At 47.1% G+C, this 57671-nt stretch carries 53 protein-coding genes, 2 pseudogenes and 1 other annotated feature (1 of these 56 running past the window's edge); of the genes and pseudogenes, 39 read left to right on the forward strand and 16 right to left on the reverse strand.

The window, feature by feature from the left end; all coding sequences use genetic code 11:
- Positions 1-6: 6 nt before the first annotated feature.
- On the reverse strand, positions 7-444 hold the full coding sequence (locus BTR1S_RS14255; RefSeq protein ID WP_006640081.1) for a MarR family winged helix-turn-helix transcriptional regulator: 438 nt from the start codon (positions 442-444) through the stop codon (positions 7-9).
- Positions 445-715: 271 nt separating this feature from the next.
- On the opposite strand from BTR1S_RS14255, the gene BTR1S_RS14260 reads away from it, so the two are divergent.
- From BTR1S_RS14260 to BTR1S_RS14300, 9 genes and pseudogenes are all read left to right on the forward strand, one after another.
- On the forward strand, positions 716-2227 hold the full coding sequence (locus tag BTR1S_RS14260; protein ID WP_006640082.1) for a class I adenylate-forming enzyme family protein: 1512 nt from the start codon (positions 716-718) through the stop codon (positions 2225-2227).
- A 105-nt stretch (positions 2228-2332) separates the two neighbouring features.
- On the forward strand, positions 2333-3574 hold the full coding sequence (locus BTR1S_RS14265) for a serpin family protein (protein ID WP_029419446.1): 1242 nt from the start codon (positions 2333-2335) through the stop codon (positions 3572-3574).
- A 219-nt stretch (positions 3575-3793) separates the two neighbouring features.
- Complete coding sequence (locus BTR1S_RS23350) at positions 3794-3994, forward strand: hypothetical protein (protein WP_006640084.1); 201 nt, start codon at positions 3794-3796, stop codon at positions 3992-3994.
- A gap of 55 nt (positions 3995-4049) precedes the next feature.
- Positions 4050-4871 (forward strand): DUF4885 family protein, encoded by an 822-nt coding sequence (locus BTR1S_RS14275; protein ID WP_029419445.1) that lies wholly within the window; start codon positions 4050-4052, stop codon positions 4869-4871.
- The gene (locus BTR1S_RS14280) at positions 4864-5187 is read left to right on the forward strand and encodes a hypothetical protein (protein WP_006640086.1); all 324 of its coding nucleotides are present in this window, start codon (positions 4864-4866) and stop codon (positions 5185-5187) included. The genes BTR1S_RS14275 and BTR1S_RS14280 overlap by 8 nt, the downstream gene beginning before the upstream one ends.
- A gap of 110 nt (positions 5188-5297) precedes the next feature.
- Positions 5298-6053 (forward strand): MerR family transcriptional regulator, encoded by a 756-nt coding sequence (locus tag BTR1S_RS14285; protein ID WP_006640087.1) that lies wholly within the window; start codon positions 5298-5300, stop codon positions 6051-6053.
- 236 nt (positions 6054-6289) lie between these two features.
- Entirely contained in the window at positions 6290-6367 is a 78-nt protein-coding gene (locus BTR1S_RS23355; RefSeq protein ID WP_100244908.1) for a putative holin-like toxin, read from the forward strand.
- Positions 6368-6805: 438 nt separating this feature from the next.
- Positions 6806-7064 (forward strand) — a binding site (T-box leader).
- Positions 7065-7164: 100 nt separating this feature from the next.
- The gene (gene rtpA / locus BTR1S_RS14295) at positions 7165-7326 is read left to right on the forward strand and encodes an anti-TRAP protein (protein WP_006640089.1); all 162 of its coding nucleotides are present in this window, start codon (positions 7165-7167) and stop codon (positions 7324-7326) included.
- A gap of 16 nt (positions 7327-7342) precedes the next feature.
- A pseudogene (locus BTR1S_RS14300) lies at positions 7343-8289 on the forward strand (DMT family transporter).
- Positions 8290-8291: 2 nt separating this feature from the next.
- Here BTR1S_RS14300 and BTR1S_RS14305 read toward each other — a convergent pair.
- Entirely contained in the window at positions 8292-8675 is a 384-nt protein-coding gene (locus tag BTR1S_RS14305) for an RDD family protein (RefSeq protein ID WP_006640091.1), read from the reverse strand.
- Positions 8676-8916: 241 nt separating this feature from the next.
- Between BTR1S_RS14305 and BTR1S_RS14310 the strand changes: the two genes are divergently transcribed.
- Positions 8917-9981 carry a YecA family protein gene (locus BTR1S_RS14310; protein ID WP_006640092.1) on the forward strand — a complete coding sequence of 355 codons (1065 nt, stop codon included), beginning with the start codon at positions 8917-8919 and terminating at the stop codon, positions 9979-9981.
- A 165-nt stretch (positions 9982-10146) separates the two neighbouring features.
- A complete protein-coding gene (locus tag BTR1S_RS22580) occupies positions 10147-10302 on the forward strand; it encodes an ATP-binding protein (RefSeq protein ID WP_236836392.1) in 156 nt (51 codons plus the stop codon).
- A gap of 21 nt (positions 10303-10323) precedes the next feature.
- Here the strand turns inward: BTR1S_RS22580 and BTR1S_RS14320 are convergent, their stop codons facing one another.
- Positions 10324-11226, reverse strand: a complete 903-nt coding sequence (locus tag BTR1S_RS14320; protein ID WP_029419442.1) for a LysR family transcriptional regulator — start codon at positions 11224-11226, stop codon at positions 10324-10326.
- A 118-nt stretch (positions 11227-11344) separates the two neighbouring features.
- On the opposite strand from BTR1S_RS14320, the gene BTR1S_RS14325 reads away from it, so the two are divergent.
- The 3 genes from BTR1S_RS14325 to BTR1S_RS14335 all read left to right on the forward strand — a co-directional run bounded on the left by BTR1S_RS14325 (position 11345) and on the right by BTR1S_RS14335 (position 14659).
- Positions 11345-11746, forward strand: a complete 402-nt coding sequence (locus BTR1S_RS14325) for a tautomerase family protein (protein WP_029419441.1) — start codon at positions 11345-11347, stop codon at positions 11744-11746.
- A gap of 1 nt (position 11747) precedes the next feature.
- Positions 11748-12488, forward strand: coding sequence for an SDR family NAD(P)-dependent oxidoreductase (locus BTR1S_RS14330; protein ID WP_006640095.1), 741 nt, complete (start codon positions 11748-11750; stop codon positions 12486-12488).
- A 92-nt stretch (positions 12489-12580) separates the two neighbouring features.
- On the forward strand, positions 12581-14659 hold the full coding sequence (locus tag BTR1S_RS14335) for a class I SAM-dependent methyltransferase (RefSeq protein WP_034326567.1): 2079 nt from the start codon (positions 12581-12583) through the stop codon (positions 14657-14659).
- A gap of 37 nt (positions 14660-14696) precedes the next feature.
- Here the strand turns inward: BTR1S_RS14335 and BTR1S_RS14340 are convergent, their stop codons facing one another.
- Both BTR1S_RS14340 and BTR1S_RS14345 read right to left on the reverse strand, forming a co-directional pair.
- Positions 14697-15770 (reverse strand): DUF5105 domain-containing protein, encoded by a 1074-nt coding sequence (locus BTR1S_RS14340; RefSeq protein ID WP_029419439.1) that lies wholly within the window; start codon positions 15768-15770, stop codon positions 14697-14699.
- 645 nt (positions 15771-16415) lie between these two features.
- Positions 16416-17817, reverse strand: a pseudogene (locus BTR1S_RS14345) (YfcC family protein).
- A 128-nt stretch (positions 17818-17945) separates the two neighbouring features.
- Between BTR1S_RS14345 and BTR1S_RS14350 the strand changes: the two are divergent.
- Together BTR1S_RS14350 and BTR1S_RS14355 are read left to right on the forward strand one after the other, a co-directional pair.
- Positions 17946-19112 carry a M20 family metallopeptidase gene (locus BTR1S_RS14350; RefSeq protein ID WP_006640101.1) on the forward strand — a complete coding sequence of 389 codons (1167 nt, stop codon included), beginning with the start codon at positions 17946-17948 and terminating at the stop codon, positions 19110-19112.
- Positions 19113-19297: 185 nt separating this feature from the next.
- The gene (locus BTR1S_RS14355; RefSeq protein WP_029419438.1) at positions 19298-20425 is read left to right on the forward strand and encodes a type II asparaginase; all 1128 of its coding nucleotides are present in this window, start codon (positions 19298-19300) and stop codon (positions 20423-20425) included.
- Between the two features lie 40 nt (positions 20426-20465).
- Here the strand turns inward: BTR1S_RS14355 and BTR1S_RS14360 are convergent, their stop codons facing one another.
- Positions 20466-20918 (reverse strand): GNAT family N-acetyltransferase, encoded by a 453-nt coding sequence (locus tag BTR1S_RS14360; protein ID WP_006640103.1) that lies wholly within the window; start codon positions 20916-20918, stop codon positions 20466-20468.
- 112 nt (positions 20919-21030) lie between these two features.
- On the opposite strand from BTR1S_RS14360, the gene BTR1S_RS14365 reads away from it, so the two are divergent.
- A complete protein-coding gene (locus BTR1S_RS14365; RefSeq protein ID WP_029419437.1) occupies positions 21031-22539 on the forward strand; it encodes an amidase in 1509 nt (502 codons plus the stop codon).
- 35 nt (positions 22540-22574) lie between these two features.
- Here the strand turns inward: BTR1S_RS14365 and pepF are convergent, their stop codons facing one another.
- Positions 22575-24395 (reverse strand): oligoendopeptidase F, encoded by a 1821-nt coding sequence (gene pepF / locus BTR1S_RS14370; RefSeq protein ID WP_029419436.1) that lies wholly within the window; start codon positions 24393-24395, stop codon positions 22575-22577.
- A 125-nt stretch (positions 24396-24520) separates the two neighbouring features.
- On the reverse strand, positions 24521-24790 hold the full coding sequence (locus BTR1S_RS14375; protein ID WP_006640106.1) for a GlsB/YeaQ/YmgE family stress response membrane protein: 270 nt from the start codon (positions 24788-24790) through the stop codon (positions 24521-24523).
- A 184-nt stretch (positions 24791-24974) separates the two neighbouring features.
- On the opposite strand from BTR1S_RS14375, the gene BTR1S_RS14380 reads away from it, so the two are divergent.
- Positions 24975-26690 carry a serine hydrolase gene (locus BTR1S_RS14380; protein ID WP_029419435.1) on the forward strand — a complete coding sequence of 572 codons (1716 nt, stop codon included), beginning with the start codon at positions 24975-24977 and terminating at the stop codon, positions 26688-26690.
- A gap of 56 nt (positions 26691-26746) precedes the next feature.
- Here BTR1S_RS14380 and BTR1S_RS14385 read toward each other — a convergent pair whose 3' ends face one another.
- The 3 genes from BTR1S_RS14385 to BTR1S_RS14395 form a co-directional block, all read right to left on the reverse strand.
- On the reverse strand, positions 26747-28075 hold the full coding sequence (locus BTR1S_RS14385) for a (Fe-S)-binding protein (protein WP_006640108.1): 1329 nt from the start codon (positions 28073-28075) through the stop codon (positions 26747-26749).
- Complete coding sequence (gene glcD, locus BTR1S_RS14390) at positions 28072-29484, reverse strand: glycolate oxidase subunit GlcD (RefSeq protein ID WP_029419434.1); 1413 nt, start codon at positions 29482-29484, stop codon at positions 28072-28074. The genes BTR1S_RS14385 and glcD overlap by 4 nt, the downstream gene beginning before the upstream one ends.
- A gap of 123 nt (positions 29485-29607) precedes the next feature.
- A complete protein-coding gene (locus BTR1S_RS14395) occupies positions 29608-30564 on the reverse strand; it encodes a trypsin-like serine peptidase (protein ID WP_029419433.1) in 957 nt (318 codons plus the stop codon).
- A 176-nt stretch (positions 30565-30740) separates the two neighbouring features.
- Between BTR1S_RS14395 and BTR1S_RS14400 the strand changes: the two genes are divergently transcribed.
- The 3 genes from BTR1S_RS14400 (at position 30741) to BTR1S_RS14410 (ending at position 34103) form a co-directional block, all read left to right on the forward strand.
- Positions 30741-31514, forward strand: a complete 774-nt coding sequence (locus tag BTR1S_RS14400; protein ID WP_006640111.1) for a glucose 1-dehydrogenase — start codon at positions 30741-30743, stop codon at positions 31512-31514.
- A 90-nt stretch (positions 31515-31604) separates the two neighbouring features.
- Positions 31605-32603: a DUF1835 domain-containing protein gene (locus BTR1S_RS14405; protein WP_029419432.1), complete on the forward strand. Its 999-nt coding sequence runs from the start codon at positions 31605-31607 to the stop codon at positions 32601-32603.
- 96 nt (positions 32604-32699) lie between these two features.
- Positions 32700-34103, forward strand: coding sequence for a YcdB/YcdC domain-containing protein (locus tag BTR1S_RS14410; protein WP_006640113.1), 1404 nt, complete (start codon positions 32700-32702; stop codon positions 34101-34103).
- A gap of 295 nt (positions 34104-34398) precedes the next feature.
- Here the strand turns inward: BTR1S_RS14410 and BTR1S_RS14415 are convergent, their stop codons facing one another.
- Positions 34399-35241, reverse strand: coding sequence for a sulfurtransferase (locus BTR1S_RS14415; protein ID WP_029419431.1), 843 nt, complete (start codon positions 35239-35241; stop codon positions 34399-34401).
- 160 nt (positions 35242-35401) lie between these two features.
- Between BTR1S_RS14415 and BTR1S_RS14420 the strand changes: the two genes are divergently transcribed.
- On the forward strand, positions 35402-35830 hold the full coding sequence (locus BTR1S_RS14420; RefSeq protein ID WP_006640115.1) for a cell wall hydrolase: 429 nt from the start codon (positions 35402-35404) through the stop codon (positions 35828-35830).
- A 53-nt stretch (positions 35831-35883) separates the two neighbouring features.
- Here BTR1S_RS14420 and BTR1S_RS14425 read toward each other — a convergent pair whose 3' ends face one another.
- Positions 35884-36882 carry an LLM class flavin-dependent oxidoreductase gene (locus tag BTR1S_RS14425; protein ID WP_029419430.1) on the reverse strand — a complete coding sequence of 333 codons (999 nt, stop codon included), beginning with the start codon at positions 36880-36882 and terminating at the stop codon, positions 35884-35886.
- Positions 36883-37219: 337 nt separating this feature from the next.
- Here BTR1S_RS14425 and BTR1S_RS14430 point away from each other — a divergent pair, with 337 nt between their 5' ends.
- Positions 37220-38572, forward strand: a complete 1353-nt coding sequence (locus tag BTR1S_RS14430) for a C40 family peptidase (protein ID WP_029419429.1) — start codon at positions 37220-37222, stop codon at positions 38570-38572.
- Between the two features lie 48 nt (positions 38573-38620).
- On the opposite strand, the gene BTR1S_RS14435 is transcribed toward BTR1S_RS14430, so the two are convergent.
- Together BTR1S_RS14435 and BTR1S_RS14440 are read right to left on the reverse strand one after the other, a co-directional pair.
- Positions 38621-39433, reverse strand: a complete 813-nt coding sequence (locus BTR1S_RS14435; protein WP_029419428.1) for an efflux permease Rv1217c-related protein — start codon at positions 39431-39433, stop codon at positions 38621-38623.
- The gene (locus tag BTR1S_RS14440) at positions 39430-40317 is read right to left on the reverse strand and encodes an ABC transporter ATP-binding protein (protein ID WP_029419427.1); all 888 of its coding nucleotides are present in this window, start codon (positions 40315-40317) and stop codon (positions 39430-39432) included. The genes BTR1S_RS14435 and BTR1S_RS14440 overlap by 4 nt, the downstream gene beginning before the upstream one ends.
- A 153-nt stretch (positions 40318-40470) precedes the next feature.
- On the opposite strand from BTR1S_RS14440, the gene BTR1S_RS14445 reads away from it, so the two are divergent.
- From BTR1S_RS14445 to BTR1S_RS14520, 16 genes are all read left to right on the forward strand, one after another.
- Complete coding sequence (locus tag BTR1S_RS14445; RefSeq protein ID WP_006640120.1) at positions 40471-41058, forward strand: TetR/AcrR family transcriptional regulator; 588 nt, start codon at positions 40471-40473, stop codon at positions 41056-41058.
- A gap of 115 nt (positions 41059-41173) precedes the next feature.
- On the forward strand, positions 41174-43060 hold the full coding sequence (locus tag BTR1S_RS14450; protein ID WP_029419426.1) for a DUF2207 domain-containing protein: 1887 nt from the start codon (positions 41174-41176) through the stop codon (positions 43058-43060).
- A 405-nt stretch (positions 43061-43465) separates the two neighbouring features.
- Positions 43466-44068 (forward strand): TerD family protein, encoded by a 603-nt coding sequence (locus BTR1S_RS14455; RefSeq protein ID WP_006640122.1) that lies wholly within the window; start codon positions 43466-43468, stop codon positions 44066-44068.
- 30 nt (positions 44069-44098) lie between these two features.
- Positions 44099-44680 carry a TerD family protein gene (locus BTR1S_RS14460; protein WP_006640123.1) on the forward strand — a complete coding sequence of 194 codons (582 nt, stop codon included), beginning with the start codon at positions 44099-44101 and terminating at the stop codon, positions 44678-44680.
- Between the two features lie 78 nt (positions 44681-44758).
- A complete protein-coding gene (locus tag BTR1S_RS14465) occupies positions 44759-45337 on the forward strand; it encodes a TerD family protein (protein WP_006640124.1) in 579 nt (192 codons plus the stop codon).
- Between the two features lie 64 nt (positions 45338-45401).
- The gene (locus BTR1S_RS14470) at positions 45402-46175 is read left to right on the forward strand and encodes a TerC family protein (protein ID WP_006640125.1); all 774 of its coding nucleotides are present in this window, start codon (positions 45402-45404) and stop codon (positions 46173-46175) included.
- Positions 46176-46275: 100 nt separating this feature from the next.
- Complete coding sequence (locus BTR1S_RS14475) at positions 46276-47466, forward strand: HpcH/HpaI aldolase/citrate lyase family protein (protein WP_006640126.1); 1191 nt, start codon at positions 46276-46278, stop codon at positions 47464-47466.
- On the forward strand, positions 47456-48778 hold the full coding sequence (locus tag BTR1S_RS14480) for a phosphoribosyltransferase family protein (RefSeq protein WP_029419425.1): 1323 nt from the start codon (positions 47456-47458) through the stop codon (positions 48776-48778). The genes BTR1S_RS14475 and BTR1S_RS14480 overlap by 11 nt, the downstream gene beginning before the upstream one ends.
- The gene (locus BTR1S_RS14485) at positions 48771-49880 is read left to right on the forward strand and encodes a cysteine protease StiP family protein (protein ID WP_029419424.1); all 1110 of its coding nucleotides are present in this window, start codon (positions 48771-48773) and stop codon (positions 49878-49880) included. Before BTR1S_RS14480 ends, BTR1S_RS14485 begins: the two co-directional genes overlap by 8 nt.
- Positions 49877-50698: an HAD family hydrolase gene (locus tag BTR1S_RS14490; protein ID WP_006640129.1), complete on the forward strand. Its 822-nt coding sequence runs from the start codon at positions 49877-49879 to the stop codon at positions 50696-50698. The genes BTR1S_RS14485 and BTR1S_RS14490 overlap by 4 nt, the downstream gene beginning before the upstream one ends.
- A 6-nt stretch (positions 50699-50704) precedes the next feature.
- Positions 50705-50974 carry a helix-turn-helix domain-containing protein gene (locus BTR1S_RS14495; protein ID WP_006640130.1) on the forward strand — a complete coding sequence of 90 codons (270 nt, stop codon included), beginning with the start codon at positions 50705-50707 and terminating at the stop codon, positions 50972-50974.
- Positions 50931-52535, forward strand: coding sequence for a YceG family protein (locus BTR1S_RS14500; RefSeq protein ID WP_006640131.1), 1605 nt, complete (start codon positions 50931-50933; stop codon positions 52533-52535). The genes BTR1S_RS14495 and BTR1S_RS14500 overlap by 44 nt, the downstream gene beginning before the upstream one ends.
- Before the next feature lie 14 nt (positions 52536-52549).
- Positions 52550-53644 (forward strand): toxic anion resistance protein, encoded by a 1095-nt coding sequence (locus BTR1S_RS14505; protein WP_006640132.1) that lies wholly within the window; start codon positions 52550-52552, stop codon positions 53642-53644.
- A gap of 358 nt (positions 53645-54002) precedes the next feature.
- Positions 54003-55262 carry a glycine/proline betaine ABC transporter ATP-binding protein OpuAA gene (gene opuAA / locus BTR1S_RS14510; protein WP_006640133.1) on the forward strand — a complete coding sequence of 420 codons (1260 nt, stop codon included), beginning with the start codon at positions 54003-54005 and terminating at the stop codon, positions 55260-55262.
- Entirely contained in the window at positions 55263-56108 is an 846-nt protein-coding gene (gene opuAB, locus BTR1S_RS14515) for a glycine/proline betaine ABC transporter permease subunit OpuAB (RefSeq protein ID WP_006640134.1), read from the forward strand.
- Positions 56108-56989, forward strand: coding sequence for a glycine betaine ABC transporter substrate-binding protein (locus tag BTR1S_RS14520; protein WP_006640135.1), 882 nt, complete (start codon positions 56108-56110; stop codon positions 56987-56989). Before opuAB ends, BTR1S_RS14520 begins: the two co-directional genes overlap by 1 nt.
- A gap of 43 nt (positions 56990-57032) precedes the next feature.
- Here the strand turns inward: BTR1S_RS14520 and BTR1S_RS14525 are convergent, their stop codons facing one another.
- A protein-coding gene (locus BTR1S_RS14525; RefSeq protein ID WP_006640136.1) for a M20 peptidase aminoacylase family protein crosses the window boundary here: on the reverse strand, positions 57033-57671 show its 3' portion. The gene runs 513 nt beyond the window's last position; only the last 639 of its 1152 coding nucleotides appear in the window; its start codon lies off the right edge, out of view; it ends in the stop codon at positions 57033-57035.

Consider the following 57671-nt stretch of genomic DNA (forward strand, 5'->3'; position numbering starts at 1 on the left):
GAGTTTTCAATCACGCTGAAAGGATGACAGAAAAACCTTTTCAATTAAAGAGAAAAAAGCCGCTTTTTCCTCTTTTGGCAGTTTGTCGAACATCTTGTCAATCAATGACTGGCGGTTTTCTACCATTTGCGCAGCGATCCGCTTCCCATCCTGTGAAAGCTCAAGCCAGACGGTGCGGCGGTCGTCATTGTTTCTTGACCTGATGACAAGTCCTTCTTCTTCCAAATGATTCAGTGCATTTGTTGTTGCTGATGGAGATAGAGATACTTCCTGCAGAATGTCCTTGACCGTACATGTTTCATGTCTGTAAATGATACGCAAAATAAACCCTTTAACGCTTGTGACGTTCATGGGAAGTGTTTCTTCGTCCAATTTCTTTGAATAACGCAAATATTTTGTCAGGGCATGATCCAATAGATTCGCTTCGAGCCTATGGTGCTTCATGAAGGTTTCCTCATTTCCGACATCATGTGAAAGGGGATCAGAATCAAATTTCACTGATCGATAAAAACATAGGTCAATTTTATCATAAGTCAGAGCGCTTCAAAAAACGTTTTGATCATCCAAAATACTTACTTTTGTTATCAATTCATAAACAGAATAATTCCATATTGAAATGGTTTTACAATGGATATTTTTTGTTTTAGAATTGTTTGTACGTCACATAATCTAACCGGGTTTTGTGAGAAACAATGAAAATGTGGAGATGAATATTTTGGGTACACTTCAGCAATTAATCCATGATTATATGGAAAGCTCTGATGAATTGGAAGCATTATCAGGAGGAAACCGAACGTTTACGTTTAAGGAATATCGTGACCGGGTGAACCAATTGGCGCATTATCTGCTGGAAGAGGGTGTTCAAAAGGGAGATCATATTGCGATCTTATGTAAAAACACCCACCACTTCCCCGTTATTTTGCTGGCATCATTAACGATCGGCGCGACTGCCGTTCCGCTAAGCTGGCAGCTGACGTCCTATGAGTTGAAAGGGATTTTAAACAAATCCCAGCCTAAGGTGATGTTTTATGACCGGGAGTTTGCCGATATATTGTCGCCCCTTCGTCAACACCTCGCACTTTGCCGCCTGATTGAAGCAGGCGCCGGAATGGACACGACCGAACAGTTTGAAAGCCTCCTGAAAGACAGGCCTTCAGAGGTTGAGGCAAAGCAGGTGACAGAACACGACTTGGCTTTGATGCTGTTCACCTCCGGTACGACCGGAAATCCGAAAGGCTGCATGGTCAACCACGGCAGTCTGGCTGCTTATTTGACAGATATGAAGGTAAAAGGGAAACGGCTGAAAGGAACCCGTTTTCTCGCAAGTCATCCGCTGTATCATATGAGCTCGCTGAATCATGTATTTCAAGGCGCATTTGAAGGGGTCGCACTCTACTTCTTATGGGATCCGGAGCCGGTTGAGATTTTGCGGGAAATCGAAGCAAAACAGATTCACATGATGATGGCGTTTCCGTCTGTATACACCTATATGCTGGAGGAAATGAAGAGGCGGCCGTTTGACCTGTCATCGATCATCAGCCTTGTTTCAGGCGGGACGAAGGTTCCGGCGCGGCTGATAAAAGAGTATAAAGAACACGGCATCCAAATGGTGCAGGGCTACGGAAGCACAGAAGCCTGGACCGTCAGCGTCTGGCGGCCGGACATGGGCTGGGATAAAGTCAATTCCGCCGGTAAACCGATTCCGCACGTCAGCGTCAAAATCGTAGATCCGGACACGCGTCAAGAGCTGCCGGCGGGTGAAATCGGAGAAGTCGTCATCAAGAGCCCGTATGTGTTTGAAGGGTATTATCAAAATCCGTCGGCCACGGAAAAGGTGCTGAAGGATGGCTGGTTTAACATGGGCGACTCGGGCAAGCTTGATGAAGACGGCTTTTTATATATTACAGGCCGTTATAAAGATGTGATTGTATACGGCGGGGATAATATATACCCTGACCAGGTGGAAGAGATTATCGATCAGGTCCCTGGCGTAGTGGAGTCGGCCGTTATCGGCGTTCCCGATGAGACGTACGGGGAGGCGCCGCGGGCATATGTCGTGAAAAACGAGAGCTCCTCTCTGTCTGAACAGGATATCATCGATTTCTGCAAAGAGCGTCTAGCAGATTATAAAATCCCGGAAATCGTGTTTGCCGGCAGCCTTCCAAAAAACAGACTCGGCAAAATCGTCAAAAAGGAATTGCGGGAGCTGGCTCTGAAAGAGCAGTGATCTCATGTCACGAAAAAATAAAGCGATCGGCGTGAGAGCCGGTCGCTTTTTTGTGTAACGTTTTCAATCGGCGAACCCACTAACACAATAGGAGGTGCGGAAAACATGATAGGTAAACCGAAAACTCTGGCAATCGTTATGAGCGTGCTTTTCATCATGGCGGGCTGCGGAGGGGAAACAGAGCCGGAGCCGTCTCTTCAACAATCAAAAGAATCACCCGAACAGCGGTCATCGCCGGATGTTGAACCGTCTTTTGCCGCGGCTGAACAGCAATTCGCTCTTGATTTGTTTCATGAAATGATGAAAAAAGCCGGGGGTTCTCAAAATATGTTCATCTCTCCATACAGCGTGCAGCAGGCTTTGCTCATGACGGCCAATGGAGCTGCCGGGGACAGCCGGAAAGAGATTCTCCATGCTTTATCTATCGAGCAGATGGACATCACGTCGATAAACCAATCGTCAAGATCCTTGATCCAATCGTACAAAACGCTGCCGCACGGCGAATTTTCCGCCGCCAACTCCATATGGTCGAAGCCGGAGCTCAAGAAAGGTTTTACAGACAAGATCGCAGGCCTTGGAGACGCTTATCAGCTGAACAAAGATCCCCAACTGGCGGCAGATGAGGTAAACGCCTGGACGGCGAAAAAGACTGGAGGGCATATCGATCAAATCATCGACAGAGTACCACCTGATACTATCGCTTACATCATCAATGCCGTCTTTTTTAAAGAATACTGGAAGCAACCGTTTGACGAAAAATTGACCGCTCCTCACCCGTTTTATGCGGCGGACGGCTCCAAAAAAGACCATCCCATGATGACGCAGACAAACCGCTTTTCTTATCAGGAAACAAAGCGATTCCAAGCTGTGAAGCTGCCGTACAAAGACGACGGCCTGGCCCTGGCTGTGTTTCTTCCGAAAAAAACAGAAAACCTTCAATCATTGCTGAAGGAATGGACATATGAAAATTGGCGCGAATCGCAAGCGCGCTGGGAAATGAAACAGGTGGAATTGAAGCTTCCCCGTTTCTCTATTGATGCGGAATATGTGCTTAACGATCCCCTGAAGCAGCTCGGGCTGAAAACGGTATTTCACCAGGCGGATTTTTCAAATATGTTTGCCGGTGATCTGGCCGGATACATAAAGGAGGTCAAGCATCATACGTTTATCAAAGTGGATGAGGCAGGCACTGAAGCTGCCGCGGCTACGAAGGTCGAGATTGTTGAATCAGGCGCCGTTCCCGATGTGACAATGACCGTCGATCATCCGTTTTATTTCGCGGTGTTTGATGAAAAAACCGGAATGATTTTGTTTTTAGGCAGTGTGGCGAAGCCTGTGGAAGGATAAGCAGTGCGGAAACAGGAAAGTACATTGCGGCTGTGCTTTCTAACAACGGTTCATTTGATGGCCGGGGATTACAGCCTTTGAGTTCATCGACAGAATGAAAAGCGGCACGTATACGGCTAATCTGTCTCCATCATCGATATCCAGCCCTGGAAAAGAAACCGTTTCTCCAACGGCTGCGGTGAAACTGGCAAACGTCTCGGCCATACCTTTAGAGAGGTGTTGAACAAAGAAGAGGGAGTCTGGCATAAAACGGTTTCGGGCGGGACATTGTTTCCGGATCTCAAACCGGAACTGGCGCTCCCGGTCAAAACGACATGGAATGTCAGATGCTACTCCCTCGCTTGGGGCAGTTCAACTTGGAAATCACCGCGGTTGAAGACAGCTGCCGGTATGATCAAACATATGGGTGGTAAAATTTAGATTCGTGTTGACCGATATAAAAAATAAAAGCGCATAATCGACGAAAGGAGCTCCCATGAATATTAGAGACAAGGTAAAACTTGCGCTTTATACTGAAAAGCTGATGGATGCAGTTTCACACAAACAGCCGGCAAAAACTAATAGGTCTGAGACCCAAGCCGCCGCAAAAAAAGACACGCTGACCATCAGCAAGCAGGCTGAACAAGCGCAAAAAAACGGACCATCTTTAAAATCGCAGATGAATGGCGTACAGTTTGAAATTTATCATCTATATGTAAACAGACAGCGTTTAAACAGCCGGATCGAAAAAGCCCTCAGAGAAAACGGCATTACCCTTGCGGAAAATGAAAGCATGCAGATTCATGTCGATGGCAAAAATCACATTACAGTTGAAGGGACTTTTGACGATCAAAAAAGAGCACAAATAGAAAAGGCGCTGAATGGGGTAGAACAGCTGGGAGCGCGGCTGTTAAGCCATTCGGATTATGTCGGTGAACAGAATGGAAAGCCAATAGACAAAGTCGCTTACGAAAAATGGCATGTCAATGAGTTTTTAAAAACGATGGCCGGGCTGACGCTGGCGGATGTCAGTTTGAATGAAGCGGGTGACATCATCGGCGGAAATGAGAAACTTGAACAAGTCATTCAAGCGGCCGCCGACCCGAAAAGCGATTTGGAGAAAAGCTTTGGCAATATGCTGGTCAAATTAAAGAACGTCTTGAAAAAAGGACCTGATACAATCGCGGATAGATCCGCTTCGTTCGGCTATTCAGGCGGGACGCTGATTGACCTGAATGTCTCGAAAGGATTTTCAACAGGCCAGATAGACGAATGGCTGGATGATCTGTTTTTAAGGAATGCCATCCAAAATGTCTAACGTCATCTATAACGAGCCATTTGAATGTGAGGAATGGGTATGGCAGATTCATGATGACACGTATTTGCTGAAAAAATACCGGCAAATTGACTGTGGTGAATACGATGGGGCTACAGGTTTGTTCGAGTATTATTACGATTTTATCATTCTCACTTGCTTTGATGAAAAAGGGACCGAGCTATTTACCGCCAGAACATACCGGGATGAAGATGAGATGCACTTTCTTTCCCGTCCGAACGGCAGCTTGAAGGAAAATTATTTTGAAATGATGGAAAAAATAAAACAGAAGCTTCAAGTAGCAAGTATAAGGGATTAAACGTAAAGCAGGCCGAGGCTTGCTTTTTTTGTGCAAAAAAATTTAAAAATCCGCATTGACTCTCACGTTGCGTGATACTTTATAGTCAATATCAAAGGGAGGCGACATTCATGAAAATGAAGGTGAAAGAAGTTGCCGATTTGGTCGGCATCAGTGTGCGCACACTGCATCATTATGATGATATCGGACTTTTGACTCCATCGGAGACGACCGAATCAGGCTATCGGCTATATTCAGATGACGATCTGGAAAAGCTGCAGCAGATCTTATTTTTTAGAGAGCTCGACTTCCCTTTGAAAAAAATTAGGAACATTCTCGAGAGCCCTTCATTTGACCGCAATGAAGCGTTGCAGATGCACAGAAAAATGCTGCTGGAAAAACGCAGAAGGCTGGATCAAATGATCGAGACAATCGATAAGACGATACAATTTACGAAAGGAGAAATCGACATGACGAATGAAGAAAAATTTGCAGGCTTCGATTTCAGCCAAAACCCTTACGAGGAGGAAGCGCGTGAACGCTGGGGAGATGAGGCCATCGACAAAACGAAGGCTCATTACGCCGCCATGTCTGAAGATGAAAGAAAAGCGGTGGAACAGCAATTTAACAACATTTACAGAAAAATCGCCGCCCTGCGAAAAGGCGAGCCTGACTCAGATGAGGCACAGGCGGCCATTCAAGAATGGTATGATTTTTTAAACCAAAATTCAGGCCACCACTTTTCGCTTGAGGCTTTCAAATGCATCGGGCAAATGTATGTCGATGACGAACGCTTTACGAAAAACATCGATCAATACGGCACCGGCTTGGCGAAGTTCATGTGCGACGCCATGACGGTGTTTGCAGACCGGAATAAGAAATCATAACGGCTGGTGCTTTTTCAAAAAGCATGACCAAAAAAGTCGCTCTCCTTTGGGGCGACTTTTTTGCGCAGCGATAAGGTTTTTTTAGTTCCTGCATTCAGCCTCAATATTTTGTTTTTGGAGATGGAAAGGTCTCTCGGCATTTGAAGTGTTATGGTAAAATATTCTTTGTACACAAAGCTATATGCTCGCTTGAGGGAGTTTCTTGCTCATCCCCATTTGAAAGGGGGTGATGCATCATGACAACATATGAAACAATCTCTATAATGATGGCTTTCGGCATGCTGATTGCCGTGTTGTCTAAGAAAGAAAAATAGACACTCCCTTAAGCCTTGGCAAGTGAAAGGGATAGTGTCTGCGTTAGAGCTATCTGAGCAAGCCCCTTGACAGGCCGCTTTGTGTATGATGACTCGACTGTTGGCGCAGTCGGGTCTTTTTTATTGTATGCATTTCTTAAAGAAGAAATACTTTTACATGTGGCAGCGATACTGTATTTCTTTCTATGTCGACTGATGAAAATATGTTATTCCATACATTTATATTACTAATTTGAGCCAGCAAAAGCAACTCATCATGCATGATGAGCTCATTCAATAAAGGTACGCCACTTCCAACGTTCAAGTCCCGCAATTTTGGCGGAGCCGGCATTCAAGTTAAATTACGAGCCGATTTGCAGTCCGTCAAAAAACGAACAGAAAACGCTGATTGACACAAATCCATTTTCAGAGTAATATATTTTACAAATTATGAACGGTCAAACGATATGGAGGAAGAGCAAGTACGTGTCAGCGAGGGGTTTTAAGAGAGTCGGTGGCTGGTGTGAACCGATGACCCCCTGATGCCGAATGGGCTTCTGAATCGCTCCGCTGAACGGATTCCGTCAGTAGGCGGCGCCGGGATGTTCTCTCCGTTATCAAGAGAAACATATCGAAAGGGTGATCCCTTTCCGTATGTTTGTGAGCGAATCGTATTTGCGATTAAAAAAGGTGGTACCGCGAGACCCTCGTCCTTTTGTGGCGAGGGTTTTTTTGCATTCTTTAAGGAGGTGACGGCCATGGAGGAAGGCTGGCCGGTGCGGCCGATAGAGATGACAGTATGAATGGAGGTGGACCAGATGGTGATTGCAACAGACGACTTGGAAATTCCTTGTCCGCATTGCAAAGGCAGCGGCAAAGAAGACGGGCTTCATTGTCCAAAATGTTCGGGGAAAGGCGTCATTTTGACGGCGCAGGGAAATACATTGCTTCATTTTATCAAAAAGCATATTGATGAATAAAGGATGATTGTGGGATATGAAACGAGCTGAGAAGAGTACAGTTGAGCAGAGCGGGGATTTGCGTGGCAGCCTTCAGGCGGCTGCCGGCATATGTTTTATCGTATGTGGAACGATGTCTTTTGCGTCAAAATCCATTCTTGTGAAATGGGCTTATGAACAAGGGGCGGCTCCGGAGGCGGTTTTATTGTATCGGCAATTGATTGCGGCGCCAATGTTTTGGGGGATTTTATGATCTATCGTTCAAAGCCCAAACCGAAACATAAGGATGTCATCAAAGCCTGCACTGCGGGGCTGCTCTGCTTTTTCCTGTCACCCTTGTTTGATTTCATCGGCCTTCATTATGTCTCGGCGATTGTCGAGCGGATGCTGGTGATGAGCTATCCGATTTTCGTGCTGATCCTGTCTGCTTTGTTGAACAGAAAGAGGATGCCGATCCGACATCTTGGCGCGGTTTTCCTTGTGGGCGGCGGGCTGTTTTTGGCCGTTGGCGGCTGGGATTTACATGCGGTAAAAGCGAATATGACGGGAGCTGTGTTGATTATCCTGTCTGCCATTTTTTATGCCGTTTATTTGGTCGTATCAGGACGGCTTGTCCACGAAATCGGCAGCATCCGAATGAATGCATATGGACTGTCGGCGGCAAGCTTGGCAATCGCCGTGTATACGGCGATTCAAGCAGCCGGAGAGCAGCCGGTTAACCTTTTTTCCTACGATGCCCAGATGTACGGTTTATTTATCATCATTGCGGTGGCAACGACGGTTGTTCCTTTTATATTTATGCTTGAAGGCATCAAGCGCATTGGAGCGGAACGAGGGGCTTTGATTTCAATAGCCGGGCCGGTGATCACCATTTTCTTGGGGGTATTGTTTTTAAACGAACGTTTAAGCCTTGTTCAGTGGCTGGGATGTTTTCTTGTGCTGTTTGTCATCAGTCTATTAGAATATCGAAAGCGTAAGCGGTAAATCTACGTTTTTTTGATGACATACGTCTTGGCTGCGAAGTCATGTACGGCTTGTTTCTTTTCTGAAAAAGCGACTGTCAGGTAAAACAGCCTTGAAATGATATGCACCCATGCGGCGAAGTAGCGGATGACAGCCTGTCGAAAAGTTATCGGCTGGCCATTCTCACTAGAAACAATGCGAATTCTGAAAACGGCTTTTCCAATCGTGCCTTGAAGATTTGTCAACGGCATGAACAGCGGATAGAAAAGGTAAACGAGCACCGCTGTACATAGAACACCTGGGGAGCCCCCTCCAAATATCAGGGCAGATGAGAGATGTAAACCAACCGTAATCACACAGTCGGTCAGCAGCGCCCCTGCCCGGACCCAAAAACCTGCATATTGCAATGTGTTTAACGTCCTTTCCATGTATAGTATAAAGGGATGGGAAACAAACAACATAAACCATTTTATAGTTGTTTTTTCTGCTTTTAAATGGGGTGTTTATCCTATTTTTCAACGGATGTTCATGTTCGTTGAAAAATTTTACTATTACGCTAATTCATACCCATTTTCATTATCGATTTCCCCCCTCTTCAAAGTTTTGATAAAATAATAAAGTTGTAGTATATGATACGGAGGTTTAATCGTGGGAAAAGTAAAGAGAAACATGCCTTGCCCTTGCGGCAGCGGGCTTAAATATAAAAAGTGCTGCGGCAATCCGAAGGCGGATGTTCCGTCCGTTGTGGTGCAAGAGCTGAAACAGATTCAAAAAGATGTCATGGAATTTGCGTTTACAGAACATAAACAAACGATCGATCAATTTCTCAATCAATATTCTTTTCTATCAGATTTAGAGGAGTCTGCGCAAAAAATATGCGTCTTTAATTTAGGCGTGTGGGGCGTATTTACCCAACCGCTGGCAGACGGCGGATTGACGATTTTTGAGGATTATCTGCGCAAAAAGGGCGGCTCCATCCTCAGATCCCAAACGAAAGAAGCCGTTCAATCATGGAACAATATGGCGCCGGCCTTGCTGCAGGTCAAAGATATTGCAAATGGATCGGTTCGTTTTGAAGATGCGGTTGCAAACGAAGACATCACCATCAACATGAATGTGAAGAGAGAAGGACCGTTTATCGGTGAATATGTGCTCGGCTTTCCGATTCAAGTCGGCGGACATACGGAATTCTTTCTGCAATTTACGATCTATCCGAAGAAGATGGCGGACACCATCAAAAGCAAGGTAGCGGAAGCGCTCGAACGCTTTACAAGCGAGGGCGGAACGGCAGAAAGGCTGATGAGGGAAGATTTCCATCATCTTTTAATGAAGCTCTGCCAAAAAGATGAAGCCTCTTCTGCAAACACTTCCGTAGAGATCGAATGGGCCAATGATATGGAAAGAGAAACCGCACGCGTCCTTGAGAAAGGAATGCTTGATGCGGGACATCCGGAAACATTTGTTTCTTGGGCGCTCGGCGTTTGGAAATCGTATTGCGCCAAAAAGGCCCCGAGCATCAAAAAAACCGAAGCATTCGCCGCCGCATTGGAGTATTTCATCAACACGATATCCAAATCTGAAAAAGCGGTCTCCCAGGCGAAGCTTGCGAAAAAATACGGCGTCAGCGCTTCAACGGTATCGAACCGGTTTAAAGATATCGAAGCCGCATTAAAAGATGACCTTGACCATCATCTTGAACTGATGCCTTCATGACACCAAAAAACCTTCCGAGATGTTTCGGAAGGTTTTTTGCGTTTTCCCGTCTTGATGAAATCTCGATAAAAGCATCTTACAATATCAAACGACACCGCCGCTCCGAATCGGTGGAACATCAAAAACGGGGAGAGGAAAAGGCATGGGAAGCATCCTGTTGGAAACATGGAGGATAAAAGCAGGACATCCAACGGACATTACGGAATCGGTCTTATGTTTGCTCTGAATGTCGCAAAACTGCATCAAGGCGATCTGGCCATCAGGAATGCGGAAACGGGGGGCGGACAAGTGCACATGACGATTCCGCTAAATAAAGCGTAAGTTTGGGAAGGGCCTTCCGGATCAATTCGGAAGGTCCTTTCTTTGTCCTTGAAGTTTTTCCTTTAAACAATGATAGAGCTTGGCCGTCGCGTGTTTCAGAGGAAATGCCGACGTTTTGCAGATGATGCCGAAACTGATGGAGATCGGACTGTCGCTCAGGTCGCGGACTATTGTTCCGGAAGGGAGCGAGGAGGCAATGCTTTTTGGAACGAGGGCGATTCCGAGTCCTGCGGCTACATAGCTCTTCAATGCGGTCATGCTGCCGATTTCCATTGTGTTCATTTGGTTCCCGGGCAATTCCTGAAAGGCGATTTCGATTTTTTTCCGATAGGTACAGTTGTGAGCCGTGATGAGCAGGCGATGCTCTCTGAGATCCTTCAAGCTGACGCGCTCATATTCTGCCGCAGGGTGTCCTTCGGGCATGAGCACTGTCAGCTCTTCCGCAAAAAGCGGTTCAAAATAAAGATCTGTTCCGATTGCCGGCGTCGAGCAGATGGCGAGGTCGAGCTCCCCTTGCAAAAGCCGTTCGGCGAGCGGCGCCGAGTTTCCGATTTCGACGGATATCCGGATCTTTGGATGTTCTGCTAAAAATTCTCCCAAAATTTCGGGCAATCGGCGGCTTGCGATTGGTTCTAAGGCCCCTAAGCGAATATTTCCGGCTTCGCCGAGCAGGAGGTCCGACATATTGTTTTGCAGGTGTTCGATATCTTTGACAATATGTTTGCTTTGTTCATAAAACAGTCTTCCGGCTTCGGTCAGCCTGAATGTTTTTCCCCTTTCCAGCAGGCGGATTCCAAGGTCTGCTTCAAGTTTTTGAATTTGCATCGTGACGGTGGACTGCGCATAATTCAGCTCTTCCGCCGCACGATTGAAGCTTTTGCAAGTTACGATTTTATGAAACGTCTTTACTGCTTTCAGATCCATGTTCAAATCCCTCCGATATGAGGTTCAATAAAATTGAACAAATCGTTCAAATGATTCAATTATACTAAACCACAAAAGCAATATATACTATAAATCAAACAAAAGGAGGGATGATCACATGCCGTATGTCCGAATTGATCTTCTGAAGGGCAGAACAAAGGAAGAGTTTCGAACGATCAGCCGCTCTGTTCATCAGGCGATGACAGAGACGATCGATGTGCCGGAAGACGACTACTTCCAAGTCATTACACAGCACGATGAAGAAGAATTTTTCTTCGATCCGGGCTATATGAACATCAATCGAACGAAAGATCTGATTTATATTCAAATCACAATGAAACAAAGGCGGACCCAAGAAAAAACAGCATTGTATCGACGCATCGCAGAACGCCTGCACCGCGGGTCAGGCGTTCGAATGGAGGACGTCATGATCATTGTGACCGAGAATACGGAAGAAAACTGGTCGTTTGGAAATGGCATAGCACAGCTTGCATCAACAACTGGAGAAGGGGCGGAGTAAAATGGACATTCAACATAAAGCGGCTCTCGTAACAGGGGGAGGCACCGGAATCGGACGGGCAGTATCGCTTGAATTGGCAAAGCGCGGGGCGGCGGTTGCGGTGAACTATTCACGTTCGGAAGCGGAAGCTGAGGAAACGGTGCGCATGATTCAGCAAACCGGAGGACGGGCAATCGCCATTAAAGCCGACGTTTCCCGGGCGAACGAAGTTGAGAACATGTTTGAAACAGCGGTGCGGGAGTTCGGAACCGTCGATTTGCTTGTAAATAATGCGAGCATCACCCGGCACATTCCGCTTGACGACTTGGAGGCCGCGGACGATGAGGCCTGGGATGAGCTTTATGCCGTGAATGTCAAAGGGATGTTCTACTGTGCCAGGGCGGCTGCTCCTTTGATGAAGAAGAGCGGACGGGGTGCGATCGTGAACGTCGGCAGTATCGCCGGACTGACGGGTTCCGGGTCTTCACTTCCATATGCTGTATCTAAAGCGGCGGTGCACGGTCTGACGAAATCGTTGGCGCATGCGCTTGCTCCCGATATTACGGTTTCAAGTATCGCGCCCGGCGCGGTTGCGACGAGATGGTGGGAAGGCAAGGAAGACAAAATGAAGCAGCTCAGCCGTCATCTGCCTTTGGAGAGGATCGCAACCCCTGAAGATATCGCCAGCCTGATCTGCGCGGTTTTGGAGCAGGAGGCGGTTACAGGGCAGATCATAACGGCAGACTGCGGACAAACGTTATAAATATCCTTTTATCGTGTATTTTGTCCTATTTCTATATGATTCGATTTGCCTTATGATGGTTCATATACATATAGAAAAAGAGGGAAGGGTACATGAGACGTCTGCAATCTTTAGAGACAATCGAGAAGCTGAAAAATGGGGATCGGCATGTTTTGCGGCATGCGGAATGGCTAAGATACCTGTTTTTGACTGAGGAGCGAAATGTAAATTTGGAGCGTATTCCTTCACTGGAAAAAATGCCTTCAAATCCCGTTCTTCTTTATGTTGAAAACACTTTGCGCATATTGGAGCAAGCCGATATCCCTGAGAAGGAACAAGATATCATTGAGGAAGTCCTTATTTGGAGTGAGACAGCAAAATGCGGACAGCCTCATAAAAGGCGGGAATGGCGTGAGAAAGGGTTTCAGCTGGCGATCCATAATATCGGCTCCGCCCAAATTTACGCCAATCGCAGCCGGACGTTTATGGCCGAACGGCAGGATACCGAGGAACTCATCTATCTGCTGATTGCAACGCATGGCCTCGTCGGTCAGTATATTCGCGGGGAGTCGAGATACCGGCAATTCGCGCCCCTGATGGATTGGATAGAGGCAGCCAATGCGGTTGACATCGATATCAAGCGGGTGCTGTACCAGCTGAATAAATGTATTATAGCAGGCGTATCGGCCGGGCTTTGGGAATCGGTCGAACAGGATGTCAAGCAGGTCGTGAAACAGATTTCCGAAGGTGAGCGCCAACAAGAATGGCCGTTTGCAGAAAGACTGAAAAAGCTGCGGCGGCAAGCCATTGAAATGGGGGAAGACAGCAGACTTTATGACCGGTATCTCAAGGAACATTCAGCAGAAGAAGAGCTCGGGCGTTTCTTTGGCAAGGCAGACTTTTGGTATGTGGAGTCTGCGCTTTCCTCCTTCAGCTTTGAAGAGTTTGTCAAAATCTTTTTGCTGATCCGGCGCTCTGTCAATCCTTTATCCGTCAGACACATCAGCTTCGAACCGCTGATGAGGGATATGTACCGAGATTATCAAGGTGTGCGGCATACGAATATCTATAAGAAACGGATTATTGAAGCCTATTTAAAAGAAGTATCGATCACAGATTTGCTTCATGACGGAGCAGCTGTTAATGAACATGTATCCCTGTCCGTTCAGCCGTTTGATGCGGCTTCGGAAATCATAGGAGTCACCTTTTCGTTTTCAAAGGCCGGGCTGAAGCTGATCGAGTTTTGTCAGGAAGCGGAGAAATCGCCGTTATATGAAAGGGCGATCGTTCTGCTTTACGACTTTTTTGAGTTTCCGAAAGATTCATTTGACCGCCTTCAAAATGAACAGGCCTATTTGACAGATATGAATGGCGCGGAAGACTATAAAAAGAAGATTGCCGAATATGCCGTCGGGAAGAACATGCTTGATATCGGCGCGGGCGGGGGCGTGATGCTGGATTTGCTGACGGAGCATCATCCTGAAGCGGAAGTCATCGGGATTGATCTGTCTGTCAATGTCATTGAAGAGCTTCAAAAAAGGAAGGTGCGGGAGCATAAACCATGGAAGGTCAAGCAGGCCGATGCTTTGGACCTGCCGGAGTACATTGAGAAAGAAAGCGTCGATACGATCGTGTTTTCATCGATTCTTCATGAATTGTTTTCCTGCATTCCTTATGAAGGCAGAAAATTTAATCACAGGGTCATCGCCAAAGCCTTAACAAGTTCGTTTGACGTGCTGAGGCCTAAAGGCAGGATCATCATCAGGGACGGCATTATGACCGAGGATAAGGAGGAGGTGCGCCGGATCCGCTTTAAAGATCCAGATGGAATGGCTTTCTTGGGAAGATATGTCCGTGACTTTAAAGGACGGCAGATAGAGATTCTTGAGATCGAGAAGGATGCGGCTGTACTTTATGCCAATGATGCGATGGAATTTCTCTATACATACACATGGGGGGAAGAGGCGTATCCGCATGAAGTCCAGGAGCAGTTTGGCTATTTTACCCCTTCTGAGTTTCGGGCCTGTATTGAGAATGAACTGGGCGGCCGTGCGAATATCCTCGTTTTTGAGCATTATTTGCAAGAAGGGTATGAGGAGCATCTCTCTCCCAAAATTGAATTAACAGACGTGAATGGAGAAGAAGCTACTTTGCCTGACAGCACTTGTTTTATTGTCATTGAAAAACGATAGCAAAAAAAGCACCTAAAGAAAGGTGCTTTTTTTGCTGTTAGTTTTTAAAGAAGCTTGAGAAATAATCCTCGGTATCATAATCAGTAAGATCAAGCTGCCATTTGCCGTCTTTCGTCTTCTTCATCGTGACTTCAACGGTTTTATCATTTGAGGCGGTTTCCACTTTTTTGAGTTCTTCCGCCATGACATCGATGGTAGGGCTGATCAGTTCTTCCCGGGACATATAATTTTTCCCGCTGTCTTTCACGTATTCTTCCATTCTCTTTTGGACTCTCTTTTGCGTGTCTGAGCTGTCGATTGGTGTGATGGTTGCTTCGACTTTTGCTTCTTCGCTAGTCATCGTTTTTGTAACCGCTTTGACTTTCGCTTTATCTTGGTAGGCGTTTTGGATGGCGCTGATCAGTTTGTTCAGTTTCTTTTTATCGACATCTTCTTCATTATAGATGCCCATGGACTTGATAAGCGATTTTTGGCCGCCTTCAATATAATCGGTGACGATTTCCCGTTTGTTTTCGCCGGTCAATTTTTCGAAGTCCTCATTATCCTTGCCGAAGAGCGTAATGTCTGTATAAGCCAGCAAAGCTTTTGCCGGATCGTCAAGTTTTTTAGCAGACTCCAGCATGGCGCTGCTGCCGCCGTCTATTTCAAATTCAATCGGTTCGATTTTTTCGTCGCCATACGTTTCAGGCGCATATTCGAGCTGATACTTTTCCCCTTTTTCAACCTGGTAATACAGGTATCCGTCGACTGATTTATCAGAGTTTAGCGTTGCAGTCGTCAATCTTTCATTCTGAGCATCATAAATGTTCACATCAGTCACTTTAGAATCGCCATGATAAAGGTTGAACGATCTGCGGGTGACGGATAATGGCTCTTTTCCCGTGTTTTTTATGGACACTTTCACTTTTAAAATCAATTCACCATCAGCTAATTTTGTGGTTGAATCATCAGGGAGTGTATATTCTGTGCTGAGTATTTTGATCTCTGCGTTATCCGCTTTTTTTGCTTCGTCTTTGTCAGCGCTTGCACTTTTACTGCCTCCGCTACATGCGGCTGACAATACGGCTACAATCATCAAAAGCATCATCAAATATAACTTTTTGCTGCGCATGTCTGTCTCCTTTTTGTCTATTATTTTTTTCATTGTTGTCTAAATGAAAGGCCGGCTGCGTGTCATGAGAATGACTGAAGTCCCGGTCGTTCCATTTTGCGAAACAGTGAAAATTTGATTATAAATCTTCATTTTTCCTGAGTTTCTTTAAAAAAACAGAAACAACAGTACTCATTTTAAGGTTTAAAGGATCATTGTTGAATAGGTTATAAATACTAATTTTGGGCAATGTTTTGCAAGTTTAGGCATCACTGCAAAGATTTGTTGGTATAAATAGACTACACCAAAAGGATTACTCGAAGATGAAATTAATGGGAATTGAGGGGCGGTTTTCATGTGCTGAAATGAACAGAAATAGACTGAAAACTATGAGATCGCAGAGAGCAGAATCAAAAAAGAAGCATCATTCCTATGAATTGGAAATTGATGAATCAATAGTCCTGATTTCTGAGGGGGCGCTTATTTGAGTGAAAAGTTCAGTAAAATAAAAAAGTTTGTCATGCGAATTGAGAATAATAGAGTGTAAAACTTCGGGGTGGAATTTTATAACATGTAAAGAAAACCGTTTGCCCGGAAAATCCTTGATGAACGACGAGCACCAAGAATTCTCGGGATAGCAGGCAAGTGAAAAGCCGTAAAGGCTTTTCACTTAATCCCGATCATCATCGCGATCACGATCGCCGCGGCGGCTATGATCAACCAGCCGGCGATCAGCTTCCAGACAAACTTGAGCCAGCGGTCATAAGGAATGCCGGCAATCGCCAGCGCAGCCATCAGCACGCCTGAAGTCGGGATGATCGAATTGGTAATCCCGTCCCCATACTGAAAGGCAAACACCGCAATCTGGCGTTCAAATCCCAATAAATCCGCCAGCGGAGCCATCAAAGGCATTGTTGTGGCCGCCTGCCCGCTTCCTGAAGGAATAAACGTATTGATGATCACTTGGACGGCGTACATGCCGAGGGCGCCGATTTCGTTTTGGAAGGGAGCCGATTGCCGAAGCCAGACTGTTGATGATCGTATCAATGATCTGACCATCTTCCAATACGACGACAATCGCGCGGGCAAATCCGACGATGAGCGCTCCGTACACGACCTGTTTCATGCCGTCGACAAAGGATTCGAATGTCTCATTGATGGTGAGTCCTCCGGCAAGGCCCGCAGCAAACCCGATGATGAGAAAGCCCGCCGACAGTTCACTTAAAAACCAGCCCCATCTAAATACACCGAAAATATTAATTGAAAAGCCTAAAACAACAATCAGAAGAACGAGGCCGTGCCGCCAATGGAAGGGCACAATCTGCTGCCCGGCGGCAATTTCTTCGTTCATACCTGCCGGAGTTCCGTGCAAAAGCCCTTTTTCCGGATGGGCTTTAACGTTTTTCGCGTACCTCATCACATAAAAAATCGCAAAACCGAGTATTAAAAAGTATACAAAAAGTCTGTAGCCGAACGCGCTGAAAAGGGGAACTTCTGCGATAGACTGAGCAATTCCGACGGTGAAAGGGTTCAGCATGCCGCCGGTAAAGCCGGCAGCAGCGCCGAGGGAGATCATCGCCATTCCTGTCAATGCATCATAGCCGAGTGCTCTTGCAACAGCGATGCCGACCGGAACGAAGATAATCGTCTCTTCAGACAACCCGATCGTTGCGCCGCCGAGAGAAAACACGGTCATGATCACGGGTATCAGCAGGGTGCCTCTTGTTTTCAGGCGCTGTACGAGCAGATTGACGCCGGCATTGATCATTCCGGTCTGATGGATGATGCCAAACGCCCCGCCGATCAAAAAGATGTAAAAAATAATATCGGCCGACTGGATCATTCCTTCCGGTACGGCTTTGAATAGATCGAAAATACCGACAGGACCGGCGTCTGTTTGACTGTAGCTTCCCTGAACGATTTCGGTGCGGCCGTCTTTTTCAATCCGTTTAAATTCACCTGAGGGAATCAAATAAGAGGCTAAAGCGGCAAGAATGATGATGAAAAAAATCAAAGCATACGTGTGGGGGAATCGGAATCCGGTTTTTTGAGAGGTATCATTGCTCATTGGGGTGCTCTCCTTTATAATGTATTATTATTCATAGTTATATATATTTAAACATTTTTAATAGATCAGCATCGGTTTGTCAACCCCCCGAAAGGTTTGGAACAGTAAAAAGAGAAAGGAGCACTACGATGAAAAATCAAATTGAAAAAGAAATTGAAAACGTGCGGCCGGATTTATGGCATATCAGCCAGTATATTGGCCATCATCCCGAACTGGGGCATGAAGAGTTCAAGGCTTCGAAGATCCTGTCAGAAGAGCTGAAAAAACACGGTTTTTTAGTAGAGATGGGCACGGCAGGCCTTCGGACGGCTTTTACTGCGGTGTATGACAGCGGCCATCCCGGTCCGGCCATCGGGTTTATGGCGGAATATGATGCGCTTCCCGACATCGGTCATGCCTGCGGCCACAACCTTATCGGCACGATGGCCGTCGGAGCCGCCATCGGACTCAGCAAAGTCATGACATCGTGCGGAGGCAAAGTGTATGTGTACGGAACGCCTGCCGAAGAAACAAAAGGCGGCAAAGTGACCATGGCCGAACAGGGGATCTTTGACCATCTTGACGCAGCCATGATGGTTCATCCTTACTGCCGGCACGAAAAAAGCGGAACATCTCTGGCGATGGATGCGATTCAATTTGAATTTTTCGGAAAGGCCTCACATGCCGCAGGCGCGCCGCATGAGGGGATCAACGCGCTTGATGCGGTGATTCAGACATTCAACGGCATTAATGCACTCAGACAGCATATCCTGCCTGATGCAAGGATTCACGGCATCATACCTGAAGGCGGAAAAGCGGCAAATGTCGTTCCGGATTATGCGGTCGCCCAATTCTATGTCAGAGGGGCAGAGCGCAGCTATGTCAATGAACTGCTCGAAAAAGTGAAAAACTGCGCCAAAGCGGCTGCTTTAGCGACGGGTGCCCGGCTTGAATGCTCTTTTTATGAGCTGTCATATGATGATTTGAAAACGAATGAAGCCTTATCAGATATCTTTACAAAAAACATGATCGAATTAGGGGTTGACCCGGATTCGATTCACGAAAAAGCCGATGGAGGAGGCTCGGTTGATATGGGGAATGTCAGCCAGGTTGTACCGTCCATCCACCCATATGTGCAAATTTGCGATAAGCCATATGCATGCCATACACCGGAGTTCCGGGAGGCGGCCATGAGCAGTCAAGGGTTTGAAGGATTGATGCTGGGAGCCAAATCGATGGCGTTTACCGCCTATGACCTGATGACGAATGAGGAGCTCCTGAAAAAAGTCAAAGAAGAATTCCGTCTTTTAACATAATAGCGGCGAATGAAGAAAGGGGAAAACAAGGTTTTCTCCTTTTTGGCGTCTTAGAAAAGTACAGCAGAAAATCTGACGAAAATAAAGACTTAATATTGCGAAAATTTAAACTAGTATTAAAGGCAAGCAGAAAGAGAAAATACAACTGAATCAACTGACATATGGAGCGGGGAGAGATCAAAAAGATGTTGAAGAAGCGAATGCTGTTTATTGTTTTAGGATTGCTATTGATGATCACGGGCTGCGCCGGGGCCAATGAGCCTTTAAATGAGACCAGGGCTGAAGCGAAGGTGGAAAACGCTGCGGCCAAATCTGATCAAAAACAGAAAAATCTGCCTAACATCAGAATGTTGGCAACAGGCGGAACGATTGCCGGCGCTGATAAGTCTAAAACGTCGACAACCAATTATAAAGCGGGCGCAGTCGGGGTTGACGCCCTGATAGAAGCCGTACCCGAACTCCAGGATATTGCCAATATCAGCGGTGAACAAATCGCAAATATAGGAAGTCAAAACATGACCAATCAAACATTGCTGAAATTGAGCAAGCGCGCAGGGGAACTGCTGGCTTCAGACGATGTCGACGGAATCGTCGTGACACACGGCACAGATACGTTGGAAGAAACGGCTTACTTCTTGAACCTTGTCATCAAAAGCGATAAACCGCTCGTTATTGTCGGCTCGATGAGGCCCTCAACGGCAATCGGAGCTGACGGACCGTCCAATTTATACAATGCCGTAAAAGTGGCCGGGAGCAAGGAAGCCAAGGGCAAAGGAGCGCTGGTCGTCATGAACGACCGCATCGCTTCGGCACGGTATGTAACCAAAACCAATACAACAACGCCGGATACGTTCAAATCCGAGGAGATGGGCAATCTCGGCGTGATTGCAAATGACATTTATTTCTTTAATGATATCGCGAAAAAGCACACAAAGGAAACCGATTTCGATATTGCAAAAATCGCTCGGCTGCCGCAAGTCGATATTATTTACGGCTATCAAAGCGATGGTCGGTATTTGTTTGATGCAGCGGTGAAAGCCGGTGCAAAAGGCATCATTTATGCCGGCAGCGGAAACGGTTCCATTTCAGACGAGGCAAAGAAAGGCGCCGCCGCTGCCATGAAAAAAGGCCTGGCAGTCGTTCGTTCAACCCGCACCAAAAACGGTGTTGTCACGCCAAATCCAGAGCTCGAAAAAGCGAAGCTGCTGGCCTCCAATTCGCTTAATCCGGAAAAGGCGCGAATATTGCTGATGCTTGCGCTGACCAAAACAAACGACCCCCAAAAAATCCAGACATACTTTAACGAATATTGATCAGACAGCAAAAAAAGCTGCCGGCTATCCGGCAGCTTTTTTATACATCCATCGACAGGCGGATCATATCAATGCAGGCGATTCCGTTTTCATAAATGGGTTCTGAATAATGCCGCTTAAAGAAATCTCGGTCCACCCCTGTAATTCTAAATCCGCATTTTTGATAGAGTGCCAGCTGAGAAATACTTGAATTGCCCGTGCCGATCTCGACCGTTTTGAAGCCTTGCGCTTTCGCGGTCCGGATGGCATGCCTGATTAATGTTTTTCCGATTCCATTGCCTTGCAGGTCTTCTTTCACTGCAAGATTGACCAGCTCAGCCGTCTCAGGCCTTGTCGGCAGCAGCACGTAAACACCGATGATCCGGCCGGCGGCTTCGGCTATATAACATTGGCCTCTTTTGATGTAGGCTTTCACCATTTTTTCCGAAGGGTCCGCCAACAGCAGCAAATCCATCGGCAGCGCGCTTTCTGAAGGAAGCTTTTTAATTTCCATTCCGCTTTCTCCTTTTCTTTTTAATGGTATCCAGATGCAGTTCAATCCATTGAAATCCTGCGGTTGCTCATGCACAATAGTAAACAGCGAACCGAAAAGAGGGGGAACTGGTATGAACATATCTGAATATATGGCGCATGACGCCGTCGCTCTATCTAAGCTTATCAAAAAAAAGGAAGTATCGGCGCTCGAATTGACTGATGCCGCCTTTTCGCGATTGGAAGAAGTAAACCCGGAGCTTAATGCTGTGATTCGGACGAGAAAAGAGAAAGTCCTTCAGGAAATTGGGGGAATTGACATCGAACGGCAGCCGTTTGCCGGTGTGCCGTTTGTTCTCAAGGATATTTCCCAGGCTGTAAAAGGAGAGCCGCTGACAGCGGGTGCAAAGCTTTTGCAAACCTATATTCCGAAGCAGGATTCAAATTGGGTCGCCAGAATGAGGGAAGCCGGCTTCTTGTTTATCGGCCATACGAATACGCCTGAATACGGACTGAAAAACATTTCTGAGCCTGAATTGTACGGTCCGACAAAAAATCCCTGGAACAAAGCATATTCGGCCGGAGGTTCAAGCGGTGGATCGGCAGCCGCGGTCGCTGCGGGAATCGTGCCTGTGGCAGGTGCGAGCGACGGGGGAGGCTCCATCAGGATTCCGGCTTCTTTTACAGGGCTTTTCGGATTGAAACCGACGAGGGGCAGAACGCCGGTAGGACCCGGAACGGGACGGCAGTGGCAGGGAGCGTCGATTGATTTTGTTCTTTCGCGAACGGTCAGGGACAGTGCCGCACTGCTTGATATTCTCCAGGTTATTCAGCCTGAAGCGGCTTTTCAGACGCCTTTATTCCCGGGACGATATGTCGAAGATATGAAAGAGGGGATGAATCGCCGCCTTAAGATCGCCTTTTCTGTAGAATCCCCAGTCGGGACGCCAGTCAGTGATGAGGCGAAACACGCTGTCCATAAAACGGTTAAATGGCTTGAAGCACAGGGGAATCATATTGAGGAGCAAACCCATGACGTCGATGGGCTCCGCTTAATGGAAAATTATTATTTGATGAACTGCGGAGAAATTTCCGCTATGATCGCAGGAATGGAAAAAACGCTCGGGAGGCCGATCACGGCAGAGGATGTTGAAATTGTCACATGGGTGCTCAATGAAGCCGGGAAAAAAGTGACAGCGGCGGAGTTTACAGCAAGTCTCGCTTCTTGGGATAAAGCGGCCGCACAAATGGCGGCATTCCACAAAACGTTTGATATGTACGTTACACCTGCTGCGGCTTTTCAGGCTCCAAAGATCGGCGAGCTGACCCATACCCAAAAAGAAGCCGAAGAGCTGATGAAAGTGAGCGGAATGGAAAAAGACGAGCAGCAGGCCCTTGTATATGACATGTTTTTGAAGAGCCTCACTTATACACCGTTCACACAGCTTGCAAACTTGACAGGACAGCCGGCGATGAGCGTACCGGTCCATCTTACAAAAGACGGGCTTCCGCTCGGCGTCCAGTTTACAGCGCCAAAGGGCAAGGAGCATTGGCTGCTTCGAATGGCCTATAGCTTGGAGCAGTCTGACCTGTGGGTTGGCATGAAAGGGAATCCGATGCTTGCTTCGGAAGGCTCAATGTAACGGAAGAAAAAAGAACGGCCGTCAAACGGCCGTGCTTATTTTTTTTCGTATAACGTCTCAAGCTCATCGACCAACGTTCCGACATATGCGACGGCCTGGCGGATCGGCGCGTCTGTCGACATATCGATTCCGGCATGTTTTAAGAGGGCAAGCGGCTTCATCGTTCCGCCCGCTTTGAGGACGTCCAGCCACCTGTCCACAGCCGGCTGGCCTTCATGCTTGATCATTTGCGAGATAAGTGTTGAAGCCGTCAGCCCGGCTGAGTAGGTGTAGGGATATAACCCCATGTAATAATGGGGCTGGCGCATCCATGTCAGACTTGCTCCTTCATCAAGCTCCACCGCGTCACCCCAGAATTCGGACAGCACCTGCTTTGTTTGGTCTGACAGAACAGATGCGGTCAGAGCGGCTCCCTGTTCAGCCAAATGATAGACTCTCCGCTGGTACTCCCCCTCAAGGAGGTGGGTGACGAAATTATGATAATAGGTTCCCAGCAGTTGATTAATGACCCAGCGCTTCATGTTCGGATCGTTTGTTTGGGAGAACAGGTGCTGGGCGAGCAGCATTTCGTTCATAGTAGAAGGCGCCTCAATAAAATATAATGACGGACGGACATTCATGATTCTTTGATGTTTGTTCGCAAAGTAAAAATGACCGGCATGACCGAGCTCATGTGCAAGGGTAAAGACATCCCTCATCGTATCTGTCCAGGTCATCAGGATGTATGGATGAACACCGTACGGGCTTGAACAAAATGCGCCCGTTGATTTGCCGATATTGTCGGCCAAGTCGACCCATCTTTCGGTCAAGGCCGTTTCCATGACTTGCACATATTCAGGCCCCATCACTTTTAAAGCGTCAATGATCATGCGGGTCGCTTCGTCAAAAGTGGTTTTGGGATTAAAATCATGATCCAGCGGAGCCTGCAAATCGCAAAAACGCAGCTGCTCAAGGCCCAGCACCCGTTTTTTCAAGCTTGCATATTTTCGCATATGCGGGCGAAGCTCGGTTTTTATCACATCAAGCTGATTGTGATACATGTCGAGTGTGACATTTTGCGGCTGCAGAAGCATATGGGTGACTGATTCATATCCGCGCAACCGTGAGATGCCCACTTGCTTTTTGACCTCTGTTTCATATACGGCGGCTATTGTGTTTTGATACTGCTGCAATGTTTCGACAAAGGAATCAAAGGCTTTTCTGCGGATACTTGTGTCAGGAGAGAGCATATACTTCCCTTCATATAAAGCGAAGGAATTGGCCAGCTCATTTCCGTCCTGATCTTGAATCGGGGCAAACTGCATATCGGCGAGCTTCGCCATACCGAAAATTTTATAGGGAGCTTGATGCACTTCGCCTAGTGCGGCCAACGCTTCTTCCGTTTCGGATGAAAGCTTGTACGGTTTGCGCTCTGCCATCTCCGTCAGCATCTTTCGGAAGGGCTCAAGCCGAGCTTCGCTGTTTATGTATGATTCAATTGAAGTTTCGGGAAGATCGAGGATGTCTGATTGAATAAATGACAGGCTTGCATTCATTCTGGCCTGCAATGCGGCTATTCTTGAGGCATTCGCTTGGTTGATGGGATTTGTGACATCTTCGGTTTTTTTGAGGTGGGTATAGGTCATGGCACGGGTGAAACGCTCCATGAGCCTTTCCTGCTTAGTCAGGCACTCAACAAGAGTTCCCGCCCCTTCATGAAGTCTGCCTTTATAAACGGCGATTGCCAGAATATCCTGTTCAATCTGAAGCAGCTCGGCTTCCCATGCCTCATTTGAGGGGAACAAGTCCGTCAGGTTCCAAGTCAGTTCTTCCGGCACTTCTGAACGTTTCCATCTGTTTTCTGCCAATTTCTCCAAATGTATGTCCTCCTATTTCGGAAAATTTCGTGTTCCTAATTAATTATATAGGAGAAGGGGAGTGAATGAAATAAAGAAAAAACGACGGCTTCCGATGAAGCCGCCTTAAAAACAGACAGATCAGTTTATTGGGCGCCGCTGTTTCTGCCGCCTACACTTCTCATAATCAGGCTTACGATAAAAATCAGGATGATCGCCCCGATCAAAGCAGGGATGAGATTAAAGCCGCCGATCGTCGGACCCCACCGCCCCAAAATGACTGATCCTAGCCAAGAACCGATAAACCCGGCAATAATATTGCCGATGATTCCTCCGGGCACATCTTTTCTTATGATAAGACCCGCCAGCCAGCCTAATATGCCTCCAATGATTAAAGACCAAATAAAACCAAACATATGGATCAACTACCTCCTTTTCGATTGTAGACAATTTCTTCCTCATGGTTAGCTTCTGAAATCCTTGAAAAAATATACGAAAATATTCCGAGTACAGGAAATTGAAACCATTTGGCTGATCAGACGTATCACCTATAGGACAGACAGTAAGGTACAAGATTCCTGGAAAGAGAGGAAAAAATCGATGAAAAACCCTAAAACAGAATGGAAAGGCTTTCGCGATTTTGTTTTGCAACAAATGAACGAGTGGAAAGTGCCCGGTGCGGCGATCGCAGTGGTAGCCGAAGATGAAGTCATTATGGCAGAAGGCTTTGGGTTTAAGGACAAAGAACGGAAATGCAAAGTGAACCCTGAGACGGTATTTGCGATCGGGTCGGCGACAAAGGCATTTACGACCGCCGGGATGGCGCTTTTGGCCGATGAAGGAAAAATGGAGTGGGATCAGCCTGTCGGGGAGTATCTGCCGGAATTTAAGCTGTACGATCAGGTTGCGACCGAACGGCTGACTCCGCGGGATTTGGCATGCCACCGCTCAGGTCTGCCGAGACATGACATGATGTGGTACAATTCTCCTTTTTCAAGGGAAGAGCTGCTTCGCCGTCTTCGCTATTTGGAGCCGAATGAGGATTTTCGGGCGAAATGGCAATATCAGAATCTCATGTACATGACAGCCGGTTATCTTACTGGGAGAGTCGCCGGAACGACATGGGAAGAGTTTATTCAAGAGCGGCTGTTCAAGCCTTTACATATGAAGTCCAGCAATTTTTCGGTGGAAGACATGCAAAAGCTTTCCGACTATGCCATGCCATATCAGGAGAAAAACGGAGCTGTTGAACAAATTCCTTTTCGCAATATTGATGCCGTTGGACCTGCGGGTTCGATCAATTCCAATGTCGTGGATATGGCCAATTGGGTGAAGCTTCAGCTTGGCAGCAGCAAGTTCGCCGGGATTTTATCCGAGAGCAGCCTCAATGAGCTGCATACGCCATGCATTTCCTGTGATTCATTGTTCAAAGCGAAGGAACTGCCGGTTTGCAGCTACGGCCTCGGCTGGATGATCGAGCCTTACCGGGGGCACCACATGATTCATCACGGGGGAAATATCGATGGTTTTTCATCACTTGTATCTTTCATGCCCTACGAAAAAATCGGAGTTGTCATCTTAACCAATATGAATGGCAGTTTTCTGCCAAATGTTCTGACCTACAATATCTTTGACCGAGTGCTTGGACTCGATGAAATCGACTGGAGCGGCAGATTGAAAGGGAAAGCTGAAAAAATTATGAAAGCCGCCTTAGGAGTGGACCGGAACGCAGATGTAAGCAAAATTGAAGGAACACATCCTTCCCATGCGTTAGATGATTATTCAGGGGTATATGAACATCCGGGCTACGGTGAACTGAAAATTGAGCTCGCTGACGGCGCATTGCAGGCGACATTCAATTCGTTTGCCATGCCTTTAAAACATTACCATTACGATACTTTTGAGATGGAATTGGCGCTTACCGGGGCGACAATGCTGACATCATTCACCGCGGATTCGCAGGGGCATATCAGCCGCTTCTCCGTACCGTTTGAAATGGCGGTGGGAGCAAAGGAAATCGAATTTGTCAGAAAGCCTGATCAGCAATTATACGATCCTGAATTTCTTGCTTTGCTGACTGGGAAATATGTGTTGGAGGACGGGACTGAGGCAGACGTTTCTCTCAGAGGAAACCGGACGCTTTGGTTGTCATTGCCGGAGCAGCCTGATTATGAGCTTGTCCCATACCGTGAGATGACATTTCTCATCAAGAATCTTCAGGGATTCAGCGTGCGGTTTGAAGCCGGGGATTCCGGACAGGTGAAAGGCCTGCGGTTTATTCAGCCAAACGGTGAGTTTCCAGCTGTCCGGAAATAGCGGCAAAGACATGTTTCGATTTATTTCCCGAGAAATATACACGGGCAGCGACAATGTTAATTCGTCTCTGTCATAGCCTCTAATAATAGGTCGGCGAGGTGGACGGCTCTGACTTGGTTTGCAAGGCCGGCCCGTTCAATCCCAAGCTGCATTTGCAGCAAACAGCCCGGGTTTGCGGTGACGATCGTTGCCGCCTCGGTTGCCTTTGCAGCTTCCATTTTAGAGTCGAGAATTTTCATCGACATGTCAGATTCGACAATATTGTAAATCCCGGCAGATCCGCAGCAGCTGTCTGCATGTTTCATTTCTTTGAATTCGATGCCTTTGATGCTGCGGAGCAGCCGCCTTGGTTCGGCCGCTGTTTTCATCACATTCCGCAAATGGCATGAGTCTTGATATGTCACGATCTGCCGCGGAAGCTCTAGCGATTTTTGTTCAAAATCAAGCTCAAGAAGGACGGAGGAAAAATCTCTCAGCTTTGCTGTGAAAGATTTGGCCCGTTCCCGCCAATCCGGGTCATCTTTGAGGAGGTGGCCGTATTCTTTTAAAAATGCCCCACATCCACCCGCGTTTGTCACGATATAGTCTGCGTCTGCATTCTCAAATGCCTGAATGTTTCGTTTGGCCAATTGGACGGCCAGCTCTTTCTCTCCGCTGTGCCCGTGCAGGGCGCCGCAGCAGGCCTGCGTCTCGGGAATGATGATCTCACATCCTGACAGCTGGAGGAGCTTAATGGTGGCCATGTTTGTGTCTAAAAACAAGGTATCCATCAGGCATCCCGAGAAAAAAGCGGCCCGTTTTTTGCGCCGGCCGATCGGCGGAAGGCGGTTCGGGCGGTTTTTCAGGCGCTTCAGATCCGGCACTTTGGGCAAAACGCTTTCCATTTTTGCGAGGTGATCGGGCAGCATCCGCAGGATTCCCGATTTTCGAACCGCTCTTTGCAAACCTGAACGCTGATAGATGCCAAGCATCCCGGTCAGCGCCCGAACGCGGTTTTGATGAGGAAAAAGCCCTTTGAATACAGCGCTGCGCAGCATCCTGACCGGAACAGGGTGTTTTTTATTTTGCTGAATGATGTCTCTCGCCTCTTCCAATAGGCGCCCGTAATTGACGCCTGAGGGGCAGACGGGTTCACATGCCCTGCAGCCGAGGCAAAGCTCAAGGGAACGTTCGACATCTTCGTCTGGTTCAATCACTCCATCGACGACGGCTTTCATTAAGGCGATGCGTCCGCGGGGAGAATGGCTTTCCTGAAAGCCTGATTCTATGTAAGTCGGGCAGGATGGCAGACAGAATCCGCAGCGCATGCAATTGAGCAGTTCTTCTTCATCCATCCGCTCTTTAAACCGCTCTTGGATGGCGCTTTTTTCTTTTGCTGTCGTCATCTTGTCATCACCACCCGTTTGCGGGATTCTTTTGCGAAAACCTTGCCCGGATTCATAATGTTGTTCGGATCAAAAGCTTGCTTCACCGCTCTCATTGCCGCCACTCCGGCCTCGCCGAGCTTAAGCTCCAGGTAAGGTGCTTTCATTTCGCCGACTCCGTGTTCCCCGGTAATCGTGCCGCCCAGTTCGACTGCTTTTTTAAAAATGTCGGCAAATGCCTGTTCCACCCGTTCCATCTCTTCACTGTTCCGTACATCGGTCGTACATGTCGGGTGAAGATTTCCGTCTCCCGCATGGCCGAACGTACAAATGGCGAGTTGATATTTTTCGGCGATCCTGTTGATTGCTTTTACCATGTCGGCAATGGCCGAACGCGGGACTGTCGCATCCTCCAGGATGGTGGTCGGCTTAAGGCGGGCCAATGCGGAAAGCGCGGCGCGGCGGGCGTTGCGCAGATCTTCAGCTTCGGCTTCCGTCTGCGCTGTTTGGACGGACACGGCATTCCCTTTTTTGCAAATGTCTTCAATGATGCGGATATCCCGGTTGACTGCTTCTTCTGAGCCATCCTGTTCAATCAGAAGGACGGCTTTGGCGTGAACCGGAAGGCCGATCTTTGCATAGTCTTCAATGACCTGAAGCGTGGGCTGATCCAGAAATTCAAGTGTTGTCGGAATGATTTTTCGGGCGATGATGTTTGAGACTGATTTTGCTGCGGAATCGATATCTTGATAGAGGGCAAGGACGGTTTTCTTTGTTTCAGGAGCCGGAATTAATTTAAGAGTCGCTTCGGTGATGACGCCCAAGGTCCCTTCAGAGCCGACAAACAGGCGTGTCAGATCATAGCCGGCAACGTCTTTTGCGAGCTTTCCGCCGGTGCGGATGATGTCGCCGTTAGCCAGCACAATCTCCAGTGCCATTACATAGTCGCGGGTCACACCGTATTTCAGACCGCGCAGCCCCCCTGAGTTTTCATTGAGGTTTCCGCCGATGGTCGATATTTTCATCGAACTGGGATCAGGGGGATATAACAATCCTTTCTCTTCTGCGGCGCGAATGACATCAAGAGTAATCACACCGGGCTGAACGGTCATGGTCAGATTCTCTTCATCGATTTCGAGGATCTGGTTCATATGCTTGAACAAGAGGACAATACCGCCTTCGGTGGGGCATGTGCCTGCACAAAGATTGGTTCCGGAACCCCGCGGGACAACCGGAATGCGATGGGTGTTGCAAAGCTTCAGGATGCGCGACACTTCCTTTGTGCTGCGCGGTGCGACAACGGCATCCGGCATTGATTGAAATTGCGGAGTTGCATCATAGGAATAGACAAGTCGTCCGGCATTTGAATCATCATAGTTTTCCGGACCGACAATATCAATTAATCTGGATTTTACTTGTGCGGAAATCATTTATGATCACATCCTTTACCACCCATTATACAAAATGAAACGTTTACAAAACATGATTCTTTTACACTTTTAAACAATGAAACGGCCCGTTTCCCCATGGAACGGACCGTTTGGTATCGAAGACTATTGGGCGCTGTTTTTCCAGTTTGTCAAATTATCGAATACTTCTTTTGTAATCCGGGTGCCTCTGTTGTATGAAGATCCTCCGTACACCCCATTCGTATGAACGGCCAGCGAACATGGGCCGCTGCAATTCGTTCTGGAGCTGCTCGCCTCATATACGGGAGAGCCGCTCTGCCCTCCGTATGTGTCGATCGCATATTGCAGTTTATATGTTTCTGAGACGGCGATATTTCCGGACATCTGCCATTGGGTGCCCGATGTTTTGTCGCCTGGATATCCGATGATGGTAACGCTTGACCCAACGAGAGACGAGGTGGTGTAGGAATATCCGAAATACCCGACGGTGTTGCCGATCGGCTGGCTGAGCTCTATGGCTCCGTAGTCGTAATTCGAATTTCCGCTTCGATAGCCTGACGGGATGAAATAGCGGGTTGATGTAACTGATCCGTACGGATATGTTGAACCGTTCCGTCCCGGAGAAACGGTAGCGGTTCCGGCGAATGACCCGCTCGCTGTGTCATAAATGCAGTGTCCGGCCGTTGCCACCGTTTTCGGACCGATCAGCCAGCCGGTGCAAGACCCGATGCTGCTTGAAATATGCACGATCGCTCTGTATGGATATGCGGTAGTGTTTGTCACTCTCGTCCGTTCATCAGAACCAATCACGGATTTGGGGCTGTAACGTGGTCCGGCAGGGGATTTTTTGGTTGGTTTGCTTTTTTCCTGATAAAGGGGAGCGTCTAGTTTTCCTGTACCTTCAAATGCTTTTGAATAGGCGCCGTTTTTGTTGGTTTTAATAGCAGGATCATAGCTTGCGGATGAGTCGGGCTTGTATGAAGGATCGCTAGAGACAGGAGTATGCGGCGATGATGCAGCTTGAGCGGAGTCGATGCCCATAGAATAAATAGATATTCCAATAAGACCGGCCATTAATACGCGTGTCACACTTTTTTTCATCCTATCACTTCCTTATTTTGTTGTCGGTACAGTTAGATATTAGCAAAATAATTCTGAATTTTCCATAATGTAAAGAAAGATCATCCTAAAGATCTATATGATGTCTCGGTTTTAAAAAATGGCCGCTGCGGGTAATGCAACAATATGAAACGCAAGACATAGAAGGAGGGCTTACGATGTACAATGGTTTAAAAGGGAAGACGGCAATCGTCACAGGCTCCTCGAAGGGAATAGGAAGAGCGATAGCAGACCGGTTTGGCAAAGAAAAAATGAATGTCATTATTAACTACCACAGCGATCCCGCCGGCGCGATTGAAGCCGTTGAACATATTAAAAAAAGCGGGGGAAACGCTTATGCAGTCGGAGCGGATGTCTCAGAGGAAGAGGGGGTAAAGGCGCTTCTTAACGCTGCCGTTCAACACTTCGGCACGATTGACATCATGGTGAATAATTCAGGCTTTAATGGTAAAAATGCGTTTCCCCACGAGCTTAGCCTTGATGAGTGGCAAAGAGTGATCGATGTCAATTTAACAGGTGCATTTCTCGGTTCAAGAGAAGCGATAGCATACATGCTTGACCACGATATAAAGGGAAGTGTTCTCAATATATCCAGCGTCCACCAGCAAATTCCGCGGCCGGGAAATATTCAATACTCGGCTTCTAAAGGGGGAATGAAGCAGTTGACGGAAACTCTTGCCATCAACTATGCCGATAAGGGGATCCGCGTGAATGCGATCGCTCCGGGAACGATTGCGACTGAAAGCAATGATGATCTCGAAGGGAGCCATAAAGCAGCCCAGCTGAAGAAGATTCCGATGAAGGCTTTTGGAAAACCTGAAGAAGTGGCAGCAGCGGCGGCCTGGATCGTTTCAGAGGAGGCTGCTTATGTCACCGGGACGACGCTTTTTGTTGACGGCGGTATGACGCTGTATCCATCCCAGCTGGAGTAAGGGCCGCTTTCTCTCCCGTCAGGCTTTTATTTCCCAATGGAAAATGAGAGAATAATCCAAACGAAACGGCTTGATGGGAGAGATTTTGATATGGAACAAGAGTTAAAGAAAATCATTAGCAATTTGACGGAACGGGAAGCGAAAAGCATTTTGCTGAACATGCTGCTGACGGTTAACATGCATCGGAGTGACGACGGTTCAAAAGACGGGTTTTATGAACAAATGATCGATATATTTGATGAATTCCAGAAAATGCGGGAACAGCTGCACAAAAAGCGGTCGAATCAGGTCGTTCACATTGTTTTCGGCCTATCCGCCGCCGGCAGCTTGAAGATGGTGCTAAAAGCTGCGGGGAGGGATGGCCAAGAAGGCGTGATTGCATTCCCCGGCATATTTTCAATCGGACCGCTTTTTCAACTGGAGACGGAAAAGGGCCGGTTAAAGCGTTATGAATGGATGAAAGAGCATATCAACGATTATTTTGCCGAACTGGAGGACCAATACAATCGTTTTGAAGCGGAAATACACCAATTGGACAGCATTCCGGAACATGCCTCCATCGTCATCTGGACGGCCAACAATGCACATGAACAAACGGGTCTCAGGTTCGTCCACAAATTACTGCAAAACAGGCCAAACGCTATGTTCCACATCAATACATCAAAGGTTTCACCGGTTTATCTGCACACAGGAGAAATCGTTCCTGAAAAGCTAGAAACCGTGTATGAAAAAGGAGACTCCCCATTTCCGCTGACTTCTGAAGAAAAACGTTGTCTCGCCATGGAATGGGAGGAGCTTTCAAAGCGAAAACATGTGCTGAGAATATGGAAAAACGAAAAGATAAAGAGCGTAGAAGAAAGCTTTTTTGATCCGCTTATTATTGATAAAACGAGGGAGCTTCAAAAAAACCGTTCACAAAAGGATTTCATCGTTTGTCCGCGGGTCGTTGGCGAGGTTCTCGGCCATTTGAATGAATACATTGGCGATGAGTTCATTGAATACCGCATCCGAGAGCTGATTTATAAAGGCGTTTTTGAAATAAAAGGCGTTCCCAAGGCGATGAGATTTTACAGCATCAGACTGGCGTAATCCAGAATACTGTTCACCAATCAAATCCAAATTATCTCAATTTTATGAAACTATTAAAAGACTATTCCGTATAAACTAAAAAAAAGAAAGGGAGAAATGGATTTGAACAGTGAACAGTTAAAGCAAAAAGCTCATCGCATCGGTTCGATTCCCAGCCATTATAGACTCATGATCGAAGAGTGCAGGAATGAACAACAAGGCCGGGCGCTTTATGTTTGGGCTGATGCCGAACATCAAGAAAGAGACATTGCGGTGGAATTGGATCATGATGGACGATTAATCAGCCTGACAAAAGAAAACTTTCCCTTTGAAAAACAAACGCTTCCGGAAGAAGTGCTGCAGCAAAAGGCTTTTCAATTTGTCGAATACCATTACCCTGATGCGGTCAAAGAGTTTGTTTTTCAGGGGAAGAAGGTCAAGGAACACGCTGTTCAGTATACATATGCCCAGACCGTTCTCGATCTTCCGCTTCCGCAAACGGGATTTTCCGTGACGATCGGAAAAAGCGGAGAAGTAATTGAATTTCGCTATGACGGCGGAACAAGCTCGTATGCCCTTCCAACACAAATGGTTGATAAGGAATCTGTGATCTCGCGTTACCTTGACAGCATCGAACTCAACCTTGTCATTGAACATATTCATCATGGCATGTATGAAGGGGGAGATGATCAGCCTCACCTCGTTTATGAAGCGGTTTTGCCGAAGTACAGCTATCCCGCTGATCTGTCAGAGGAATGTGATCTCGCAAAAGCCGAGGTGTACGAAGATGACGAAGAAACCATCCCGCTTCCTTTATTGACGGAGCCAGAGCGCAATGAAACTATGGATATCAACGACATGATCGGCTTCGATCCTTCTTTATTCAGGAAAATCCGCGAAACAGATTTCGGGACTTCCATTGGGACGGTTTGGCGGAAAGGAGAAGAACCTGAACCGGCCGGGAACGATTTAGCCGGTTATATTGCAAAGCGCAGCCAAAACACGCTCAAAGTCATCACGGTTAAAAAGACGGGTAAGCTTCGGGGTGTGGCATCCTTTATAAAAGAAACAGGGCCTGCAGTCTGGCCGGAGGAAGCGTGCCTCAAACGGGCCATACAGTTTCTTTTCCGTTTATACCCACGGGCGGATCGATTTTTCCGGATGTACCCTTTGGACAACACTGAGGAAAAGCAAATCGCTTTTTTTCAGTTCAACCTTGCATATGAAGGGGTGCCGTTAAGGCTTGGTATTGCAAATATCAGCATCAACCGGACAAACGGCCGGGTTGTCGGCTTCCAGGCTCCCGATATTGACCCGGAATCGCTGGAAACATTGAACCCGTCGCCTGACATATCCGCCGAGCAAGCGAATGCCATATTTGCTTCCGCCTTTGATTTGAAGCTGCAATGGCAAAAGGACTGCAAACGGGATGAAAATGACGCGTACAGGCTTGTCTACCGTCCGGTCTGTCCCGCTTTTATCGATGCGCATAAAGGGACGGTTTTCAGGAGAAGAACATGATAAAGTCATCTTTCTGCCATGGCGGCGGCTTTCAGCGGTTTTTTCGATCAGCTGCCGTTTTCCGGATGTAAACCTGTCCCATCATCGCTAAAATCACAACGTGAACCGATACAGATATCATGATCTCAAAACAGCGCACTTGCTGGGACTGACGTTTCATCGCCTGATGAGGCCTGCCGGCGTCCCTGATCAGGCATGCGGCAAGGCAGTCAATTTTAATCCCGCTATAATGTACGAATGATCCGGTGTCACGTCTTCACACAAAAAGCCCGCGTGAAGCGCAGGCTTTTCATCTTTACTCTTCCCCGGTCGCAACAGGGTTCTCCGTGTAGCTGATCCAGTCGCTCCAGCTTCCGGCATACAGCTTGACACGCTGAAATCCCGCTTCTTTTAAACCCAGCACATTTGGACAGGCGGATACACCTGACCCGCAGTAGACGATGATTTCGCTGTCCCGATCTAATAGGGCGTAGTGCTCTTTCAGTTCTTCTGGATTCTTCCATTTGCCGTCTTCACGAAAATTGCCTTTCCAAAAATAATTTTTGGCGCCTGGAATGTGCCCGGCCTTATGATCAAGAGGTTCGGTTTCCCCCGCGTATCTTGCCCTTTCGCGCGCATCAATCAAGACGGAACCTGTGCGGCCGATTCGGTCTTTTACTTGTTTTGCGTCAAGGAGTTCTTCCTTTTGAAGCTTTGGAACAAATTCACGCGGAACAGGCCGCGGAATGTCGGATGTGAGGTCATACCCTTTTTTGACCCAGTTCGTCAAGCCGCCGTCCAGCACATACACACTGTCATGGCCGAGATAGCGGAGCTGCCACCAAAAGCGTGCGGCAAACATGCCGCCGTGAGCATCATATACGACAACCGTCGTGCGGTGATCGATGCCGACCGCGCCAAGCTTTTTTGACATGTGTTCAGGCGCAGGCAGGGGATGCCTTCCTCCGTGTTTTCCTGCATCTCCCGATAAATCCTGCTCCAAATCAATATAAACGGCTCCCGGAAGATGCCCTTTTAAATAGGCTTCACGGCCTTCTTCAGGTTTTGTTAAGTGAAATCTGACATCGACGATGACCGTCCGGTCCGGATCTTCCGTCAATCGCTGTGAAACCCATTCCGGGCTCACGATTGCTGACATTTGCACCACCCCGGTTTCATTTTTTTACAATTCTGATTAATAGAAGAATATCCCGATTCCACGCAGAATGTCAAAGATAACCTGTGAAAGGCGATTTTAATGGTCATCACCAACATGAAAAAGAATATGATAAAGATGATAGCAAAATGGGGGTGGCAACATGTCGGTAGTTCAGGCTTCATCCAAGGACATTGCTCTTTTGGCAAGGCTGTTGAGAGCGGAAGCCGAAGGTGAAGGTGTAAGAGGAATGCTGCTTGTCGGAAATGTCGGAATCAACCGCATCAGAGCAAATTGTTCGGATTTTGTTGGACTGCGCACCATTCCGCAGATGATTCATCAGCCGCATGCCTTTGAAGCTGTAATACACGGATATTTTTATCAGAGGGCAAGGGAAAAAGAAAAGCGCTTGGCCCGCAGGTCTGTGAACGGGGAGCGGTATTGGCCGGCCAAATTTAGTTTATGGTATTTCAGGCCGGCGGGGGCATGTCCGGCGCAGTGGTATAACCAGCCGCATGTCGGGCGCTACAAGTCGCATTGTTTTTACGAACCGAGAGCAGAAGAATGTCAAAATGTGTATAATACGTTTTAATTAAAACATCCCTTTCCAGACAAGGCGGGCGCCATCTGAAAAGGGATGTTTGCTTATGATAAAAACAAGTCCGCGAGTCTTTCAAAGGACCGCTTTTTATCTTCAAAACGGTAAACATTCGTCAAGACCATGATTTCTTCTGTTTTGTAGCGCTCAGACAGCTCAAGCAGCTTTTGTTTGACCGTTTGCGGCGAGCCGATGACCATGCGGGCGCGGTTTTTGCGCAGTTTGGCTTTATCGGCATCCGTATAAACGGCTGATTTGGCCTCTTCAATACTGGGAACGCGGCTGTCCAGTCCTTTCTCCACCCGAAGCAGCCAAAGATCCTGGCTTAAACTGAGCTCTTCCGCTTTTTCATCGGTTTCGGCGCAGACGACAAAAACGGCGGCCAGAGAATGGGGCCTGTCAAAGAAAGGGGAGGGCTGAAAACGTTCGTGATAGGTTCTGAAGGCATTTTCCCCTCTTTCAGGGTTGATAAAATGACCGAATACATATCCGGATCCGGTGCCTGCCGCCAGTTCGGCGCTGTTTTCCCCAAGCCCCAACAGCCATGGACCAGGTGAAGAAGGCGTAATGGGAGCGGCCTTGATTCCGGCATAGTCATGATCCGCCGGGATGGCGTCGGTCAGGTAGTACATTACATCCTGAAGCTGTCTCGGGAAATCCCGCAAGCTCCTATTTACCCCGTCTGTCAGCGCCAGACGGGTTTTTGCGGTGCCGCCGGGCGATCTGCCCAAACCGAGGTCGATCCGGCCGGGATAAAGCGACTCCAGCTGCCGGAACGTTTCAGCCACTTTAAATGGGCTGTACTGCGGCAGCAGGACGCCGCCGGAACCGACGCGGATGTTCGCGGTTTTTGCCGCAATATGGGCGATTAAAATTTCCGGAGCGGTGCTTGCAAGCCCCCTTGTGCTATGATGCTCGGCAAACCAGTATCTTTTGTATCCCCATGCATCAGCCAATCGGGCCAGTTCGGCTGACTGCTTTAGCGCCGTATGCGGGTCTGATCCTTTTGAGACCGGAACCTGGTCTAAAATGCTGAGATTAAGCATCGTCTTCGGACTTCCTTTCCCGTAAAATGAGTGTCCCTTCGTAAAAGCAAGCATAGGAAATATTCACAGTATGGTCAACTGAACAGACCGGTAACGGAAAGCCGTTCATTTAACAGGATCAGTCAAAACATGACAGGTTTGAAATAAAAACGAAATATAAATGTAATATAACTTGGCACCAAATGTCGAAATTAGATGGTATAATAACGTCTGTACATAAGTTGGAAGATTTTTATCATAGGTCATAAGTATGGAAGATTGGTTTTTTAACATTTTAATATTTTAACGAATTTACATAATAAAAAACAAAAATACATAAAGGAAAGAGGAGTAGAAAGTGAAAAGAAAAGTTTACGCTTTTGGTTTGGCATCGGTTATCGGAACTGCTGGTCTATTCACCCCTTTATTGAACAACACTGCATCGGCGGAAAGTGCATCACAGCAAAAGCAGGAAGTGGAGAAAAAACGCTCTGAAGTGAATTCAAGCATCGACAGCAAAAGACAGGAAATCGCAAAGCTGCAAAAGGAACAGCAAAAGCTTGAAGACAAGATGAAAGAGCTTGATAAACAAGCGCTTGAAACAAGCAACAAAATTGAAGACAAGCAAGCTGAAAACAAAAAAATGAAAAAAGAAGTGGAAGCTCTGAAGAAAGAAATCAAGGAAACAGAAAAGAGAATTGAAGAGCGTTCAAAAGTTATTAAAAAACGTGTGCGCAGCCTGCAGGAAAACGGCGGATCACAAAACTACATCAACGTCCTTCTCGGCGCGCAAAGCTTTGGTGATTTCATCACCCGGGCAACCGCTGTTTCAACGATCGTCGATGCAGACAAAGACCTTCTTGAAGAGCAGGAAAAAGATAAAAACAAGCTTGAAAAAGCAATGGCTGATTTAAATACGAAGCTGGACGAAATCCAAAAAACATTAGCCGATCTGAAAACCCTTAAAAAGGATCTTGACAAGCAGCTGAAAGAGCAGGACAGCATTGCTAAACAGCTGCAGGATAAACAGAACAAAGCGGAATCAGAACTGAACGACTTGAAAAAAGAATCAGGCTCACTTACAAAAGAGGAAGCTGCTCTTGCGCAAAAAATTGCCGATGAAAAAGCAGAGGCCGCCGCAGCTGAAAAAGCAAAAGAAGAGTCATCTACAGCTAAAAAATCAGAACCTTCATCTGATAATTCAAGCTCAGCAGACAAATCAAGCGGATCTTCTCAAAAAGCTTCATCAAGCAGCAACTCTGGAAGCAGCTCATCCCGGGACTATTCTTCCGGATCTGCTGTAAGCAACAACGGCAGCGCGATTGAAACAGCGATCAGCACAGGATCAAGCATCGTCGGCAGATCTCCGTACAAATGGGGAGGCGGACGCTCTCAATCTGACATCAACAACCGCCTTTTTGACTGCTCATCATTCGTTCGCTGGGCATATGCATCAGCAGGCGTAGAGTTGGGATTCGGTGCGACGACAAGCACGCTTGTCGGCAAAGGCCGCGCTGTCAGCCCATCTGAAATGAAACGCGGAGACCTTGTCTTCTTTGACACATACAAAACAAACGGCCATGTGGGAATCTATCTAGGAAACGGACAATTCCTAAATGACAACAGCTCACGCGGAGTATCCGTCGATTCTATGAGCAACCCTTATTGGAAAGCGCATTTCAGCGGAGTCGTTAGACGGGTCGTTGAATAATAGACAAACAATAACCGCCGTCCTGAAAAGGAACGGCGGTTTTTTATATTACAGCGGCAAATCGCGTTGTTTGAAGGCCGCTATCCCGGCGGCAAAGGCGGCCAAACCGATGGCTGCAAGCATGAGCGCCGTTTGCAAAACGTCGGCATTTCCTCCCACGATTTCGCCCGGTCTGAACAAAGAAAAAATGGAGAAATTTCTCAGCCGCTCCGTCTTGTCGCTGAGTTTTCCGATCAAGTCGAGGCTGAAAAATAAAAATGCAATCATTCCAGATAGGCCGAGCGCTTTTTTTTCATCGTTTGAAGCGGCTGAAATCAAAAACGAGATCCCGCTGATCGCAAAGAAGAGCAAAAAGCCAAGCAGATTTAATAAAAGAAACCTTGATACATCAAAATCGTATTCATCCCCGATCATCCATATATATCCGGCAAGCCCGGCGATTGTTGTCACAGCCATAATTATGAACAACCCTGTTGTTAAAACGGCGGCTTGGGTGAAGGCGACTTTAACCCTTGTTGTCGGCGTTGACAATATATAAGCCATTGCACCCTGGTCAACCAGCTTTGCCAGGAGCTTTGTCGATAGCATAACAGAAAAGATGGATAAAATAATGATAAAGATTAAGCCGTAATATTCCCCTGACATAAAATCCTCAAGGCTGCCCAGCCCGTTTTCAAAACCAAAGGCGTTTAAAAATCCTTCAGGCATTGATTTGATCATGCTTTCAAAATCTCCTGTATTCTTTGCGATGCTTGGGTAAATGCCCAGTATCAAAAGGATGTAAAAAGCCGAGCCCGCAGCATAGCTCATGATACCTTTCAAATTTGTTTTCATCATTTGTTTGTACAGGGAATGATTCATTGTACTGTCCCCTCTCTGTCATAGTAGTTCATAAACACTTCTTCAAGGCTTTGCGTTGATACATCGATATGGCGGATCCGATATTTTGCGCACTCTTTTATCAATTGATCATGATTCCCTAAAACGGCGACCCTGACTCGGTTGTCCTGCCGTGATTCGATTTCCAGGCCGGAATTGATAAAAGCCGCGCTGTCCGCCTCGTTTTCAAACGTTACTTCGAATACTTTTCGCTGCATGGTCTGGAGCTCGTGAATATCTTTTAAAGCGATGATTCTGCCGTCTTTAATAATCGCCGCCCTGTCGCAGGTTCTCTCAATTTCCGGAAAGCTGTGGGAAGACATTAAAAATGTTGTTCCTTTCGCTTTTTCTTCGAGCACAATGTCAATAAACACTTTTTGCATGAGCGGATCAAGCCCTGATGTCGGTTCATCAAGAATGACCACTTCAGGGTTGTGCATCAATGCGGCGACAATCCCGACCTTTTGTTTCATCCCTTTTGACATCTTTCTGATGGGGGTATGAACGTCAAATTGCAGCCGGTCGATCAGTTGATTGCGCTTAGCGGTATCTTTGGCCCCCTGCATGTCAGCCATAAAATCTAGAAACGATTTCCCTGTCATTCCTTCGATAAAGGCGATTTCTCCGGGAAGGTAGCCGATATGCCGCTGAATCTCACCCTGGTTTTTTAATGAATCCATTCCGTTGATCGTGATGTCGCCTTGATCAGGCCTCATAAATCCCATGATATGGCGTATCGTTGTGGACTTTCCGGCCCCGTTTGGACCGAGAAATCCGAAAACCTCTCCTTTTTGAATGGAAAATGATACATCAAATATGCCTTTTCCGTTCGGAAATGTTTTGGTCAAGCCTTGAACTGTCAGCATGGTGACAACCTCCAAATGAAAAATATGAAAGATTTTTGATTATAAATTACATAATAAATTTTACGTTCATAAGAACTTTTCTGTCAATGGAAATTATGAAATTTTTTTATGTTATAATTTCATTATGAGAGTTCCAGAGGTAAGGATGGTTGGATGAACGGATTTGAAAAAAGGGCTTCATTAATTAAAGAAAAGATTAAGAAAGCGACATTGGAGATGTTGAAGACGTGGGAACCGAGGAGAATCCGGATCACGGATATAGCCAAAAAAGCCAATGTTTCGCAAGTGACGATCTATAATTATTTTGGCAGCAAAGAGGCGCTGCTCGAGGACGTCTTCAAGGATTATATAGACCAAGCCGTCAATGAATTCGCGGACTATATGAAAAAAGATATATCCGTAAAGGAAAAGATCGAACACATCATTTTGCAAAAGAAAGAGGCCAATAAAGAAAAGTTTACGCTCGCGATGATCAGAGAGCTGATGATCGAAGACAATGAAATGATGGACTATATTCAGAAGCAGTATGACGAAAAAATCATTCCCCTCATGCTTCAAATGATTGAGGACGGTCACCGGTCGGGTGAGATCTCCCCAAACATTACTGCGCAAAGTTTTATCGTGTACATGAACATGATCATTCAGCATTCAAAAGAGCTGGGCGAGGCGTTTGAGAAAAACAGCCGTTTTACGGAAGAAATGCTTCACATTTTTTTCTATGGTCTTTGCGGAAAGCCGTAGCAGGCGGAAACCGATCGATTGGGTGTCCTCTGTCATTTCTGTGAACACCTGAAACAATTTCCCTGCTTTTCCGTATATAAGGCAGAGATAAAAAAATGAAAGGATTTACTTAATGATGAAGCGTTCGTTTTTCTTTTTGATGTTCATTGCCCTTTTTCTTGTTTCGGGTTTTTCCGAAGCGGAAAAATCCTTTTCAATTGATAAAGTTGATATTCAAGCAACGGTGAAAGAAAATGGCGATTTGGATGTCGAGGAGGTGTATACATACGATTTCAAGGGTTCTTTTAACGGAACGACAAGATCGTTCAGCGGGAAGACCGCCGGCAGCATCAAAGATTTTAAAGCGTATCTTTCCGAAAAGCGGGGCGGTGGGCGGCCGTTAAAAACCAAATGGAAAGATGGCGCGTATCTGGTGTATACGGCATCAAAAGACGAAACGAAAAAAGTGCGGTACCGTTATATCGTTGAGGATGCAGCTCAAAAGTTTGAAGATACAGCCGTTTTGTTTCATTCTTTTTATGAAAAGACAAATGAAGACTTCCATCACATGACGATTCAGGTGCACCTTCCGAATTCGGTCAAGCCTCACGATATCCACGCGTTTTTGCATGAAAAAGGACACGGGAAGATCGCAAACATCCAAGGCCGGACCGTGACTTACAAAAGCGGGCTTTATCCGGCTGGGACAAGCTCCGAGCTGAGAATTTACTTCCCGCAAAACGCTCTTTCCAAGGCGGTCCGCCATCCGTCTATTCAGCCTGTAGATGAGCTGCTTGCGAAGGAAAAAAGCGAGGCTGTGCGCTATACCAAATATCATGAGCGAATGGAAAACACGGACAGGCTGCTATGGATATCTGCGGGACTCGTCGGTTTGGCACTGGCTATCACCCTGATTGTTTCGCTGGCAGGAAAGAGAAGGAGAAAGCTGGTGCCGATTGAAAAGCTTGAAACTTTTGATCCGGTTCTTGTTGCCTTCCTTTATAAAAAGGGGGTATTCAGGGACCGCGATCTGCTGGCCGGTTTGCTGTCGCTTTATCAGCGGGGGCTCATCACCATGAAAAAAGTGAAGGCGGAGGACAGGTTTCTCCACGATAAAAAAGCGCCGAACGAGACTTATCAATTCGATTTTTCAGGACATAAGCTTGATCTGCCGAAACCGGATCGGCTGCTAATCGAAAAGCTGTTTGAACAAACCGGGAATGATACCTATTCATTCAGGCTTGATTCGCTTAGCGGGCCGACAGAAGAGGAAGTCAGACAACAGAAAGATCTTGAAAAATACGAACGGAAACGAATCATTCTTCAGAATGTTGTTCAACAATGGACGGAAAGCGTAAAACAGGATCCGGTGTACAAAGAATTTTTCCAAGAGAACCGCTGGCTCAAAATGATTTCGCTTTCCCTCCTTTTTGTCCATACGGGGCTCCTGCTCAATATCCTTTATACGGATATAGCGCCCCAAGCCGGCTTTATGACTGCGTGCATCATATTCGGATTTGCCTTATCGGCCGGTATTGTTCTTGCCAAATTTAAACTGTATTCGATTTTGTTCTTCATCGGGCTGTTTACCGTATCTCTGTTCACCGACAATAAGTACACCATGATGTACTTCGGAGGGAGCATCACGCTCTCGATCATGCTGATAGCCTTTATTCCGTCTTTAAAGGAAAGCATAAGCGCTTCCATATATCGAAGATCGATTCTTTTTTGGAGACATCGGCTGAAAAAGGGTGAACATCCTGGAGGAAGCAGCCGTTTTGAATATGAAAAAAACATGATTTACGCGATTGTACTTGAAGTTGAAGATCAATTTGGAGCATCGGTCGACATATCGGCCAACAGGCTGGACCCCCACGCTTCCCCTGTACTTGGCCTGGCTGCAGCCGGGTATCTTTATTATCCGTTTTCCAGCTGGCAGCACACAGCCTCTCAGGCAAACGGAGGGACGCATGATGCAGGCAGTTCGGGTTCGGACGGAGGCAGCGGGGCAGGGGCTTTTTGATAAAACAATTGAAAAAATGTGGCTGAGGCTGTCGGAAGCGGCAGCCTCAGCTTATTTGCGGATGGAGACGCTTTACTGTAGCCGGTTCAACCAGGGCCGACATGGTTTTTCTTGTACACAGCCCCTGAATTCATGTATCTTAAATGTAAGATACATTTTTAGCCCCCAAAACGAAAAACATTTTTTATGCTTAGTCGCAAAAGATTATAAAAAAATATTCATTTATATGAAACTTTCATTTGGAGTCGCCCGTATATATAGTTAAGCAAGTTAAATATTGATTCATTAGTCATATATTTAGCCATTGTTGATATAATGAATCACGCCGGCGTGATATTCGGAATGTAAAACTCTTAATCTCACGCGATATCCAATAAGGTTATGATGTATAGGAGAGTGAACAGTTTGGCTATTTCTTTAGAGAAGGGTCAGCGTATTGATTTAACAAAAGGAAATCCGGGGCTTTCTAAAATGATGGTCGGCCTTGGCTGGGACCCTGTTTCATCAGGAGGCGGCGGATTTTTTGGAAAGCTTTTCGGAGGGGGCGCCCCGAATATTGATTGTGATGCCTCTGTTCTGATGCTTGAAAATGGAAGAGTCACAGAAAACAAGAATGTCATTTATTTTGGGAATTTAAGAAGCAGATGCGGCAGTATCGAGCATACGGGCGATAATCTGACAGGGGAAGGAAGCGGTGATGATGAACAAATTATCATCGACCTTCAAAAGATTCCGGCTCATATCAACAAGCTGATATTTGTCGTGAATATTTATGACTGTGTCAAGCGCAGCCAGCACTTCGGAATGATCGAAAATGCATTTATCCGCGTTGTCGATATGGCGAACCGCCGGGAAATGGTCAGATACAATCTCAAAGAAGACTATTCAGGCCGGACAAGCCTGATCGCCGGCGAAATTTCCCGCGATGGCGGCGAATGGAAGTTTACGGCCGTCGGAGAAGGCACAAACGATACGAGCATTACGGAAGTCGTCAAGCGCTACAGCTAAACCGACAACACATAAAAGGAGAGGGTATACATGGCAATCTCATTAGCAAAAGGACAGAAGATCGATTTAACCAAAACGAATCCGGGCCTGTCAAAAGTCATCGTGGGACTCGGCTGGGACGTCAATAAATATGACGGCGGAGCGGATTTTGACCTTGATGCCAGCGTGTTTTTGCTTGATGCCGCTGGAAAATGCACCTCTGAAAAAGACTTCATTTTTTATAACCAGACACAAGGCGGCAACGGTTCTGTCATACATACGGGCGACAACCGGACGGGTTTGGGCGAAGGCGACGACGAGCAGGTGAAAGTCGACTTGAACGCCGTGCCGTCGAATATTGACAGAATTTCTTTTGTGATTACGATTCATGAGGCGGAAGCCCGCAGCCAAAACTTCGGCCAGGTGTCAAATGCCTATGTCCGCGTGATCAATGAAGAGACAAACGAAGAATTAATCCGCTATGATCTTGCGGAGGACTTCTCAATTGAAACGGCTTTGATCACCGGGGAGCTTTACCGTCACGGCGGAGAGTGGAAATTCTCTGCGATCGGCTCCGGATACCAGGGCGGACTGGCCCGGATCGCCACTGATTTTGGTTTGCAAGTCGGTTAATGAACCATCGGACGGCGGGGTGCTTGCTTTCGCCCGTCTGTCCGAGACCTGACATTTCGTAAGGGAGGATTCCATCATATGGCTATTCAATTATCCAAAGGACAGCGAATTGACTTAACGAAGACGAATCCGGGCTTAACGAGAGCGCTGATCGGTTTAGGATGGGATACAAACAAATATACGGGCGGAGCGGATTTTGATTTGGATGCATCTGCTTTTCTCGTCGATGCGAACGATAAATGCGTGAATGACCATGATTTTGTTTTCTACAACAATTTGGAGCATCCGAGCGGCGCCGTCGTTCATACGGGCGACAACCGCACAGGAGAAGGGGAAGGCGATGATGAGCAAATCATTGTCGATTTTACAAAAATCCCTGACCATGTTGAGAAAATCGGCATTACCGTTACGATTCATGATGCAGAAAGCCGCAGCCAGAATTTCGGACAAGTATCTAACGCTTTTGTCCGGCTTGTCGATGATTCGACAAATGAGGAACTGCTTCGTTTTGATTTAGGCGAAGACTTTTCGATCGAGACGGCCGTTGTCGTCTGTGAGCTTTACCGGCACGGAGGGGACTGGAAATTCAATGCCATCGGCAGCGGATTTTCAGGCGGATTGGCCTCGCTTTGCCGCAATTACGGCCTGCAGGTCTAGTTTTCCGGCTGAATCACGATTCGTGGTTCAGTCTTGCTTTTCAATTATTAGGAGGTAACCAATAGTGGATTTATTCAATCATATTATTTCAATTTACGCCTCGTTCTTCGACTGGAACATGTGGGTCGAGGTATTAACAGATCCCGTTTCCTGGGGGCTGATCGGATCTCTGGTCGTACTGGAAGGGCTTTTGTCGGCGGACAATGCGCTCGTTCTCGCCGTCATGGTCAAGCACCTTCCGGAAAAGCAGCGCAAAAAAGCGCTGACTTACGGTTTGGTCGGAGCTTATTTCTTTAGATTCCTGTTTATCGGGCTCGGCATGATTTTAATTAAATTCTGGTGGATCAAGCTCCTTGGCGCCGCTTATCTCGCATGGCTCGTGATTAAGCACTTCTTTATCGGAGAAGGCGATGATGATGCAAACAGCATCAAAAAAGACAGCTGGATGGTTCGCGTTTTCGGGATGTTCTGGGCGACTGTCATCACCGTTGAGTTAATGGACCTTGCGTTCTCAGTAGACAGCATTCTTGCCGCGTTTGCGATATCTGAAAAAGTATGGGTGCTGTTAATCGGCGGAATGCTAGGCATCCTCATGATGCGGACCGTAGCGAAATTCTTCTTGACCCTGATTGATAAAGTGCCTGAGCTTGAAACAACGGCATTTATTTTAATCGGCATCATCGCTTTGAAAATGGCTGCAAGCGTATGGCACATTGAAATGCCGCACAGCGTATTTTTTATCATTTTGGTTATTGCTTTTGCAGCAACGTTCGTCATTCACTATATGAACAAACAAAAAGCTGTCAAAGAACAAACGGCCGCTTCAAAGGAAGAGTAAAAAGAAAATCGAAGGGGTGGAGAGATATCTGCTCCACTCCTTTTTCCTTTACAATCACGGCGGTTTTAGAGTTGTCCTTTAGCAGAAGAAGGTGATCGATTTGCAGTACTTTGATTTTTTATCGGCTGATCAAAAAGAAGACGTCTTTTTTAAACAGCCCGGCGAGGTGACGAAGGATTCCCCGAAACATTTACTCGAATATGCGCTGGGGGCCACCCTTTATGTACCGGGAAACAGGAGCGACATTGCGGACTTGATCATTAAGCGAAAATACCCTGATCTTTGTTCCGTCGTTTTCTGTCTTGAAGACTCGATTGGCGACTGCGAGGTTCTTCAAGCTGAAAACAATCTTGTCAGTCAAGCCGATATCATTTATCAGGCTCAGAAATTGCAGAATGTCAGCCGTGATGCGCTGCCTTTAATGTTCATCCGTGTGCGTGAGCCTGAGCAAATGCTTGAATTGGGGAATAAGCTCGGCAGGGCGCTCCACTTGTTTACGGGCTTTGTGTTTCCTAAGTTTTCAACATTCAATGCTGAACGCTACCTCGATACTTTAGTGAAATTGTCAAAAGAATCAGGCATCAATCTTTATGGAATGCCGATTTTTGAGACGCCGGATTTAATGGCTATGGAAACGAGGACAAAGGCGCTGCAGGAATTAAAATCAACGCTCGTCTTTTATCAAGATGTGATCCTGAATATCCGGATCGGCGCCACAGATGTGTGCGGCCTTTACGGATTAAGGCGAAAACCGCAGACGCCGATTTACGACATTATGGTCATCGCCGATTTTATCAAAGATATCATTAATTATTTTGGCCTGCAGTTTGTCATATCAGGCCCCGTCTGGGAGTACTTTGAAGACTCCCATGCCGCCACTTTGCCGCAGCGGACTCCGTATTGGGGTGCGAATGCCGGTGAAAGTCTGCCGCTGCCGTTCGGTCCGTATACAGAGGGGCTGATTCATGAAACGCTTCTTGATCTCGCCAACGGCATCCACGGCAAGACCGTGATTCATCCGACACATATAAGGGCGGTGCAAAGCCTGCACGTCATTACAATGGAAGACTACTTGGATGCTGTAAGCATCATCGAAAGCGCGGACGGCACCCGAGGTATTGTGAAAAGCTCTTTTTCCAATAAAATGAACGAAATTAAACCGCATTTAAGCTGGGCGAAAAAAATACTGCTAAAGTCAGAAATATATGGGGTGTATCATGAAAACCGCAGCTACATTGACATACTTACAGCAGAACAACAGGTCCCCAATATTGGATCGTATGGAGGTTGATTTGACGGTTGCGGATAATCCGCTTTCCATTCCGCCTCCGGCTTTATTTGAGATGGCGGCCAGAGTCAATAAAAAGAGGGGCTTTTTGTTTGTCAGCAAGGTTCTCGGCAAGCACATTCCCGTAAGCCCTTTAAAGCCGCTGCTCGCTTCTGGTCTTTTGGCAATCGAATATGCTGAAAAGACATCCGGTTTGAGGATAGATGGAAAGGACGAGGTGACGGCGGGATTTTTGGCGGAGGATCATGAAAGCATCAAAAAAGCTTATGATCTTCTCAACAAACAGCGGTTTCAGCTTCCGGATCCTCCGATTGTCATCGGCTTCGCAGAAACGGCAACCGCTCTTGGCCATGGCGTATTCGACTGTCTAGAGGGCGCTTCTTTTATCCATACAACAAGAGAAATCTTAAAGGACAAGCATCCCGTTCTTCTGTTTGAAGAAGAACATTCCCATGCCGTCGATCAGCGCTGCTATACGGATGAACCATTGTTCTCCGCTGCGGATAGACCCGTCATTCTCGTGGATGATGAAATCACAACAGGCAAAACGGCGCTGAACATCATCAGGGATATTCAGCGCAAGCACCCGCGCCGGGAATATGCGGTGCTTTCTCTATTAGACTGGCGGTCTGAGGAGCACAAAGAACAATTCAGGAAAGCCGAGTCTGAACTGGGCGCGACTATTTCGACGATCGCTCTGTTATCCGGATCTGTCGCCTGCGAAGGGCAACCGCTTGATCAATCATTATACGATGACCAGCCTCATCACCGCGAAATGAATGTTTCCGTCCGACGGATCGACATCAGCGACTGCTTCACAGCGCTTCCCTATCGCTCTGAACAGACAGGGGCGGCGCCGTTTGTGAAAGAGACAGGCCGCTTCGGCCTTTCTCACGAAGACAAATGCGGGGTCGAGACCGCTTGTCAGAAAGCCGCAGGACGCCTCAATGCCTTGCGGAAAGGCAAGCGCGTTTTGTGCCTTGGAACAGGGGAATTCATGTATCTTCCGCTGAAGATCGCGTCTCTTATGGGGGAGCATGTTGCTTATCATTCAACAACGCGAAGCCCGATCCATCCATCCGATGACGAAGGATATGCGGTTAGGAACCGATTTTGCTTTCCGAATCCGGAAAACGAGTCAGTGCAGCATTTTATCTATAACCTGCCGAAGCGGGGCTATGATGAGGTGTTTTTGTTCGTCGAAACATTTGTTGCGGAAGAATCCTTGCGGCCGATTCTTGCGATTTTCAGTGATAGAGAGATAGAGAATGTCAACATTGTGGCTTTTTCTAAAGGAAGTGTCGGAAATGGCTGATGCACCTGCGAAAATGGGCAGCTATCCCGCTTCTGATGTCACGTTTCTTTTGAAAGACTTGTCAGGCATTTCGATTGAGAAAAGCACAGATGAAAGAGAAAGCCTGATTCAAAGCGGTACACATTATTCAGAAATGCTGCCTGTTGAATATAAACCGACTGAAGAGTACATGAACCTGTTTTACGCTTCGCTGGAGGAAAGCAAGCGAAAAGTAGCGGAGGCTGTCGGGACTGTTGCTGAACAAATCGTTCAAAAACGGGGATTACATACAGTGCTTTGCAGCTTGGCGCGCGCCGGTACGCCAATCGGCGTCCTGATTAAACGGTACATTGAGTTTAAATATGAGGCGGCTCTTCCCCACTACAGCATCTCGATTATCCGGGACAGAGGCATTGATGAAAACGCCCTGCATTATATTCTGCGTCATCACCCGGGGGACTCGCTTGCATTTATCGACGGCTGGACGGGGAAAGGCGCGATTACCAAGGAATTGACGCGGTCTCTCGATGGTTTTTATCAAGCATTTGGAACAAGGCTTTCTTCCGAACTGGCGGTTCTCGCCGATCCGGGATATTGCTCTTCTTTATTTGGAACGAGGGAGGACTTTCTCATTCCAAGCGCCTGCTTGAATTCCACCGTGTCCGGCTTGGTCAGCAGAACCGTTTTGAACGGGAAATGGATTGGAAAAGAAGATTTCCACGGAGCGAAATTTTACGAAAATTTATTGGCGGAAGATGTATCAAACCTCTTTGTCGATACAATCGCCGCTGAATTTCCCGCCGTTGAAACCAAAGCCGCGGAAACGGCCGCCTTGCTTCTCGAACAAAGGGAGGAACCGGATTGGCGCGGCCTTACATCAGTCCGAAATATTCAGCATGATTTCGGCATTGATAACGCGAATTTCATCAAACCCGGAGTGGGTGAGACGACGAGGGTTTTGCTGCGCAGAGTGCCCTGGAAAATTTTAATTCAGCCGGGCTCCCGGACAAGGCTTACACATATCTTGCTTCTTGCGGAAGACAGGGGTGTTCCTGTTGAGGAATACACCGATATGTCCTACAGCTGCTGCGGGTTGATACGTCCGGTCGGGAGGGGCAAATGAAAGCTTTTGCGAGTGATTTGGACAGAACATTGATTTATTCAAAAAAAATGATTGAGCTATATGGGGCGGACCGTGAGGACTATGAGCTGACCGAAACCCTTGACGGCAAAGAGATTTCCTATATATCGCGAAAGACGGCCCGGCATCTCCGCAAAATCCATCAAGACATGTACTTTATTCCAGTGACAACCAGGACGACGGAGCAATATCAAAGAATCGCGTTTTTTCAAAAGGAGGTCATTCCTGAATACGCGGTGACAACCAATGGCGGCTGCATTTTGCAAAATGGCAGTCCGATCAGGGAATGGTCAAGCTTTATCGAAAGCCGGCTTCAGTCTTGCATGCCGATGAAAGACATGCTGGGGGAGCTCGCAAAGCTCCCATTATCGGAAGCGGCGGAAAGAATCCGGACGGCTCACCATTATTTCGTTTATTTGATTTTAGGGGAGGAAGGCCTCAGGGGAATCAACGCCGCTTGCGTAAAAGCGTGGGCCGCTGATAAAGGATGGCAGGCGTCCCTGCAAGGGAGGAAGCTCTATTTTATCCCGGAGCCGCTGAATAAATGGAGAGCTGTTGATTATTTGAAACGCGAGTTGAACATTGATGAAGTGTATACCGCGGGTGATTCGCTGTTGGACTTTGAGTTGATCGCTCAAGCCGACTACGGTGTTTCGCCCGCTCACGGAGAGGTGCTTCACCACTATCCAGATCTCAATGCGACAATGCATCCGGGCATGAAAGCGGCGGATGAAATCACAGAGCATATTGTGAAGCTTGGCGCCGCCCGGCCGACAAAACCAAACAATATTTTAGGATGATCAGTCATGATTAAAATAATCGATCTCAGCAGCCGCGAGATTCTCAGTTCCCAGCAAGCCTGTGAGGAATGGGGGATTGATTCGTCAACGCTGCGCAAAAGAGTCCATGATTTTCCGGTAGGCACAATCAGAAAGTTTGGGACTACCTATGCGGTGACAAGAGCGGGCATGTGCGCCGTATTCGGCAGCAGCAACGAAAATCAAGCGGAAAGAAGGGGGGCGACTGAGCGCTATGAATCAGCAGGTCAACATTCAAACCGCACAGATCAAAGATGATGAATGGAAACAGGTGATCCATCAGCCGTTGTCAGAAAGAACCCCTTATGAAACAGGCGGATCATTGACGATCACTCGTGTTGCGGGCCGGATACTGGGAACGCCGCATGATGAAACAGACTACTACATTTATTTGCATGAACTGTACGAATCTGGAGATGTTCACATTTTAAGCGAGACGCTTGATAAAACAATTGATCAGGAAAGATTTCAGGCCGTTCAGCACATCCATATGATCAACCAGAAGGAAAAGGGGCTGTCGGTCAACCGATTTGCCGCCTTCCTCGACGGAGAGCAGCTCATTGTTAAGCATTCCCATCCCGGGATGCACCGGCATTTGCGACAGGCTTTTATCGAAGTGCTGAAAACTTTTCAATCTTTCCATGAACAAGGCTTTAACCATCCTGACTTCCGCAGGGTACTATTGGACCTTGTGAAATGGATGGGCAATCATCTTGAGCCTTGGCTGAAAACGGCCGATATTGAAAAAGCAATGCCGCGGGTCATTTGGTACGGGGATGCTACAAAAAGCCAGATCTATTTTTTATATTACCTGATGCTCATCGGGTGCGATGTGCTGATTTTTCATCCGGAAGGAAAGGATCAATTTCAAGTGATCGACCCGGATCAAACATGTTCTTTTGTGTACACTTATCCGGGAACCTCGGCGCTGGTACCGTTCCCGACGGAAAAACCGCAGCGGAAGTCAACGGTGGCATACCGCTCAACGAAAGAATTGGACAGCGTGCTGCACAATGAAGATTCCCTGATGTTTAAGCCTTGGCAATTCAGGGAGCACACACCGGTCTCCGTTACGCTGAAGACCACGTATGATGAGCTGTTTTTAATTGCGAAGGAACGCGCCTTTATCCGCCCGAATTTCAAGGCGGGCACACATACGGTCGAGATTCCAAATGTATTTGCGATGATTATGGGCAAATCAGCCAATGAAAAAGAGTACTGGGATCGTTTGCAGACGTTAACGGAGTACAAGGAATCCCACACGATCAGGCGCTTCCCGTTTACAGAGGAAGTGAACGCAAATTATCAATTTCACTACAGCGATGCCCTTGATCAGACGGGGCAAATCAATCCCGGCCGACTGATGGAGAGCCATATATGGCGTTATAAACATTTGCCTGAGGGTGTTCAGCGCGGAATCGCGGAAGCTGTCTCACGAATGTGCAAAAGTGCGAAGCTCTTGCCGCAAAACGGTGAAAGCGAAACGGATGTCCAGCTTTACCTGTTTACCCAGGCGGTCAATCTGCCGGCTGTGCTGTTGAACGTCATTCAAACGTTTGACTATGCGCAAACCGTGCCGAAGCTGATCCTGTATCATACCGAACAGACCGGAGCGCTGTCTCGCTCAGACGCCGCGGCGCTGCTCTTATTAAATGAAATCGGCGTCGATATCATCGTTTATAATCCGCCGGGACACAAGTGCATTGATCATTATATTGATGATCAGCAGTTTGATACCCACTGGCTTGATGAAATGTCTTTCAATCAGGAGTTCAAAGAGCCGTCAATTGTACGGAAATTCATAAATAAAATTTTTTGAAGGGGGCCATCTAAATGGCAAATAAAACGGAAACAAGCCTCGTCAATATAAACAAAGAGGAAGAAATCTCGATTGAAAAAGCGGAGGACATCCGCGCCAAGCTGCGCCAGGAGCCTGAGGTGCAAAGCCTCGCCCAGCAGATTGACGCCAAAAACCAGGTGGCGCTGCTGGAATTCGGGAAGGAGCCTGCTCTGGAAATCTCGAAGTTCTCCGACCGCATTCTCTCGATGATGAGAACAAACAGTGTGACAGATTCAGGGGCCATGCTGACGCAGCTCGGCAAAATCATGGACCGCTTTGACAAAAACGATTTTGAAGAACCGAAAGGCCTGCTGTCAAAAATCTTTAAGCGCGGAAACAGCATGATCGAAAAAATATTTAAAAAGTATCAGACGCTTGGCGGAGAAATCGAAAAGATCAATGTCGAGATTTCCAAATATAAAGATGAAATGACCAAATCGACAATCACGCTTGATGAGATGTATGAGAACAACCTCAACTACTATATGGAACTCGAAAAATACGTTGTAGCCGGCCAAATGAAAATAGAGGAATTGAAGCAGCTTGTACCTGAATATGAAGCGAAAGCTGCAAGCGGCAACCAGATGGCGCAGATGGAGCTTGATACGCTGAGAAACGGCATTCAAGCGCTGGAAGAGCGGGTGTATGATCTCGACATGGCGCGGATGGTCGCGATCCAAACCGCACCGCAAATCCGCCTGCTCCAGCGCGGAAATACAAAGCTGATCGGAAAAATCAACTCCGCGTTCATCATTACGATACCGATTTTCAAAAACGGCATCATCCAGGCTGTTACGGCCAAGCGCCAAAAGCTTGTCGCTGATTCTATGAGCGAACTCGACCGCCGTACAAATGAAATGCTCAAGCGCAACGCGGAAAACATTTCAAATCAATCCGTCGAGATTGCGAGAATGTCAGGCAGACCGAGCATCGATATTGAAACCATTGAACAATCATGGAATACGATTGTAAAAGGCATGCAGGAGACAAAGCAGATCGAGGAAGAAAACAAACGCCTTCGCGAAGAAGGATCAAAGCGTATTCTGGAGCTGCAGAACAATATGAAAAGAACCGCGCTGAACGGATAATAAGGAGCCGCCCGTTTCAAGGGGGGCTTTTTGTACTCATAAATAGTTTCATAAAATGCTAGTTGGATGCAATACGATAATATATGCATGTTTTTTACTTCATCAAATGAAAATGGACAGAAATTGGTGAGAAAAGTCCCGGTTTCCAAGCGTTTTTACCACTGGTCTCGTCTAATCGGATTTTATCGTTTAAAGAGTATTTATAAGTATATGGGAGGATTTTGGAGTATATATAGCGATTGTTAACTATGAAAATAACATTTCAGTATAGTTTGTGCAATTTAAGCTGAATATGCTGTTTGAATGAAACACCAAAAACATGTTACGGTTAAAAAGATGCTTAAAATGGAGGGATAGAATGAGTATAGAAGATAAAGATATAAAAATAAAAGTTAAAAAAGTATCTAAAATCTTTGGGAAACAATCTAAAAAAGCCGCACAAATGCTGGCAAACGGTAAAACAAAAAAAGAAATATTAAAAGCAACTGGTGCGACAGTCGGGGTCAACCAGGCTGACTTTGATGTGTATAACGGTGAGATATTTGTCATCATGGGTCTATCAGGAAGCGGAAAATCCACTTTGGTGCGGATGCTGAATCGGTTAATTGAACCGACCGCCGGCGAAATTTATATTGATGGTGACATGATAACAAATATGTCAAAAGACCAGCTTCGCGAAGTTCGGCGTAAAAAAATCAGTATGGTCTTTCAAAAGTTTGCTTTATTTCCCCACCGTACGATACTGCAGAATACCGAATATGGACTGGAATTGCAGGGTGTAGATAAAGAAACAAGGAAACAAAAAGCGCTTGAATCCCTTCGCCTGGTCGGCCTTGAGGGGTATGAAGACCAGCTTCCCGATCAATTGAGCGGAGGAATGCAACAGCGCGTAGGCCTTGCCAGGGCGCTTACAAATGATCCTGACATTCTGCTTATGGACGAAGCGTTCAGCGCGCTTGATCCGCTGATCAGAAAAGATATGCAGGATGAACTGTTGGAGCTTCACGACTCTGTCGGAAAGACGATTATTTTCATCACCCACGATCTTGATGAAGCGCTCAGAATCGGCGACAGAATCGCACTGATGAAAGATGGAAACATTGTGCAGATCGGCACGCCTGAAGAAATCTTAATGAATCCGTCCAACGAGTATGTTGAACGTTTCGTAGAAGATGTCGATTTATCGAAAGTATTAACGGCGGGACATATTATGAAACGCGCTGAAACGGTCCGCATTGACAAAGGTCCGAGGGTTGCGCTCACATTGATGAAAAACCTGGGAATCTCATCCATCTATGCTGTGGATAAACATAAGCGCCTATTAGGCGTCATTTCCGCGGAATCTGCCAAAAAAGCGGCGGAATCAGGAAACGATTTAGAAGCCGTTCTTCAAAAAGAAATGACGACCGTCCATGAAGATACGGTATTGACTGAGATTTTCGAACCGGTTTCTGACGCCAACATTCCAATTGCCGTGGTAGACGATAAAAACAGAATGAAGGGCATTGTCGTGAGAGGTGCTTTGATCGGCGCTCTTTCCGGAGACAACCAATATATTAATCTGCCGGATGAACAAAGCGCATCTGAGGAAGATGCCATCGTTGAGGAGGTGAACTAAATGAGCGCACTGCCTAGAATTCCATTAGCGGATATGATTGACCGGTTTGTTGATTGGCTGACTTTGACGTTTGGCGGAGTGTTTGACGGGATCGCCAGCGGTCTTGAAAATGTCGTTGACGGCATTGTCTTCGGATTGGGAGCCGTTCCTTCCATCCTGCTCATCTTGATATTCAGTGCCTTAGCTTGGTTCATCAGTACGCGGGGAATCGCACTTTTCACATTAATCGGTTTTCTTATTATCGATTATCTTGGCTACTGGGACCCTATGCTCCAAACATTGGCGCTTGTCGTCACATCTGTCGTCATCTCGGTGATTGTCGGTGTGCCGGTCGGCATTTGGGCATCACAGCAAAATACGGTCCGCAGAATCGTGACGCCGATTTTAGACTTAATGCAGACAATGCCGGCGTTCGTTTACTTGCTGCCCGCGATCTTTTTCTTTAACATCGGTGTCGTACCGGGCGTTGTCGCTTCTGTTATTTTTGCCATGCCGCCGACGATCCGCATGACGGTTCTCGGGATCCAGCAAGTGCCGGCAGACTTGATCGAAGCAACCGAAGCATTCGGTTCAACAACGGCGCAGCGCTTATTTAAAGTACAATTGCCGCTTGCCGCGAAAACCATTTTAGCGGGTATCAACCAAAGCATCATGCTTGCGCTGTCAATGGTTGTCATTGCGGCCATGGTCGGAGCTCCCGGCCTTGGAGAAAAAGTATACAGCGCGGTTACTCAGCTGAAAACAGGTGTCGGCGTTGAAGCCGGTATCGCCATTGTCATCGTGGCGATTACCTTGGACCGGATCACGCAAAATATTAGACTGAAGAAGACCAGAGGTGATGCTTGATGTGGAAAAAAATCATCGGCATCAGCACTGCGGCCGCTTTATTCTTCTCGCTTGCGGCCTGCGGTTCAAAAACGGATGAGAATGCTTCCGCAGGAGACCAGGTCAATCATAAAATTGTCGGGATTGACCCGGGCTCCGGAATCATGGCGCTTACCGGACAGGCGATGAAAGATTACAAGCTGGACGATTGGACGCTTATATCAGCGTCCGGCGCCGCGATGACCGCCACCCTCAAGAAAAAATACGACAGAAAAAAACCGATTATTATTACGGGCTGGACGCCGCACTGGATGTTTTCGAGATATGATCTGAAATATCTGGACGATCCTAAAAAATCGTACGGTACTGCGGAGCAGATCCATACGATTACACGTAAAGGCTTTGGAAAAGAGCAGCCTAATGCGAATAAGCTTCTCAGCCAGTTCAAATGGACGGAAGACGATATGGCGGAAGTGATGATTCAGGTAGAAAACGGAACAGATCCGAAAAAAGCGGCGGCCAGCTATGTGAAAAAGCACCGCGATCAGATTGCCGAGTGGACAAAAGGCGTTAAAAAAGTGAAGGGAGACAAAATCAACCTCGCTTATGTCGCATGGGACAGTGAAATTGCCAGCACAAACGTTGTCGGAAAAGTATTCGAAGATTTGGGCTACAATGTGAAATTGACTCAAGTCGAAGCAGGACCAATGTGGACGGCCATTGCCACCGGCAGCGCGGATGCCTCTCTGTCAGCTTGGCTGCCAAACACCCACAAAGCATACGCGGCTAAGTACAAAGGGAAATATGACGATGTCGGCATCAGCATGACAGGCGTGAAGATGGGGCTTGTCGTACCGAAGTACATGAAAAACGTTAATTCCATTGAAGATCTGAAGAAATAAACAAAACCTCTCAGCTCCGGCTGAGAGGTTTTTTTCGTGAAGTTTAGCTGACGCTGACTTCCATGTCACTGCCGATTTTTTCAAACGTCTTCAACACTACTTCGGTTAAAATGTCGGCTCCGGTAAACATGGCATCCCTGTCAAAGGTCATCTTCGGGTGATGGAGGCCGGGTATGAGGCCGCAGCCGAGCCCGAGCATTGTCGCCTTGAGATGAGGACGTTTCACAGAATAATAATGAAAATCTTCTCCTCCCGTTGTGACGAGCGGCTTATCGAGGTTCTCTGCGCCGATTACGTTACTGATCGCCTCCGCCATAATGGCGATCGCCGCTTCGTTTTTAACGGCCGCCGGGAGGCTGTCTTCTTTATGTAGTTCGATGGTTGCCCCGAATGATTCGGCCACGGCCTGGCAGGCAAGTTCTGTTTCTCTTTCCAGTGCTTCCATCGCTTCATTTGTCTGAGCCCTTAAATCCAGACTGAAACTGGCTTTGCCCGGAATAATATTGGCGCTTTCTCCGCCTGCCTGAAGCTTTGTCATCTTGACAGTATGCGGCGTCATCGGATCGATGTGAATGTGGGCGAGCTTGTGGACGAGCGTCGCCGCGATTTCGATGCTGTTTTTTCCGAGATGCGGACGCGCACCGTGGGCTTCTTCCCCGATGATGGTCCCTTCAATATGCCG

The sequence above is a fragment of the Bacillus sonorensis NBRC 101234 = KCTC 13918 genome (assembly GCF_001592005.1).
Lineage (GTDB): Bacteria > Bacillota > Bacilli > Bacillales > Bacillaceae > Bacillus > Bacillus sonorensis.

Coding starts and splice junctions, on each gene's coding strand:
- BTR1S_RS14255 (WP_006640081.1), bottom strand. CDS start 444: ATGAAGCACCATAGGCTCGAAGCGAATCTATTGGATCATGCCCTGACA.
- BTR1S_RS14265 (WP_029419446.1), top strand. CDS start 2,333: ATGATAGGTAAACCGAAAACTCTGGCAATCGTTATGAGCGTGCTTTTC.
- BTR1S_RS14275 (WP_029419445.1), top strand. CDS start 4,050: ATGAATATTAGAGACAAGGTAAAACTTGCGCTTTATACTGAAAAGCTG.
- BTR1S_RS14280 (WP_006640086.1), top strand. CDS start 4,864: ATGTCTAACGTCATCTATAACGAGCCATTTGAATGTGAGGAATGGGTA.
- BTR1S_RS14285 (WP_006640087.1), top strand. CDS start 5,298: ATGAAAATGAAGGTGAAAGAAGTTGCCGATTTGGTCGGCATCAGTGTG.
- BTR1S_RS23355 (WP_100244908.1), top strand. CDS start 6,290: ATGACAACATATGAAACAATCTCTATAATGATGGCTTTCGGCATGCTG.
- rtpA (WP_006640089.1), top strand. CDS start 7,165: ATGGTGATTGCAACAGACGACTTGGAAATTCCTTGTCCGCATTGCAAA.
- BTR1S_RS22580 (WP_236836392.1), top strand. CDS start 10,147: ATGGAGGATAAAAGCAGGACATCCAACGGACATTACGGAATCGGTCTT.
- BTR1S_RS14320 (WP_029419442.1), bottom strand. CDS start 11,226: ATGGATCTGAAAGCAGTAAAGACGTTTCATAAAATCGTAACTTGCAAA.
- BTR1S_RS14325 (WP_029419441.1), top strand. CDS start 11,345: ATGCCGTATGTCCGAATTGATCTTCTGAAGGGCAGAACAAAGGAAGAG.
- BTR1S_RS14330 (WP_006640095.1), top strand. CDS start 11,748: ATGGACATTCAACATAAAGCGGCTCTCGTAACAGGGGGAGGCACCGGA.
- BTR1S_RS14335 (WP_034326567.1), top strand. CDS start 12,581: ATGAGACGTCTGCAATCTTTAGAGACAATCGAGAAGCTGAAAAATGGG.
- BTR1S_RS14340 (WP_029419439.1), bottom strand. CDS start 15,770: ATGCGCAGCAAAAAGTTATATTTGATGATGCTTTTGATGATTGTAGCC.
- BTR1S_RS14350 (WP_006640101.1), top strand. CDS start 17,946: ATGAAAAATCAAATTGAAAAAGAAATTGAAAACGTGCGGCCGGATTTA.
- BTR1S_RS14355 (WP_029419438.1), top strand. CDS start 19,298: ATGTTGAAGAAGCGAATGCTGTTTATTGTTTTAGGATTGCTATTGATG.
- BTR1S_RS14360 (WP_006640103.1), bottom strand. CDS start 20,918: ATGGAAATTAAAAAGCTTCCTTCAGAAAGCGCGCTGCCGATGGATTTG.
- BTR1S_RS14365 (WP_029419437.1), top strand. CDS start 21,031: ATGAACATATCTGAATATATGGCGCATGACGCCGTCGCTCTATCTAAG.
- BTR1S_RS14375 (WP_006640106.1), bottom strand. CDS start 24,790: ATGTTTGGTTTTATTTGGTCTTTAATCATTGGAGGCATATTAGGCTGG.
- BTR1S_RS14380 (WP_029419435.1), top strand. CDS start 24,975: ATGAAAAACCCTAAAACAGAATGGAAAGGCTTTCGCGATTTTGTTTTG.
- BTR1S_RS14385 (WP_006640108.1), bottom strand. CDS start 28,075: ATGACGACAGCAAAAGAAAAAAGCGCCATCCAAGAGCGGTTTAAAGAG.
- glcD (WP_029419434.1), bottom strand. CDS start 29,484: ATGATTTCCGCACAAGTAAAATCCAGATTAATTGATATTGTCGGTCCG.
- BTR1S_RS14395 (WP_029419433.1), bottom strand. CDS start 30,564: ATGAAAAAAAGTGTGACACGCGTATTAATGGCCGGTCTTATTGGAATA.
- BTR1S_RS14400 (WP_006640111.1), top strand. CDS start 30,741: ATGTACAATGGTTTAAAAGGGAAGACGGCAATCGTCACAGGCTCCTCG.
- BTR1S_RS14405 (WP_029419432.1), top strand. CDS start 31,605: ATGGAACAAGAGTTAAAGAAAATCATTAGCAATTTGACGGAACGGGAA.
- BTR1S_RS14410 (WP_006640113.1), top strand. CDS start 32,700: ATGGATTTGAACAGTGAACAGTTAAAGCAAAAAGCTCATCGCATCGGT.
- BTR1S_RS14415 (WP_029419431.1), bottom strand. CDS start 35,241: ATGTCAGCAATCGTGAGCCCGGAATGGGTTTCACAGCGATTGACGGAA.
- BTR1S_RS14420 (WP_006640115.1), top strand. CDS start 35,402: ATGTCGGTAGTTCAGGCTTCATCCAAGGACATTGCTCTTTTGGCAAGG.
- BTR1S_RS14425 (WP_029419430.1), bottom strand. CDS start 36,882: ATGCTTAATCTCAGCATTTTAGACCAGGTTCCGGTCTCAAAAGGATCA.
- BTR1S_RS14435 (WP_029419428.1), bottom strand. CDS start 39,433: ATGAATCATTCCCTGTACAAACAAATGATGAAAACAAATTTGAAAGGT.
- BTR1S_RS14440 (WP_029419427.1), bottom strand. CDS start 40,317: ATGCTGACAGTTCAAGGCTTGACCAAAACATTTCCGAACGGAAAAGGC.
- BTR1S_RS14445 (WP_006640120.1), top strand. CDS start 40,471: ATGAACGGATTTGAAAAAAGGGCTTCATTAATTAAAGAAAAGATTAAG.
- BTR1S_RS14450 (WP_029419426.1), top strand. CDS start 41,174: ATGAAGCGTTCGTTTTTCTTTTTGATGTTCATTGCCCTTTTTCTTGTT.
- BTR1S_RS14460 (WP_006640123.1), top strand. CDS start 44,099: ATGGCAATCTCATTAGCAAAAGGACAGAAGATCGATTTAACCAAAACG.
- BTR1S_RS14465 (WP_006640124.1), top strand. CDS start 44,759: ATGGCTATTCAATTATCCAAAGGACAGCGAATTGACTTAACGAAGACG.
- BTR1S_RS14480 (WP_029419425.1), top strand. CDS start 47,456: ATGGAGGTTGATTTGACGGTTGCGGATAATCCGCTTTCCATTCCGCCT.
- BTR1S_RS14485 (WP_029419424.1), top strand. CDS start 48,771: ATGGCTGATGCACCTGCGAAAATGGGCAGCTATCCCGCTTCTGATGTC.
- BTR1S_RS14490 (WP_006640129.1), top strand. CDS start 49,877: ATGAAAGCTTTTGCGAGTGATTTGGACAGAACATTGATTTATTCAAAA.
- BTR1S_RS14495 (WP_006640130.1), top strand. CDS start 50,705: ATGATTAAAATAATCGATCTCAGCAGCCGCGAGATTCTCAGTTCCCAG.
- BTR1S_RS14500 (WP_006640131.1), top strand. CDS start 50,931: ATGAATCAGCAGGTCAACATTCAAACCGCACAGATCAAAGATGATGAA.
- BTR1S_RS14505 (WP_006640132.1), top strand. CDS start 52,550: ATGGCAAATAAAACGGAAACAAGCCTCGTCAATATAAACAAAGAGGAA.
- opuAA (WP_006640133.1), top strand. CDS start 54,003: ATGAGTATAGAAGATAAAGATATAAAAATAAAAGTTAAAAAAGTATCT.
- opuAB (WP_006640134.1), top strand. CDS start 55,263: ATGAGCGCACTGCCTAGAATTCCATTAGCGGATATGATTGACCGGTTT.
- BTR1S_RS14520 (WP_006640135.1), top strand. CDS start 56,108: ATGTGGAAAAAAATCATCGGCATCAGCACTGCGGCCGCTTTATTCTTC.